The following is a 56,373-nucleotide window of genomic DNA, read 5'->3' on the forward strand; positions in this document are numbered from 1 at the left end:
CGCGAAAAAGCGCGTGCCGCGGCAGTTCTTCGACTACGCCGATTCCGGCGCCTGGACCGAGAGCACCTATCGGGCCAATGAGGATGATTTCCGCAAGATCAAGTTCCGCCAGCGCGTGGCCGTGAACATGGAAGGGCGCACCCTGCGCACCACCATGCTGGGCCATGACGTGGCGATGCCGGTGGCCATCGCGCCCACCGGATTGACCGGCATGCAGATCGCCGACGGCGAGATCAAGGCGGCGCGCGCCGCCGAAAAGATGGGCGTGCCGTTCACGCTCTCGACCATGAGCATCTGCTCGATCGAGGATATCGCTGAGCACACGAGCACGCCGTTCTGGTTCCAGCTCTATGTGATGCGCGACAAGAGCTTCATCGAGCGGCTGATCGACCGGGCCAAGGCGGCCAGATGCTCGGCGCTGGTCCTCACCATGGATCTCCAGATCCTGGGGCAGCGCCACAAGGACATCCGCAACGGGCTCTCGACCCCGCCCAAGATCACGCCGCGCTTCGTGTTCGAGATGATGCGCAAGCCGGGCTGGGCCTTCGGCATGCTGGGCACGCAGCGGCGCACCTTCCGCAACATCCATGGCCATGTCGATGCCTCGACCGACCTGACCTCGCTGTCGAAATGGACGGCCGAGCAGTTCGATCCGACGCTGTCGTGGAAGGATATCGGCTGGGTCAAGGATCGCTTCGGGGGCCCGGTGATCGTCAAGGGCATTCTCGATCCCGAGGATGCGCGGGCCGCCATCCGTGCGGGCGCCGATGCCATCATCGTCTCCAATCATGGCGGCCGCCAGCTCGATGGGGCGCCGTCCTCGATCCAGGTTCTGCCCGAAATCGTCGATGCGGTGCACAATGATGTCGAGGTCTATCTCGATGGCGGCATCCGCTCGGGGCAGGATGTGCTGAAGGCGGTGGCGCTGGGCGCCCGCGGCACCTTCATCGGCCGGGCCTTCCTCTACGGGCTGGGCGCGGGCGGGGAAGCCGGCGTGACCCGGGCGCTCAGGATCATCGAGCGCGAGGCGGATATCACCATGGCGCTGATGGGCGAGCGCGACATCCACAATGTGGGCGCGCACAACATCTATTCGAACGATCTGCTGCGCCGGCAGGGGCAATAGTCGGGCAGCCGACGGTCCAGCACTGGACAGTTGCCGCGCCCCCTGCTTTTGTTGTCCTCGCAAGCGCGGCACCGGTTTACCGGGAAGACCTCATGAAGAGCCGGCCGCGCATAAGCTCCGCATCAAGCGGACACTCCTGGAGGACGCAAGTGAAGAGACGCGAATTTTTCAAGTCTGCCGGTGCGCTGACTGCCGGCGCCGCCGCTGCGACGGCGCTCGCTACCCCCGCCATTTCGCAGGGCAACACCACCTGGCGCATGGTCACCACCTGGCCCAAGAACTTCCCGGGCCTCGGTGTCGGCGCGCAGCGCCTTGCAGACCGGATCACGGCCGCTTCGGGCGGTCGCCTCACCATCCAGGTCTTTGCAGCCGGCGAGATGGTGCCGGGCCTGCAGTCGCTCGATGCCGTGATCGACGGCTCGGCCGAAATGAGCCATGGCGCCGCCTATTACTGGCAGAACAAGAGCCAGGGGCTGAGTTTTTTCACCGGCGTGCCCTTCGGCATGACCAGCCGCGAACTCACCGGCTGGGTGCGCTACATGGGTGGCCAGGAGATCTGGGACGAGATCTACGACCAGTTCGGGCTCCAAGGCTTTCTTTCAGGCGATACGGGCACGCAGGCCGGCGGCTGGTTCCGCAACGAACTCACCGGGCTGTCGAGCGTGCAGGGCCTGCGCTTCCGCACTCCGGGCCTTGGCGGGCAGGTGTGGTCGCGGCTGGGTGCCTCTGTGACCAATCTCGCGGCGGGCGAAATCTTTGCCGCCCTGCAGTCGGGCACGCTGGATGCGGCTGAATTCGTCGGTCCCTACAACGATCTGGCGCTCGGCTTCTACCAGATCGCCAAGAACTATTATTTCCCCAGCTTCATCGAGCCGGGCCTCGCCACCGAACTCGTGGTCGACAAGGCCAAGTACCAGGCGCTGCCGGCCGATCTCCAGGCCATCGTCAAGGATGTCTGCCAGGCTGAATATGACGCCGTGGCCGCCGATTTCGCCGCCAACGACCCGCGTGCGCTCCAGGCGCTCATCAACGAGCATGGCGTGCAGGTGCGGCAGTTCCCGGACGAGATCCTCGAAGCCGGCGCCAAGGCGGCCAAGGACGTCCTGACGGAAATCCGCGAGAGCGGCGACGCTCTGACCAAGAAGACGGCGGAATCCTTCGTCTCGGCCTTCAACATCGTGCGCCAGAAGACCGACGGCACCGATTCGCTGTTCCTCCAGGCGCGCGAGCGCTTCTTCACGCTGGACTGAGATCCGGCGAACAGATCCGGCCCGGGGCAACCGGGCCGGAACCCTTGGGCTCAGCTGCGCATCAGGGGCACGATGTTGTGGGCTTCGCCTTTATCCTCCAGTGCGGGGAGCAGGCGCGCCAGATCCTGCGCGAAACCCGGTACGGCAAAGCGGACCGAACCGTCGGGCAGGCCGAGCAGCCGGTCGGCCGCGATCCCCACCATGAGCAGCCGCCGGTCGAGCGCATCGGCAGCGGCATTGCGCTCTGCGAGCGTCTTGGCCACCACCAGCCGCGCCATGAGGTCATGGGTCGAGGCATTGAGCAGCACCAGCAACTCGGCCGCCGTTTCGGCATCGGGGGTGTCGAACACCTGATCGGCGACGCCTTCGGCGATGATCCGCCCCAGCACGGGGGCGATCTTTTTCATCACGGCCAGATGCAGGCGGTGATAGAGCAGCAGGTTGTCGGGACGGAAAATCCGGGCGAATGCCAGCACGACGCGCTGGCCATCGCCGCTTTTCCAGCTGCTGGCATGGGCAAAGTAGGCATCGAGCCGCTCGAAGGCGTTGAGGCCGCGATCGTTCAGTACCGCATCGATCTGGCTCAGCGAATCATCGACGATCCGGACCGCAATGGCCTCGAGCAGATCCTCCTTGGCGGCGAAGTGATGATAGAAGGCGCCCTTCGAGAGCCCCGTGGCGGCGATCACCTCGCTGATCGTGGTGGCTTCATAGCCCTTTTCGAGAAAGAGCCTTAGCGCGATCTCTACCAGTTCCTGTTGCCGCTCCGCAGACGTCTTGACCGTTCGTGTCACCCACACCCCCTGTGCCCCCGCCGACTGACCGGCGGTCGGTCGAGAATTAGGGCAGCGCACGTCCTCGCGCAAGCGCTGGGCCTTTGCGCATATCGGGCGCAGTGATTGGGGGTGGCACTCAGAGCGGCCAGAAGATCAGGATCGCCGGTATTGCCACCACCACAACAACGGCTTCAAGCGGCAGCCCGACGCGCCGGTAATTGCTGAACAGGTAGCCGCCCGGCACCGGTCAATCTTCGATAGGCTTGGGCCGTTCCGGCGCTGCCGGGCCTCAATTGTAGATGAGGCGCGGCAGCCAGGTGGCAATGGGGGGGAAGATAAAGAGCAGGGCCACTGCGACCAGTTGCAGGCCCACGAAGGGGATGACACCGCGATAGATCATGCCCGTCGTCACCCGTGGCGGCGCAACCCCGCGCAGGTAGAACAGCGCAAAGCCGAAAGGCGGGGTCAGGAAGCTGGTCTGCAGGTTCACCCCGACGATGACGCCGAGCCAGATCGGGTCGACACCCAGCGTCAAGAGCACCGGAGCCGTGATCGGGATCACGATGAAGATGATCTCGAAGGTGTCGAGGATGAAGCCCAGCACGAACATGATGGCCATGACCACGATGGTGGCGCCGATGGCGCCGCCTGGCATGGAACTGAGGAACTCGTGCACGAGGTTTTCCCCGCCCATCAGGCGGAAGACGATGGAGAAGACGGCCGCGCCGAACAGGATGATGAACACCATCGAGGTGATCGTCGCCGTCGATATGGAGGCATCGCGCAAAAGCGTAAAGCTGAACCGGCCACGCGCCGTCGCGAGGATCATCGCGCCCACGGCGCCCACCGAGGCGGCCTCGGTGGGTGTGGCGATGCCGCCGAGGATCGAGCCGAGCACGGCCAGGATCAGCAGCAGCGGCGGCGCCAGCGCCACCGCAACCTCGCGCAACAGGCCCTTGCGCTCGGCCTCGGGCACCGGGGTCGCCGGGCAGGAGGCGGGGTCGGTCACTGCCTTGAAGATCATCCAGCAGATGTAGAGCGAGACGAGAAGCAGACCCGGCAGCATGGCCCCCGAGAACAGCGCGCCGACAGAAACGGGTTCGGGCGCGAAATTGCCCTTGGCCATCTGCACCTGCGCGTTGATCGACGAGAGCATGTCGCCCATGAAGATCAGCACGGTGGAGGGCGGGATGATCTGCCCCAGCGTGCCCGAGGCGCAGATGACGCCGGTAGCGAGCTTGGGATCGTAGCCGGCACGCAGCATGGCGGGCAGCGAGATCAGCCCCATGGTCACGACGGTGGCGCCGACGACGCCCGTCGAGGCGGCCAAGAGCGCTCCCACGAGGATGACCGAGATGCCCAGCCCGCCGCGCAGATTGCCGAAGAGCTTGCCCATGGTGGTGAGCAATTGCTCGGCGATGCCGGAGCGTTCGAGCATCACGCCCATGAAGATGAAGAGCGGCACCGCCACCAGCACTTCATTGGTCATGAAGCCGATATAGCGCGAGGCGAGCGCCCCGAAATTTGAGGGATCGAAGAGCCCCAGCGTGTGCCCGACCGCCCCGAAGATCAGCGCCGTGCCGGCCAGCGAAAAGGCGACAGGAAAGCCCAGCAGCAGCACGCCGATGACGCCCAGGAACATCGTGCCGGCGAGGATTTCGCCCAGGAGAACGGCGCTCATTTCGCGGTCTCCTCGGTACGGTAGCGCAGCGTTTCGGGCAGCAGATGCTCCTTGCCGGCCAGCACCAGGATCGAGCGAGCCGCCATGGCGAGTCCCTGCATCCCCACCACCACCGCAAAGACCAGGATGAAGGTCTTGAGCACGAAAAGTCCCGGCATGCCGCCGATATTGGAAGACCCCTCGCTGAGGCGCCAGGAACGCGACACCGGCGTCCAGCCATAAGAGGCGACGACATAAACGAAGGGGAGGAGGAACACGAGAACGCCGAAGAGGTCGATCAGCGCCTTCCGCCGCACCGGAGCCGGCCGGTAGAAGATGTCGACCCGCACATGGTCATCCCGCAGCAGCGCAAAGCCAGCCACCCCGGTGAACATTGCGCCGGCGAGCCAGACATAGAGATCCTGTATCCAGAGATAGGAGACGCGGAAGGCGTAGCGCTGCACCACGACCGCGAAGCAGACCAGCACACAGGCCAGAGCCAGCCAGGCCAGGGTCAACCCGATCACCCTGTTGGCCGCGCCGACCGTCCTCACGAAGACAGCTAAAGCGTTCAAGACTTCCCCCGACATACAGAAGGCCGCCCGTTTGGCCCGGACGTACCGATTTTGCGCTAAGCGACCATGCTGCGGGCTTGCGGTCAACGAATTTCTCCCGCTCGCCCCCCGGAACGGGCCGCTTGCTGGCCGGGCCGCCGCCGTTGTAACCATCGCGGAGCGGGTCAGCAGGAGGAGTGCGGTCATGTTCGTCGTCGCCGGGGAAAGCCTGATCGACCTCGTTTCGGACCCCAGGGGCGGGGACGGTCTTGTCAGGATGACCGCCTATCAGGGTGGGTCGGCCTATAATTGCGCCCGCGCGCTGGGGCTGCTCGAGCGCGAGACGGGTTTTCTCTGCCCGATCAGCGACGATGATTTCGGCGGCTATCTGCTCGAGCCGCTCGCGGCGGCCAAGGTCGCGGCGCTGATGCCCGAGCGCGTAGATGCCGCCTCGACGCTTGCGGTGGTGACGCTCAACGCAAAGGGGCAGGCCAGCTACCGCTTCCACCGCGGCGCCGATCGGGCCTTTACGCGCGAAAGCCTGCTCGCGGCGCTGCCCGAGCGTCCGACTGTGTTCGAGGTCGGTGGCTTCTGCACCATCGCGCCGGCCGATACCCCGGTATGGCTCGCTGTGATCGACGAGGCTGCCGCGCGCGGCGCCATCATTTCCATCGACCCCAATGTGCGCCCCTCGCTCGTCGATGATTTTGCTGATTACCGGGCGCGGCTCGACCGGTTCTTTGCGCGCGCGCACATCATCAAGATGAGCATCGAGGATCTCGAGCGGCTCGATGCGTCGATGAGCGTTGAGGCGCATGCCGCGGCCTTCCTCGCGCAGGAAAACTGCCGGCTCTTCGTGCTGACCCTCGGGGAAGGGGGCTCGCGCGCCTTTTCCCGCAGCGGCTCGGCGGAGATGGGCGTCTATGCCCCGCCGGTCTTCGGGGACACCGTGGGCGCCGGCGACAGCCTGATGGCGGGCATCCTCACCTTCCTGCATCGCAACGGGCACCTGGTGCCCGACCGGCTCGCGGGGCTGGATACCGAAACGCTCCACGCCATGCTCGCCTTCGGCGCCGTCGTGGCCGGGCTCAATTGCGGCCACAAGGGCTGCCAGCCACCCACGCTCGCGGAAGCCGAGGCGGCACTCGCCGCATGGCGCCGGGCGGGGTGAAGAGGGGCAAGATCGGCGCGATCCCGGACATCGGCGAAGAGCCGAAGAGGTCGGTTCTGGCTAGTCCAGAAGCTCAGGCTTCACGTCGCGCGCCGCGTGGAGAATGCGGATGACCTCGATATGGTCAGGCAAGATGCGGTAATAGAGAACGAAGGTCTCGACCGGAAAGGCGCGAAGCCCGGTCCCCAGGCCGGGGCGAGCGGCCCCGGACTGCGGTTGCTCGGCCAGCATGGATGCCACTTCGTCGAAACGATGCAGCATGCGATCGGCAGCAGCCAGGCTGTCCTCGGCGATATGAAGCCAGATATCGAGCCGGTCCGTGCGCGCGAGGGGACGGTGCCGGATATCAAGCGGCATCGTGCTTGGCTCGCTCGGCGAGGATGCGTCGGCCTTCTTCGATCAACTGATCGGCGCTTTCCCAAGGCACAGCGTCGCCGCTCGCCTCCCCCTCCGCGATCGCCTTTTTCAGCGCTTCGAGCTTCCAGGCGCGCAGCGCCTCGCGCTCTTCGAGCAGGCGCATGGAATCGCGCAGGACTTCGCTGACGCTGGCATAGCGGCCCGATGCGACGAGTTCGCGCGCCAGGGCTTCGTAATGCTCGCCGATGGTGTAGCTCGAGGGCATGGTCGTCTCCATTCGCCAGTATCATTTTATGATAGTGGCGAGCGCAGCTGGCTTCAAGCCGAGGCGCGGATGGCGTGGGCTTCCTCGAGCGTCATTTCGGTATGGTGCTCCCAGGACGGATCGGGCTCGGGGAAATCGATGCGGAAATGGCCGCCCCGGCTTTCCGTGCGCTTGAGGGCGGAGGCGGCGACCAGCGTCGCCGAGGTCGTCATGTTGAGATAGGCGCGGGTGACCTTTTCGGCGTTGGCCTCGAGATCGGCGATGCGCCTCAGCGCGTCGCGCAAGCCTTCGGCATCGCGCTCGACCCCGACGAGACCCGACATCACCGCGCGCAGATCACGCACCGCCGGCAGGTTGCGCAGCACGAGCTCGGCGGCTTCGCCATCGGCGTCGTTCCAGGCGATGCCGTCGAAGGGCGCCAGCGTGCGTACCGGCTCGAGCCCGCCAATGTCGGCGGCGATGCGCGCGCCATAGACGATGGCTTCGAGCAGCGAGTTCGAGGCCAGCCGGTTGGCCCCGTGCAGCCCGGTGCAGCTGGCTTCCCCGCACACCCAGAGGCCGGGCAGGGAGGCGCGGCCGCGCTCGTCGACCTTGACGCCGCCCATGTGGAAATGCGCTGCCGGCGTCACCGGGATCATGCCATTGACCGGATCGATGCCGGCATCGAGGCAATACTTCGCCACCGTGGGGAAGCGGGTCAGAATGCTCTCGCCCAGTGCCGCGCGGGTATCGAGAAACACCTGCCGCCCGGCCTTGATCTCGCGGAAATTGGCGCGCGCCACGACATCGCGCGGCGCCAGCTCGGCATCGGGATGGAGGGCGGGCATGAAGCGCTCGCCGAGGTCGTTGACGAGGATCGCGCCTTCTCCGCGCAGCGCTTCGGTGGCGAGCGGCGCCGGATCGGCCCCGGTCAGGATCGCGGTGGGGTGGAACTGCACGAATTCGGCATCGGCGATGATCGCGCCGGCGCGAGCCGCCATGCCCATGGCGTGGCCGCGCACGCCGGGCGGATTGGTGGTGACCGCATAGAGCCCGCCCAGCCCGCCGGCCGCCAGCACCGTGGCGCGGGCGCGGATGAATACCGGCTCGGTATAGCGATCGCCGAGCTTGCGGCAGAACACCCCGACGATGCGGCCATCGGCGCGGGCGAGGTCGACGGCGGTGATCCCCTCGACGACGCGGATCGAGGGCGTGCGCCGCACCTCGGCCACGATGGCCTGCATGATCGCCCAGCCGGCCCGGTCGCCCTCGACCTTGACGATGCGATTGGCCGAATGGGCGGCTTCGCGGCCCAGTTCGAAATTGCCGAAATCGTCGCGGTCGAAGGGCGTGCCCCAGCGCGCGAGGTCCTCGATGCGCGCCGCCGCCTCGGCGGTCACCGATTCGGCGATGCCGTGATCGACAATGCCGGCCCCCGCCATCTCGGTGTCGAGCGCATGGGCGAGGGGGGTGTCGCCCGCCCCGATCGCCGCCGCCACCCCGCCCTGTGCCCAGGCCGAAGAGGCCCCGGTGCCCAGGGGGCGCGGCGAAAGCACGGTCACCGGCCGCGGCGCCAGCTTCAGGGCGCAGAAGAGCCCTGCAAGGCCGGCCCCCACGATCAGCGCGCCATCCGCATTGAGGGTGTTGTCGAATGTGGGCATGGGCCAGCCGTGTTTTGACGTAGGTTTGACTTACGTAGTGATCCCGATAGTGTCCGGTGCATGGCACAAAGCGATGATCCCGGCCATCCCGACTATTGGCTGCGCTTTCTGTCCGAAGCCCAGCCTCTGTTCGAATCTGCGCCGGCAGCGCCGCCCTCGATCGAGACGCTGCGCAGCCTTTATACCCATGTGCTGCGCGCCTATCACCATACCTGCGCATTGACCGGTCGGGCTTATGAGCCGGCCACCGACTTCCTGCACGACCATCTCGAAATCGTCGCCATAAAGCCGCTCGGTACGGGCGGGTTGCTGCACGCCGATAATTTTCTCGCCCTCGAGCGGGTGGCAGCAGCGGCCTTTCGCGACGGGCATCTGACGATCGGCCCGGGCCTCCAGATCATCGCCGATCTCGCAACGCTCGACCCCGAACTGCTCGAACGGCTGGCGCCCGGCGGCAGGCTGATGCTTCCCGCCGCAGGCACCGCCCGCCCCGATCCTGCCGCGCTCGCCTTTCATCGCGAGCATATCTTCATGCGGCGATAGCGAGGGCTCAGTCGCCCTTGCGGCTCAATGCAATCATGCGTTCCACCGCGAGGCGGGCGGGGCCGGCGATCTCGGCTGGCACGGTCACCTCCTCGCTCATGGTGTGGAGCGACCACAGCACGTTCTCGAGATTGATGCGCTTCATGTGCGGGCAAATATTGCAGCCGCGCAGAAAATCCACCCCGGTGGTTTCCGAGGCGACATTGTCCGACATCGAGCATTCGGTGACCATCACCACGCGGGGCGGGCGCTCGCGCTTGACATAGTCGATCATCGCCGCCGTCGAGCCGGAAAAATCCACTGCATCGATCACCTCGGGCGGGCATTCGGGGTGGGCGATGATCTTCGCCGCCGGATAGGCGTGGCGCAATTCGGCGATATCTGCGGCGGTGAAGGTTTCGTGCACCTCGCATGCGCCGGCCCAGGTGATGATCTTCTTGGCGGTCTTCTTGGCGGTGTTCTGGGCCAGATACTGGTCGGGGATCATGATCACCTGGTCGCCCTCGACCCGGTTGACGATGTCGAGCGCGTTAGAAGAGGTGCAGCACACATCGGTCACCGCCTTCACGGCCGCCGAGGTGTTGACATAGGTGACCACCGGGGCACCGGGATATTGCGCCTTCATCGCCAGCACGTCCTCGGGGGTGATCGAGGAGGCGAGCGAGCAGCCGGCGCGGCTGTCGGGGATCAGCACCGTTTTCTCGGGGTTGAGCAGCTTGCTGGTCTCGGCCATGAAATGCACGCCGCACTGCACGATCACCTGCTGGCGCACCTTGGTCGCCTCGATCGCAAGTTGCAGGCTGTCGCCCACCACATCGGCCACCCCATGATAGATCTGCGGGGTCTGGTAATTATGGGCGAGGATCACCGCGTCCTTGGCCTTCTTCAGCCGGTTGATCTGCACGATCAGCGGGGCATAGAAGGGCCATTCGATCTCGGGGATGCGGTCGCGCACCCGATCGAACACGGCTTCGGTCTCGCGCTTCACGGCCGGGGAGAAGGCCAGATCATAGCTGTCGGCGAGAATTGCGCGCGCCTCTTCCACGGGGGTGAGGGCGTTGATCAGCTGCACCATCGGACTTGCCATTTCCCGCGACGCCGGGACGCTCCGGCGGCTGGAACTTAAGGACCCGCCCCCGCCATTTCAATCCTTCCTGTCCCCCTTATGGGCTTGATCGGGCAGGGGCAAACTCCTAACCCTTCTGGGACGTGAAGGCGGGCCGTGCAATTGTCCCGCATCGGCATCCGACCCCGGGAGACCAGCATGGCGCAGGACAGCGCGACCCTTCGAGAGACCCTCACCCTCGCCCCGGTCATTCCGGTGATCATCCTCGATGATGTCGACAAGGCCCGGCCGCTGGCCGAAGCGCTGGTGGCGGGCGGGTTGCCGGTGCTCGAAGTCACGCTGCGCACGCCCAATGCGCTGCGGGTGATTGCCGAAATGGCAAAGGTCGCGGGCGCCGTGGTCGGCTCCGGCACGGTGCGCAGCCCCCTGCAGATGGAAAAATCGGTCGATGCCGGCTGCCGCTTCATGGTCTCGCCGGGGGCGCCGATGCGGCTGCTGGAAGCGGCCGACGACGTCGCCATTCCGCTCTTGCCCGGCATCGGCACGCCGACCGAGGCGATGACGGCGGCCGAGCACGGCTATTCCTTCCTCAAATTCTTCCCCGCCGAGGCGCTGGGCGGCGCCCCCGTGCTCAAGGCCTTCGCCTCGCCTCTGCCCGACATCACCTTCTGCCCCACCGGCGGCATCGATGCCGAAAAGGCCAAAACCTATCTCAAGCTGCCCAATGTCATTTGCGTGGGCGGCAGCTGGGTGATGCCCGCCGATGCCATCGAATCCGGCGACTGGGCCCGCATCGAACGCCTGGCCCGCGAGGCGGCGGCATTGAGGGGGTGAGGCGCGGCGCGGGGGGTGCGCCATGAAGACGAAGTTTGATGAGGTTTCGGAAAAGTATTATGTGGGCAAGCCGCACTTCAGGGCGAAGTGGGCAACCCCTATACTATTTTATCTTCCGGTCTTATTGGGTATTTTGACATTTGTCTGGCCAGAGCCGTTTTTCGATTTCGTCCTATGGTCTCGCCTCTATCATTTTTCGCCCGTAAAGTTCTTTGATAACGGCGCCAGGCTATTGGAAATATCGGTGATAGTTTTCGGGGAGGGTAGAGCAAAGTCATTTTTTGCAATGTATGTGTTTACAAGCTATCTGTTTATAGTAAACTTTTTGTCTGTATTATTTTTGGAAATTTCGAAAAGAGCGCATATTTTTCTTAAAAATAACATAGCATTGGCTTGTTTCGGAATCGCATTTTCGGGATTTGCGCTTCATGCTCTTTATTTTGGCGGTTACGAATCATATGTCAGGCCCATGCGTTCTTGGGCCAGAGACAGTTATTCCGAAGCTGCAACCTTATCTCATGTTGCTCTCGGAGCGCATGCGCTCTTGATTTTGACGGCGTGTGGGGTGCCGCTAATGCTCTTGGTCAGCTTCAAGATAATCCGGCAGTGGACCCTCGGTGTGGATCATGAAGGCCGCCCGCTCGGGCCTGACAAATGAGCCTCGGCATGGTTGTCTATGCCGGGACGACGGGCAAGGAGTGGCCATGACAACGCTTCCGCGACGCGCGGACCCGCCGGGCCTCTCGCTCCTGCGGGTCACCATCGCCGAGAATTTCCATCTCGGGCCCGGCCGGGCCGATCTGCTCGAGGCCATTGCGCGCACCGGGTCGATCTCGGCGGCGGGCAAGGCGATGGATATGAGCTACAAGAAGGCCTGGAGCCTCGTGCAGGCGCTCAATGAGGGGTTTGGGGCCCCGATGGTCGAAACCGAGCGCGGTGGCGCCGGGCAGGGCGGGGCGCAACTGACCGAGGCCGGCAAGAAGGTGCTGGCCCATTATCGCGCCATGCAGGACAAGACGCGCCGGGCCATCGCCGAGGACCTTGCGGCCATCCAGGCCGATATGTCCATAAAGAAATAACGCTTGATTTTCCGTCGCTGTTGCGGTTGCCTCGATATGGTCATACAAACATATCGAAGGAGGACCTCATGATCCGTGCTCTCGGGCTCGCGCTTTTATGCGGCATTGCCAGCGTCGCTTCGGCGCAGGCCGAAACCGTCAACGTGGCGGTGGCGGCCAATTTCACTGCCGTGGCGGAAGAGCTCGCGGCCCTGTTCAAGGCCGAGACGGGCCATGACGCGGTTCTGAGCTTCGGGGCCACCGGCCAGCTTTATACCCAGATCACCCAGGGCGCGCCGTTCGGGGTGTTCCTTTCGGCCGATGATGTGCGCCCGACCCAGGCGGTCACCGAGGGCCATGGGGTGGATGGCAGCGTCTTCACCTATGCCATCGGGCAGTTGGCGCTGTTTTCCACCAGCCTCGATCTTGCCGATGGCGAGGCGGTGCTGCGTGCCGGCGCCTATGAGAAGATCGCCATCGCCGATCCGGCAGCCGCCCCCTATGGCGCCGCCGCCATCGAGGCGCTGACGGCGCTCGACCTGCGCGCCGCCATCGAGCCCAAATTCGTCACCGGCGCCAACATCACCCAGACCCTGCAATTCGTCGATACCGGCAATGCCGAACTCGGCTTCGTCGCCGCCAGCCAGGTGGCCGGGCGCGACAGCGTCTGGATCGTGCCGGCCGACCTGCACGCGCCCATCCGGCAGGATGCCGTGCTGCTGAGATCGGCCGCCAACAACCCGGCCGCCGCCGCCTTCATCGATTTCCTCAAATCCGATGCCGCGCGCGAGCGCATCGCGGCGGCCGGCTACTCGGTGGAGTAAAGCCTGCCCGTGATCGACCCCAGCGCCATCTGGCCGCCCATTCTCCTCACATTGCAATTGGCCACGCTGGTCACCCTCATCCTGCTGGTGGTCTCGACCCCCATCGCGTGGTGGCTGGCGCGGTCCGATGCGAAATGGAAGGAGAGCGTCGCCGCCGTGGTGGCGCTGCCTTTGGTGCTGCCGCCAACGGTCTTGGGCTTTTACCTGCTGCTTGCGCTCGGCCCCAGCGGGCCGGGCGGGGCGCTGGCCGGGCTCTGGGGCGGGCGCACCATGGCCTTCACCTTCACCGGGCTCGTCATCGGTTCGGTGATCTTCTCGCTGCCCTTCGTGGTGCAGCCCCTGCGCATCGCCTTCGAGGCCATTGGCAGCGAGCCGGTCGAGGCAGCGCGCAGCCTTGGCGCCACCCCGCTCGAAGTCTTCCGCGCTGTCGAACTGCCGCTGGCGCGGCCCGGCTACATCACCGGGGCGGTGATGGGCTTTGCCCACACGGTGGGCGAATTCGGCGTGGTGCTGATGATCGGCGGCAACATCCCGGGCCAGACCAAGGTGCTGTCCATCGCCATCTATGACTATGTCGAGCGCCTGCAATGGATGGAGGCGCATATCCTGTCGTTGGGCATGGTGATCTTCGGATTCGTCGTGGTCTCGGCCACCATGCTGGTCGATCGCCGCACCGCCCGGGCGTTCTGAGGCAGGGGCTCGGGGCCTCCCGTCAGTCCCGCGTCAGGGTCAGCAGCTCCACGAAGCGCCCCAATGCCTTGCGCACCGCCTTGCGGCGGCGGGGCGAAAGCTCTTCGAGCAGCGCGCCTTCGAGTTCGTCCCAGGTGTCGCCCAGCACGTCGCGCATCTCGGCGCCTTGAGGCGTGAGCCCATAGGCCACCGCCTCGCCCTCGAGCGCGTGGCGCACAACGAGGCCCTTCTGTTCGAGCCTCGAAAGGCGGCCCGTCAGCGCCTCGCCATCGATGCCGGTCGCCTCGGCGAGGGTCGGCAGCGTCAGGGCGGTCCTGGCATCGAGCGTGAGCAGCAGCGCATCGTCGCCCGGTTCGAGCCCGCGCTCGACCAGCGGCACGAGCAGCGCGCGGCGGGTCAGCTGACCGGCCTCGATCAGCCTGTAGAGGGTCGAATGCGAGCGGGACCTGGGCATGATGGGGAAAATAGCGCCAACTCCTTACCGTTGCGACAACATTGCCCGAATCGGTGCGGCGGGTAACGATGATCGACCAAGATTGTTCACTGGCCCGCAATGGGCTAATGGGCAAGGGGCCCAAGCGGAGGAGGCGGCAGCGCGGTGACCACCTATTTCGCCGAAGAGTTGACGGCGCCCGAATTTGCCGCCTTCGTCTCGGCCGGGACGGTGGGCGTGCTGCCGGTCGCCGCGATCGAGCCGCATGGGCCGCACCTGCCCCTTTCCACCGATTGCGACATCGCGCGCGGCCATCTCGCGCAGATCGGCGATGCGGTGGGCGAGGACACCCCCGTTCTCGTGCTGCCGCTCCAGACCGTCGGGTTGTCGATCGAGCATAGCGGCTTTGCCGGAATGTTTTCGCATGCCCCGGAGACGCTCCTCGCCATGTGGGGCGATATCGTGCGGCCCTTCCACGCCGCGGGCGGGCGGCGGCTCATCGTCATGTCGAGCCATGGCGGGAATTCCGAGCTGGTGGGGCTGCTGATCACCCGGCTGCGGGTCGAGTTCGGCATGCTGGCCGTGGCCGGATCGTGGCTGCGCTTCGGCCAGCCCGAGGGGCTCTTTTCCGAGCGCGAGCTGGCCTATGGCATTCATGGCGGGGATATCGAAACCTCGCTGATGCTTCATTACTGGCCCGAGGCGGTGCGCATGGACCGGCTGGCCGATTTCCCCTCGCGCGCCGAAGCCTGGGACGAGACGAGCCAGAAGCTCAAGGTGCATGGCCGTATCCGGCCCGGCTGGCTGACGCGCGACCTCAACCCGGCGGGCGCGGTGGGCGATGCGTCCTCCGCATCGGCAGAGAAGGGCGCCGAGAGTGCCCGCCATGCGCTCGAAGGCTTCGCCGAGCTCGTGGCTGAAGTCGCCCAGTTCGATCTCTCGCGGCTTGGAGCCCGGCGATGACGCAGGATCTGGCGCGCATCAGGGCCTTCGTGCAGGTGTTTGATTCGGGCGGCTTTTCCGCCGCCGCCCGCCAGCACGGCCGCTCCAAGGCGCTGCTCTCGAAATACGTCACCGATCTCGAGGATTATCTCGGCGTGCGGCTGATGAACCGCACCACCCGCAAGCTCAGCCTCACCGAGGCGGGCGAGGCCTATTACCGCGAGGCGAGCCAGCTCTTGCAGCAGCTCGACGACCTCGACGCCTCCATTCTCGACCAGGCGGCGGCCCCGCGCGGGCTTTTGCGCATCTCGGCGCCGCGCAATTTCGGCGAAACCATCCTTGGGCCCGCGATCTTCGCCTTTCTCGCCGATCATCCCGAGGTGACGCTTGATTTGAGGCTCGAGGATCGCTTCGTCGATCTCGTCGAAGAGGGCATTGACCTCGCCCTGCGCATCAGCGCCTTGCAGGATTCCTCGCTCATTGCCCGCCGCATCGCCTCGATGCGCCACATGGTGGCGATGGCCCCGGCGCTGGTGGCCTCCCATGGCATCCCGAAGCGCCCCGAAGACCTGCGCAACCTGCCCTGCATCGTCGATACCAACCTCCAGGGCCAGGCCAACTGGCGCTTCGTCGAGGCCGGGCAGACGATTTCGGTGCATGTCTCGGGGCCGGTGCGGGTCAATTCTCCGCTCTCGGCCCATGATGCGGCGGTAGCGGGGCTCGGGCTGGCGCTGGTGCCGGGCTATCTCGCGAGCCGCGCCATCCGGGCGGGCACGCTCGTGCCGGTGCTCGAGGATTTCCTGCCCCAGGGAGCCATGCTGCAGGCGGTTTATCCGCATCGCCGCCATCTTGCCGGCAAGGTCAGGGCGCTTATCGACCATCTCGTCATCTGGTTCGAGAAGAACCCGTTCTAGGACCGCTGCCCGTGCATTTCGGCCCGCTCGCCCGCCTGTCCGCCCGCTGCCTCCGCGCGCTCCTGCTTGCCCTCGGCATGGTGCTGGCGGGCATCTCGATGGCCATGGCCCATCCGCACATCTTCATCGATGCCGAAGCCGAGCTCATATTTGCCCAGGATGGCGGGCTGGTCTCGGTGCGCAACCACTGGACCTTCGATGCCGGCTTTTCGGTGTGGATGGTGCAGGGCCTGCCCACGGACGCATCAGGCAACGTGCTGCCCGAGGAGCTTGCGGCCATCGCCCGCGAGCATATGGAGGGGCTGGCGCAATACCGCTTCTACACCTTTGCCGGGGAGGGCGAGGACGATCTGCGCTTTGATCGCTGGCACGACGAATCCCTCGTTTATGCCGACAATCGCGCCACGCTGTCCTTCACCGTCGATCTTGAGCGCCCCCATTACATCGGCAGCACCCTCGAACTCGCGATCAACGACCCGGAATATTACGTCGCCATCACTTTTGCCGGCCCGGAGACGGTCACGCTCGTCAATGCGCCTGATGCCTGCCTGATGCGGCTCAGCCCGCCACGTGAGATGTCCGAGCGACTGGCGGCCGAACTCTTTGCCCTGCCGCCCGACGTCACCGAACTCCCCCAGGATCTGGCGATCGCGCTGCGGGGCGTGCAAGGCGCCATCCTCGTTTCCTGCGATGGCGGCGTGCCGGCGCCTGCCGCCACGGCGCTCGAAGCGGCCGAGCAGGTGGCCGACGCTTCGCCCCGCGCCCAGCCCTTCGGCGGTCCTCCGCCCGAGCCGGGCTTTGCCCTGCCGCGCACCGGCGTTCTGGGCTGGATCGATGCCCAGCAGCGCAGCTTCTACCAGGCACTCTCGGGTGCGCTCGAACGGCTGGCAGAGGACTATACCGCCTTCTGGGTGCTGGGCGGCCTGAGCTTTCTTTATGGCGTCTTCCACGCGGCTGGCCCCGGCCACGGCAAGGTGGTCGTCACCTCCTACATGCTGGCCAATGAAAGCCAGCTCTCGCGCGGCATCCTCCTCTCCTTTCTCGCCGCCATGCTGCAGGCGCTCGTCGCCATCGCCATCGTGCTGATCGGCGCCGCGATTCTCGGGGCAACCAGCACGGCGCTGGGCGAAACCACGCACTGGATCGGCCTCGCTTCCTACGCCCTCGTGATGCTGCTCGGCCTCTGGCTGATGGCGCGCAAGATCTTCGGCTTCGGCCACCACCATCACGGCCCCGTCGCGTCTCACGAGCACCACCACGATCATGACCATGATCATCACGACGATCACCATCACGCCCATGATCACCACGCGCATGACGATCACCCGCCCCATCATGCCGTGGTGCCCCAGCAGCTCTCCGGGGACTGGCGCGAGCAGGCCGGCGTCGTGATGGCCGCGGGGCTCCGGCCCTGTTCTGGCGCGCTTGTGGTGCTGGTCTTTGCGCTCTCGCAGGGCCTGCTGCCTGCCGGTATCTTCGCCACCGTGCTGATGGGTTTGGGCACGGCGATCACCGTGGGGGCGCTCGCCTCACTCGCCGTGGGCGCCAAGGGGCTGGCGCGGCGGCTCTTTTCGGGCAGCGGCTCGGCGCTTGCGGCCGGAATCATCTGGTGGGCGGAACTCCTTGGCGCGGTGATCGTCTTCGGCTTCGGGCTCGTACTGCTTCTCGCCTCGATCTGACCCCGCGCACAGGTCCGATGGCAGGGCGCGACACAACGCACCTTGCCACGGTCTCTTGCGTGGCTATGGTCGGCGCAGCTTTCAAACCTCCAAGATCCATGGTGCGGACTCGCATGAACGCCCACCTTCCTCCGGGGCATCCCCCCGTGCCCACGCCCCGCATCGGGGTCCTGCTGCTCAATCTGGGCACGCCCGATGGCACCGACTACTGGTCGGTGCGGCGCTATCTATCGGAATTCCTCTCCGACCCGCGCGTCATCAACACCCCGCAGCTGGTCTGGCAGCCCATCCTCCAGGGCGTCATCCTCTCGATCCGCCCGCAAAAGAGCGGCGCCAATTACGCCAAGATCTGGGACAAGGAACACAATGACAGCCCGCTGCGGGTGATCACCAAGCGGCAGGTGGCGGCCTTGCAGCAGAGGCTGGCCGACCATCCCGAGATCATGGTCGAGTATGGCATGCGCTACGGCAATCCCTCGACCGCCGCCGCGCTCGAGCGCCTGCAGAAGGCCGGCTGCCAGCGTATCCTGCTGGCTCCGCTCTATCCGCAATATTCCGCCACGACCACCGCCACGGCCAATGACAAGGCCTTCGATGCGCTGCGCACGATGCGCTGGCAACCGGCGGTGCGCACCCTGCCGCCCTATTTCGAGACCGAGGAGCATATCGCGGCGCTGGCGCGGAGCCTGACGGAGGGTCTCGCCGGGCTCGATTTCGAGCCGGATGTGGTGCTCACCTCATATCACGGCATGCCCGAGACCTATCTCAAGGCCGGCGACCCCTATCACTGCCAGTGCTACAAGACGACGCGGCTTCTGGCCGAGCATCTTGGCTGGAAGCGCGAGCGGCTGATGGTGACCTTCCAGAGCCGGTTCGGGCCGACCAAATGGCTCCAGCCCTATACCGACCAGACGCTCAAATCCCTGCCGGGCAAGGGCATCAAGAAAGTCGCGGTGATGGCGCCGGCCTTTTCGGTCGACTGCATCGAGACGCTCGAGGAAATCTCCATCGGCGGCCGCGAGGAATTCGAGCACGCCGGGGGCGAAAAATTCGCCTATCTGCCCTGCCTCAACGACAGCGAGCCGGGCATCGACATGCTCGAAGCGCTGGTGCGGCACGAACTCTCGGGCTGGATCTGACTCAATCCTCCAGTCCTCTTGGTAAGGGGCCCCGCAGGGGCGTCTCTAACCACGAGCGCAGGGGGATGGCTTCCCGCCCCTGTCGTCCCTGCGGAAGCAGGGACCTCCGTTTGCGATGCTTGCGGGGGGAAGCTGGATTCCTGCTTTTGCAGGATTGTGACGGTGAGCACGAAGCGCCCGGCCCCCGCCCTTCGAGACGCGGCTCTGCCGCTCCTCAGGGTGAGGTCCTCCGATCGCTAAGCCCGCAAGCAGAGGTCCTCCAGTCCTCATGGTGAGGAGCCCCGCAGGGGCGTCTCGAACCATGGCAACTGTCCCGGTCAGCCGCCGCTGTCGCCACCGCGTTCGCAGGAATGAAACGGTGGGCGACTGGGGCGTCAGCTGATATTGCCGCAGACCATGTCGGCGAGGTCGGCTTCGAAGCGGGCGCGCATCACCTGGTGGGGCAGGGCCATGCGCACCGCCACGAACACGTCGTCGCCATGCGATTCGACGATCAGCAGCCCCTCGGCGATATCGAGCTGCTGGGTGGCGAGCAGCCGCGTCTGGGCGCGGTTGAAGATGCCGAGGTCGAGATTGCGCCCGATGCCGTCGCGATTGGTGGTCGAATAGATCGCGGCCCCCGCCCGGTCATAGACCGCGAGCGACCAGAAGCCGGCCGGCAGCACGCCCGAGACGACGCCCGGTCCTTCGCGCAGGTCGATCCGGCACACCGCATAGGCGAGTTCGGGATCGAGCCGGAAGGGGTTGGGCTCCCCGGCCCGGGCGGCGGGCAGGATCACGACCTGCCCCAGCGCATCGAGCCGCTCGACTTCCGACCAGAGGTCGTTGGTCGCCAGCCGCGGCAGCGCCAGGATCACCCCGATATGGATGACCGCGCCCAGAACTACCCCGAAGACGAGCCACAGCAGCGTGCGCATGCTCAGCACGCCTCCCGCGTGATGGCGGGCAGGCCCGAGGGCGTGCCCGCAGTGCCCCCGAGCGCCGCGACGTCATAAAGCGTGAGCACGATTGCCATCGGGCCGGCGCCTGTCGTCTCGATCCAGTTGCCCGGCCTGAGCAGGGGCCCCACATGCAGGACCGGCGCGCCGTCATTGCCGCGCGCCAGCCGCGTCGAGTTGAAAGCCGCCGGCCCATCGGATCGGGCGACCGGCACGCCTTCGAGCGTCTCGGGGGTCAGTGTCCAGAAGGCTGCCGTGGGCGTCGGGCCGGCGATGGTGTAGCTGCAGCGCCGGTCGAGCGGTTCGCCGGCACTGTCGAGATGGGCCACATACTGGATGCCTTCGCTCTGGCCCAGTTGCAGCGCCCCGGTGCGGGCGAGAAAGGCGTGGCTGTAGGGATCGGGATCGGGCGCGCCGGCGCGCGGCCAGAACACCCAGGGCCCCACCTGCTGGGCGCCCAGCAGCCGTCCATCGGTCAGGGCGTACCATGAGAGCCCGAACCCCAGGCCGAGCGCTATGGCCGTCATCAGCAGCAGGTGGAGCACGAACCGCAAGGGTCAGAGGCTTCCGCTGCCGATTGCATCGGCCGGCGGCGCGATCCGCACCGTGGCGGCGAGCGTCGGGGCGGGCAGGGTGTCGATGGCGCTGCGCAGGGCCTCCGCCATGTCGACGAGCTTGTCGGCCGCGGCGGGCTTGAGGCCGGGCGGACGCTCTGCTGCCGGCACCGCCCCACCCGCCTCGGCATTGGCGATCACGAAGGGCGCCGGGGTGAAATCCACCCCGAACAGCGGCTTGATCTCGATATTGGTGTGGGCATAGGCCATGAATTTCTGCCACGCGATGGTGGGCAAGAGGCCGCCGGTGAGCTCTTTGGTGGTGCGGTAATCATCGTTGCCGAACCAGACCGCGGCGACGTAATTGCCGGTGAGCCCCACGAACCAGGCATCGCGATAGGATGTGGTGGTGCCCGTCTTGCCGGCGGTGGGCACGCCCTCGATGGCGGCGCGCCGGCCGGTTCCGCTCGTCACCACGGCGCGCATCATGTGGTTCATGTTGGCGACGGTGGTCTCGGAGAGGATGCGTTCGCGCGGCGCCTCGGGGTCGGCCTCGTAGATGGTTTCGCCGCGTGCGGTGGTGATGCGGGTGATGCCGAAGGCCGGCGTTTTGTAGCCGCGATTGGCAAACACCGCATAGGCCGAGGTCATGTCGAGCACCGAGACCGACGCCACGCCCAGCGCCAGCGACCGGGTGACGGGGAACTCGTTCTGGATGCCCATGCGCCGCGCCAGATCGGCGATGGGCTGGCGCCCGGTCTCGATCGAGAGCCTCACCGGCACCGTGTTGATCGAGGAGGCGAAGGCCGCCTCGATGGTGGTCGAGCCACGATAGTTGCGGCCGTAATTTTGCGGGCACCAGTCCCCGATGCACACCGGATTGTCGGAGATGCGCGAAGCGGGGGTATAGCCCTTGAGCTCCATGGCCTCGGCATAGACGAAGGGCTTGAAGGCCGAGCCCGGCTGCCGGTTGGAAACGATGGCGCGGTTGAACTGGCTCTTGCCATAGTCGGTGCCGCCCACCATGGCGCGAATGGCGCCATTGGGCTCGGTCACGACCATCGCCGCCTGGTCGACATTGTATTGCGGGCCCTGCTCGCGCACCACCGACACCACCGCTTCCTCGGCATAGGCCTGTAGCTGCGGATCGATGGTGGTGCGCACCACGAAGCTGGGCGAGGGGTTGTCGATGGCGAGCTTCTTGGTCTCCTCGAAGGCCCAGTCGAGGAAATAATTGGGGGAATTGAGCTCGGTGGAGCGATTGACCGGCGTTGCCGGGTTGCGCCGCGCCGCCGTCACCTGCCCTTCGGTGAGGAACCCCGCATCCACGAGGTTGGAGAGCACCTGGTTGGCGCGCCCGCGCGCCGCGGCGAGGTCGACATGCGGGGCAAAGCGGGTGGGCGCCTTGTAGAGCGCGGCCAGCATCGCGGCTTCGGCCAGCGTGATCTCGGTCACCGGCTTGCCGAAATAGAATTCGGCCGCCGCCGCTGCGCCGAAATTGCCGCCCCCCATATAGGCGCGGTCGAGATAGAGCTTTAAGATCTCGTCCTTGCTGTAATGGGTCTCGAGCCAGAGGGCGAGAAAGGCTTCCTTGATCTTGCGCTCGAGCGTGCGCTCGGAGGTCAGGAACAGGTTCTTGGCCAGCTGCTGGGTGATCGAGGAGCCGCCCTGCAGCGAGGAATCGCCGCCCGTATTGGAGGCGAGCGCGCGCATCGTGCCGATCACGTCGATGCCGAAATGGTCGTAAAAGCGCCGGTCTTCGGTAGCCAGCGTCGCCTTGATCAGAACGTCCGGCATCTGCGAGAGCGGCACGGAGTCATCTGTGCGGATGCCGCGCCGGCCGATCTCGTTGCCATAGCGGTCGAGAAAGGTGACGGCGATGTCCTCAGCCTTGTTGAACTGGCCCGAGGCGGTGGCATCGAAGGCCGGCAGCGCCAGGGCCGTCATCAGCACCGCGCCGATGGCGGCAAAGCTCAGCCCGTCCGAGGCGATCTCGACAAAAAACCGCTTGATTCCACTGACATGGAAGATCGAAAAGAAATCCTGGACGCGGGTATAGCCCCGCCCCAGGGACTGCCAGAACTCATAAAGGGTGGAGTCGAGCCAGGCATCCGCATCGAGCATGCGGGCCTTCTTCTTGCGGGTCTGCTTCTTGTAGAACGGATCCTGCACCGGCACTCTCCGGACCTGTCGGACGCGCGGTCTCGCGTGCCCCCGCTCCGATGACTCTTTACAAACACGACGCCAAAGGCAAGGCGTTCGCTGGAATATGATGACCGCCAGCCCAAAGCAAGGGCGGGCCGAAAGGATGCCCGAGCATGGCCTTCTGGGAAGAAAAATCCCTCGCCGAAATGTCCAAGGCCGAATGGGAAGCGCTCTGCGATGGCTGCGGCCGCTGCTGCCTGTTGAAGCTCGAGGACGAGGAGACCGGCACGATCTTCACCTCGGATGTGCGCTGCCGCCTGCTCGATGGCGAAACCTGCCGCTGCACGGACTATCCGCGTCGGCAGGCCAAGGTGCCCGACTGCATCAAGCTCAGCCTCGAAAACGTCACCGCCATCGAGTGGATACCCACCACCTGCGCCTATCGACGCCTCGCCGAGGGCAGGGGGCTTGCCTGGTGGCATCCGCTGGTCTCGGGCGATCCCGAAACCGTCGTGCAGGCCGGCGTCTCGGTGCGCGGGCGCACCTTTGCCGAGGCCGACATTCCTCCCGATGAGTGGGAAGAGCACATCGCCGACTGGCCGGAATACGATCCGCCCGATGCCCTCTGAAACCCCAAAGCGGCGCCCGCGCATTCTCGCCCTCGACGCCGTGCGGGGGCTCGCCATCATCCTGATGGTGGTGTTCCACCTCTTCTGGGATCTCTCCTATCTCGGCTTTTATGGCGTCGATGTCACCACCGATCCTGCCTGGGTCGGTTTCCAGCGGGTGATCCTTTCGAGCTTCATGGCGCTGGTGGGCATCGGGCTCGTGCTCGGCCATGGCGAGGGGATCAGGTGGCGGGCCTTCTGGCGGCGCTTCGGCTTCGTGGCCGGCGCGGCTTTGCTCGTCACCGCCGGCACGTTCTGGCTCTTCCCGCAGACCTTCGTCTATTTCGGCGTGCTGCATGCCATCGCGCTGTTCTCGCTCCTGGGGCTTGCCTTCCTCTTTCTGCCGCTCTGGCTGGTCATCGGGCTCGGCCTCGCCATGCCCGTGGCAAGCGCGCTCTACCACGACCCGATCTTCACTGAGCGGGCCCTGTCATGGATCGGGTTCTGGCCCGTCTCGCCGCCCGTCAACGATCTGGTGCCGGTCTTTCCATGGTTCGGGGTCGTGCTTCTGGGCATCGCCCTTACGCGGATCGGCAAGGCGAAGGGGCTCTTCGAGCGGCTGGCGATCTGGAAGCCGGGCCGGCTCGGGCGCGGGCTCGCGCTGCTCGGACGCTGGAGCCTCCTCATCTATCTTTTGCACCAGCCGCTGCTTCTGGGCGGGCTCGTCCCCCTCTCGCAGGCGCTCGATCCGGGGGCGCAGCAGCGCGCGGCGACCTTTCTGTCCAGCTGCGAAACCGCCTGCCTCAACACCGGTGGGGGAGAAACCTATTGCGTTGCCTATTGCTCCTGCGCGCTTGACCAGATCGCCTCGGGCGATCTCTGGGACGTCATAGAGGCCGAGATCCGCACCCCCGATCAGGAGGCGGAAGTGGGCGCGCTCACCCGGCTCTGCTCGGCCATGGCGACGCCGCAATAGGGCATCGGCACGACGGGATCACGCGCTGCATTGCCGGCCGGGCGACAGGGCCGTAAAATCGCTCAAAGCCCGGAGCGATCGGCGGCGTCTCAGGGTAAAGGGCGGCAGAGGAGCAGGGCGCGATGGATTTTCTCGATGGCATGAGCATCACCCTACTGGCGCTGGGCGGGCTCGCGATCCTCGTGCTCATTGCCGGGGTCAAGACGGTGCCCCAGGGCTACAACATGACGGTGGAGCGCTTCGGGCGCTACACCCGCACGCTCAAGCCCGGCCTCAACCTCATCGTGCCCTTCATCGATGGCATCGGGCGCAAGATGAACATGATGGAGCAGGTGCTCGACGTACCCCATCAGGAGGTGATCACGCGCGACAACGCCACGGTCACCGCCAATGGCGTCACCTTCTACCAGATCCTCGACGCGGCAGCGGCCGCCTATGAGGTTGCGGCGCTCGAAAACGCCATCCTCAACCTCACCATGACCAATATCCGCTCGGTGATGGGCTCGATGGACCTCGACGAACTCCTTAGCCATCGCGACGAGATCAATTCGCGCGTGCTGCGCGTGGTCGATGCGGCGGTGTCGCCCTGGGGCATCAAGATCACCCGCATCGAGATCAAGGACATCGATCCGCCCAAGGATCTGGTGGAATCGATGGGCCGGCAGATGAAGGCCGAGCGCGAAAAGCGCGCCCTGATCCTCGAGGCCGAGGGCAAGCGGCAGGCCGCCATCCTCCAGGCCGAGGGCGAAAAGCAGGCGCAGGTGCTCGAGGCCGAGGGTCGGCGCGAGGCTGCCTTCCGCGATGCCGAAGCCCGCGAGCGTGCCGCCGAAGCCGAAGCGCGCGCCACCCAGATGGTGTCCGAAGCCATCGCCAAGGGCGATGTGCAGGCGATCAATTATTTCGTCGCTAACAATTACATCAAGGCCCTCGAAGGCATTGCCCGCTCACCCAACCAGAAGATCCTGATGATGCCCATCGAGGCCTCCAACGTCATCGGTGCCATCGGCGGCATCGCCGAGATCGCGCGCGAGGCTTTCGGGGAGGGCAAGCCCGAGCGGCAGGGCACGAACCGCCCGCCCGCGACGGGCCGGTGAGGCCATGGTGATCCTCGAAACGCTCTCCAGCCTCGGCGGCTGGGCCTGGGTGGTGGTGGGCGTGGTGCTGCTGGCGCTCGAACTCGTCGTGCCCGGCGGGGTGCTCGTCTGGCTCGGGGTCGCGGGCATCGTCACCGGGCTGGCGTCGCTCTTCCAGCCCATCGGGCTGCCCTTCCAGTTCCTGCTCTTTGGCGGGCTGTCGCTGGTGCTGATCGCGGGCTGGCTGCGCTATCAGAAGGGCCGCACCGTGCCCACCGACCGGCCTTATCTCAACCGCCGGGCTGACCAGCTCATGGGCCAGGTTGCCACACTCGATGAGGCGATCGTCAATGGCTCGGGCCGGCTGGGGCTGGGCGATACCATCTGGCGCATTGCCGGCCCCGACCTGCCAGCCGGCCATCGCGTCCGCATCATAGGCGCCGAGGGCGCGACGCTCAGGGTCGAGCCGGTCGACGCGGGCTGAACGTGATCGCGCCGCTCAACGGGCGCGGCGCAGCGCCTCGTAGCTCTCCGCGGTGATGAAGCCATCGGCCACCCGGCCGGTGCGCGCCTGGAAGCGGGCATAGGCCGCCTGGCTGATCGGCCCCAGCCGCCCATCCACCACCCCGTCATAAAACCCGAGCCGCTTGAGATCGGTCTGGATGGCGATGCGCTGTTCGAGATTGGGGAAGCGCGTCGCGCGCGGCCAGTCGGTGGCCAGCGGGCCCGAGCCCTTGAGCCGGTCGGTCAGATGCGCGACCGCGAGTGCATAGCTGTCGGAAAAATTATAGCCCTTGATGACGAGATAGTTGCGGGTCATCAGGAATTTCGGCCCGTTGCGCCCGGTGGGCACATAGAGGAACACCTCCTGCCCGAGATCGCCGAAGCGCCGCCCCGCCACCCGCGTCACGCCGCGCTCGGCGAAGAACCCGACCGTCCGGAAGGTCTCGCGATCGGCGAGGAGATAGTCGAAGCCCTCGGGCAGCTCGACCTCGAAGCCCCAGTCCTCGCCCGGCCGATAGCCCAGCCCGCGGAGGAAAGCGGCGCTAGTGGCCAGCGCATCGGCGAGCGAGCCATGCAGGTCGATGCGTCCGTCGGCATCGCCATCGGTGCCGAAGCGCACCACGTTTGAGGGGTTGACCTGCAGGTGCCCGATGGCGCCGGCCCATGACCCGATCAGCGTCTCGCGCGTCAGCGGCCCCCATTGCAGCAGGGTGAGCGCCGCGATCAGGTCGGCCTTGTCCTCGAGATAGCGCGTGCGCCGCTGATGCACGAGGGTGGCGAGCGAGCGAATGATCGGGCGGATCAGGCGGCGATTGTCGAGCACCGTGCCGTAATCGGTCTCGATGCCCCAGATGGCGCCCAGAAGGTACGGGTCGACGCCCGTCTGCCGCCCGATGCGTTCAAAGAGCTGGCTGTTGCGCCCCATCGCCGCCTGCCCACGCGCGATGCGGCTTTGGGTCACGCGGGTGTCGATATACTCCCACACCGGCGTGGTGAATTCGGGCTGGGTGGTGACGAGGCGCGGGGTATCGGGGTCCGGCGTCAGCCCAGCCATGGCATCGCGATAGACATCCGAGCTGATGCCCGCCGCCACCGCTTCGGCCTCGAAGCCCCTGATGAATGCGGCAAAGCTCTCGGTGGGCTGGGCGAGGGCGGGCCCGGCACTCAGCAGCATGGCGAGGGCAATGAGCCAGAAGCGCGTCATGATGGTCTCCTCGCGGGCGGGCAGGGGTGTCGCCGGGGAACGAATCCCCGATCAGCCATGCCGGTTGCGCTGGCTCAGATGCTGCTCCCAGCGCAGCGCCGAGGCAATGATGGCATCGAGATCGTCATGGGCCGGCACCCAGCCCAAAGTCTCGCGGATCCTGTCGGCCCGCGCGACGATCGCGGCCGGATCGCCCGCCCGGCGCGGCCCCTGCTCGATGGTGAACTCCACACCCGACACCCGCCGCACCGCCTCCAGCACCTGCCGCACCGAGGCGCCCTTGCCATAGCCGCAATTGAGCGTCGTCGAGGCCCCGCCATCGCGCAGATGCTCGAGCAGCAGCGCATGGGCGTCGGCCAGGTCGGTGACGTGGATGTAGTCGCGCACCCCGGTGCCGTCGGGGGTGGGGAAATCGTCGCCAAAGACCGCGACCTTCTCGCGCTTGCCCAGCGCCGCCTCGGCCGCCACCTTGATCAGATGCGTCGCCCCGGCCGTCGACTGGCCGGTCCGCCCCCTGGGATCGGCGCCCGCGACGTTGAAATAACGCAGCACGCCATAGGTCAGGGGATGGGCGGCCGCGACATCGGCCAGCATCATCTCGGTCATCAGCTTGGAGCGGCCATAAGGCGAGACCGGCGCGAGGGCTGCGTCTTCGCCCACCGGTTCGAGCCCCGACATGCCATAGACGGCGGCGGTCGATGAGAAGATGAAATGGCTGACCCCGCCCTCCACCGCCGCTTCGATCAGCGAGCGGGAGGCGCTGGTATTGTTGCGATAGTATTTGAGCGGATCGGCAACCGATTCGGGCACGATGATCGAGCCGGCGAAATGGATGATCGCGGAAATCCCGTGGCTGGCGATGAGGCTCCGTGTCAGGGCGCCGTCTGCGACATCGCCCTGAACGAACTCGGCGCGCGGGTCCACCGCCCAGTCAAAGCCCGTGGTCAGGTTGTCGAGCACCACCACGTCCTGCCCGGCATCGCACAGCCGCAAAACCGTATGGCTGCCGATATAGCCGGCGCCGCCTGTCACGAGCACGCTCATCGCAGCCCTTTCGTTCCGCTGGATTAACGGTGGGTATGCTAACCGGGCGCGGTTGCGATAGGATTACCGCAAGACGTGAGACTGGAGAGATGACTTGAACAGAAAAGTGCGCACCGCTGTCTTCCCCGTAGCCGGGCTGGGGACGCGCTTCCTGCCGGCGACCAAGGCGATGCCCAAGGAAATGCTGACCGTCGTCGATAGGCCGCTGATCCAGTATGCCGTCGATGAGGCGCGCGAGGCCGGCATCGAGCATTTCGTCTTCGTCACCGGGCGCAACAAGGGCGTCATCGAAGACCATTTCGACAAGCAGTTCGAGCTCGAGGAAACGCTCGAGGCCCGCGGCAAGCTCGAGGCACTCGCGGAATTGCGGCGCGACCTGCCGCAGGCTGGCCAGTCGAGCTTCACCCGCCAGCAGGAGCCGCTGGGGCTCGGCCATGCGGTGTGGTGCGCCCGCGACCTCGTGGGCGACCGTCCCTTCGCGCTGCTTTTGCCCGACATGCTGTTCAAGGGTACCCCGGGCGTTCTGAGCCAGATGATGGCGGCCTATGAGGAGCATGGCGGCAACGTGCTGGCCGTCGAGGAGTGCAAGCCCTCCGAGGTCTCGTCCTATGGCATCGTCGGGCGCGGCGCGGGCCCCGATACCGGCTTCGAGATCAACCAGATGGTGGAAAAGCCCAAGCCCGAGGATGCGCCCTCCAACCTCATCATCTCGGGCCGCTACATCATCCAGCCCGAGATCTTCGCGCTGCTCGCCAAGGGCGTGCGCGGGGCGGGTGGCGAGATCCAGATCACCGACGCCATGCACAAGCTGATGGAGACCCAGCGCTTCACCGGCGTGAAATATCAGGGCCGCTCGTTCGACTGCGGCTCCAAGATCGGCTTTCTCACCGCCAATGTCGCCTATGCCCTCGACCGGCCCGACATCGCCTCGGCCTTCATGGCAGAGATCAAGGAACTGGCCGCCGGGCTCAAATGAGCCCCGGCCGCCCTATTTGGTGAAGGTCAGGCCCACCACCGCCCGGTGCTCGACATCGGGCGGGTTGAGGCCGCGAATGCCATTGATATAGGTATAATCGGCGGTGATGGTGGTGCGCGGGTTGACGATGTAGTCGGCCCCCACCCCCAGCGCGTATTCGCTGTCGGGCTCGGTGCCGCCCACCTTTTGCTCCCAGTCATAGCGGGCCGAGCCGCGCAGGGTCAGTGTCGGGTTGAGCGTGTGGGCGACGCCGACCAGCAGGTTCGCCTCGATCGGGGTCGTCTCCGCACTCGTCACCGTTTCGTCGCCCAGCCCGAAATAGGCTTCGGCGGTGACCGTGGTCAGCACGTTGGGGGTATAGGTCAGGCGCGCCTCATACTGGGTCGACGCCACGTCCGAGAGGCTTTCGTCGGTGAAACGGCGCAGCCCGAGCCCCACGGCATATTCGATTTCGAGATGGTTTTCCCAATTGGCAGTCACGCCGGCCTTGGCGACATAGGTGTCGTTGTCCTGCCGCACCCCCAGCGTGGGCGAGGGGGTGTCGAACATCTGGCGGCTGCCGCTCACATCCCCGAACACCCCGATGATCGGGGTGAGCGCGTAGCCGAGCCTGAGCCCGCCGCCGGCCCGCCAGTTGTTCTTGTGGTCCATGGAGAGGCTCGACCCGTCCGAAAGCCCGTTCGGACCATAGACCGAGCGTCCGCCCGTGCCGCGCGCGGTGAGCGTGAAGCGCCCGAGATCGCGGATGATGGCGCCTTCGCCGTCGAGCGCAATCTCCACCGAGGCATTGGCCACATCATCCTGCTGCCAGGGCTCGTTGATCGAGGATTGCCCGACATTGAGATCGAGCCCGCCTTCGAAGCGCGTCAGGCTGTCGAGCTTGTAGGTGCCATCCACCGCGCCCCAGAGATAATTGATCCGTGCCGGCTCGTCGGTTGCCTTGGAGAGCTCTGCCCCGGCGCCCAGCGTGTAGCTGCGCCGCCCTCCCTCCATGCCCATGCCGACGCTGGGCAGCACGAGGGTCTCGAAGCTGCTGCCTTGGTTGTCCACCACATAGGCGCCGCGCAGGCCGAGCGACCAGTAGGTATAGGCCGGGCCGGCCTCGAGCGGCGCGACGTCGCTGGCGCAGGCGATGCACGAGCCGGGCGCGAGCAGGTCCGGGTTGGAGGTGGCCGAGCCATCGCCAAACCCCTGGGCCTGCGCCACCGGCACCGCCGCGAGCGTCAGCAGCAGAAAAAGGCCTGCGGTGGACATGGGGGCAGAAAAGGCGGGCATCGGCGATCCTTGGTTGGGCCCACATTCCCAGAACATGGTTAATGAAGGCTTTGGTGCGGCCGCCCCGATGCGGCGCCGACGCTAGTGGTGTGATGTCGCCAACCTCCCGGTAAGGTTAATCCCCGATTAGCCAATTGCGCCTAACTATGCTCCCCAAAGGCGCCCGTATCAGGCGCATTCCGGGGTAGGTCATGGATCTCGCAACCATTATCGGCATGCTGGTGGGCGCCGGCGTCATCGGCTACGCGATCTATCTGGGCGGCTCGTTCATGGCTTTCGTGGACATGCCGTCGATCCTCATCGTTATCGGGGGCGGGCTTGCCGCAACCCTCATCCGCTTTCCGCTCGCGGGCATCGGTCGCGCGCTCCTCATCGGCTGCAAGGTCGCCTTCACCCAGGGCAAGGTGGAATCGCGCGACGTCATCGCCCGCATCGTGACCATGAGCGAGACGGTGCGCCGCAGCGGCCCGCTCGGGCTCGACGGCTTCGAGGACGAGGATGCCAATCTCAGGAAGGGCGCCCAGTTCATCGCCGACGGCTATGAATCCACCTTCATCCGCGAGGCGATGGAACTCTCGCGCGACCTCTATCTGGGGCGCCTGACCGAGGGGCAGCGCGTCTTCAAGGCGCTGGGCGATTCGGCGCCCGCCTTCGGCATGATCGGCACGCTGGTGGGCCTCGTGCAGATGCTGGGCAACATGGAGGATCCCTCCACCATCGGCCCGGCCATGGCGGTGGCGCTGCTGACCACGCTTTATGGCGCCGTGCTTGCCAATCTCGTCTGCCTGCCGATCGCCGAAAAGCTCGCCGCCCGCCTCATCGAAGAAGAGATCGCCCAGACCCTCATCATCGATGGCGTGCTACTGGTGCGCGAACAGGTCTCGCCCAGCGTGGTGCGTGAAAAACTCGTCGCCTACCTGCCCGACCAGCAGGGCCGGCAGGCCTTGGCCGAGGCGGCCTGACCGCGATGGCGCGCAAGTCGCTCGGCCCCAGCGAGGTTCCGGCATGGCTCGTCACCTTTGCCGACCTCATGTCGATCCTCGTCTGCTTTTTCGTGCTTATCATCTCCTTCTCGATCCCGGACGATGAGACTCTGCAGGTGGTCGCGGGCTCGATGAAGGATGCCTTCGGGCTGACCCAGGTGCGCAGCCCGGCCGGCGTCTTCGAGCGCGAGGGTAATCCCGAGCGCGATTTCCTGCGCCGCACCTCAGCCGATCCCAATCAGCAGGACAGCCAGTTCGCCACCGAGGAGCAGGATCGGACGAGCCCGCAGCAGGGCGCCGAGATCCAGAGCAATCGCGTCGCGCCCAATACAGTCGAGGATGACCAGCGCTTCGCACTCGCCGCCGCCAGTATAAGGCAGGCCTGGGCCGAAAATCCCGATCTGGCACAGGCCGCGCCCAATCTCATCGTGCGGCAGACGGAAGAAGGGCTCGATATCGTCATCGCCGACCAGCAGGGCCGCCCGATGTTCCCCGAGGGGTCGAAATTCCCATACGAGGCGACCCGCAAGGCCATCGCCGCCATCGCACCCATTCTCGCCCGGCTGCCCAACGCCATCCGCATTTCCGGGCATGTGGCCACCGGGGGTGCCTATGCCAGCGATCGCTACGGCCCCTGGGAGCTCTCTTCCGATCGTGCCAATGCGGTGCGCCAGATGCTAGGCGAGTTCGGGCTGCCGCTGTCGCGCATCTCGGCGGTCGCCGGGCGCGCCGATACCGATCCGTTCTTCCCCAACGATCCCTATCTTGCCGCAAACCAGCGCGTCTCGATCCTCGTGATGTTCGACAAACCGCCGGTTCCGGCAGGGCTTTCGCCCTGAGCGCCTGGGCGCTAACCCACGATTAACCCTGTGCCTTAAGGCGGGTTTATCGCCCTGCATGGCAGTCTCGCCCGGTCGGTTCGGGGAGCGTCTCAGGTGGATATCGCAACAATAGTCGGCATCGTCGGCGGTGTCGGGGTGCTGCTCGCGGCCATCCTGCTCGAAGGCTCAAACCCGATGTCCTTCCTCCACGTGCTGCCCGCCGTGGTGGTCATCGGGGGCGCAACCCTCGCGGTACTGGTGCGCACCACGTTGTCGGGCTTTGGCACGTCGCTGTGGCTCGGGGTCAAGAGCGCGCTCTTTTTCAAGCCCGCCTCGCCCACCCTTCTCATCGATGCCATCGGGGAGCTGGCCGACACCATGCGCAAGCGCGGGCCGATCGCGCTCGAGGAAGCGCGGGTCGAGGATCCGTTCCTGCGTCGCGGCATCCGCATGATCGCCGATGGCTATACCGCCGAGGCGATCCGCGTGTCGCTCGAGCGCGAGCGCGATCTCGACTATGAGCGCCTCGAAGGCGCCCACAAGGTCTACAAGGCGCTGGGCGATGCCGCCCCCGGCATGGGCATGGTGGGCACGCTCATCGGGCTCGTCTCGATGTTCGGACACATGGACGATCCCAAGAAGATCGGGCCGGGCATGGCCATCGCGCTGCTCGCCACCTTTTACGGCGCGGCCATTTCCAACGTCATCGCGCTGCCCATCGCCGACAAGCTCGCCTATCGCGCCGACTGGGAGGGCACGACGCGCTCGATGATCATCGATGCGCTGGTGATGATCCGCGAGGGCAGGGCGCCGCCCACCATTCGCGAGGAACTTTCGAGCTATCTGCCCCTGCACCAGCGCGGCGACGTCCTCGCCGAGGCCGCCTGAGCATGTCGCGCCTGAGGCGTGGCCATGGCGGGGGTGGCGGGCATGGCGGCAGCTGGGTCATCTCGTTTGCCGATCTCATGTCGCTGCTCATGGCGTTCTTCGTCATGCTGCTGAGCTTTTCGGTGCAGGATCAGGAGCGGCTCAATGTCGCTGCCGGCTCGGTGCAGCACGCCTTCGGCATCCAGCCGGTGGTCAAGCTCTCGGGCATGGTGGAGCGCGAGGGCAATCCCGAGCGTGATTTCCGCCGCCGCGTCGGGGCCGACGAGACCGCCGCCAGCAGCGAATTCGCAACCACCGAGCATGATGGCGGCGAGATGCAGGGCCCGCAGGTCCTCTCCAATCCCGACCTGCCCAATGATCGCGATCAGGAGGCGGGCTTTGCCAGTGCCGCCGCCAGCATCCGCCAGGCCTGGGCCGACCAGCCCGAGATCGCCCGGGCCGGTCCCTCCGTCATGGTCAATGCCACCCCCGAGGGCCTCGATATCGTCATCGCCGACCAGACGGGGCGGCCGATGTTTCCCGAAGGCTCGAAATATCCCTATGAGGAGACGCGAAAGGCCATCGCGGCGATCGCCCCGGTGCTTGCGGCGCTCTCCAATCCGGTGCGCATCGTGGGCCATGTCGCCACGGGCGGCCGCTATGCCGAAAGCCGCTACGGCCCATGGGAGCTTTCCGCCGACCGGGCCAATGCGGTCCGCCAGATCCTGGGCGAATTCGGCCTCTCCGATGCCCGCATCGATGGGGTGACGGGCAAGGGCGAAACCGAACCGTTTTTTCCCAACGATCCTTATCTTGCCGCCAACCAGCGGGTTTCGATCCTCGTTCTGGCCGACGTGCCCCCGGTGCCCGCCGGCCTTTCTCCCTGACGGCGGATCGGTTCAAGCCTCTATCAGGTGCCTTAATCCGGCGCGCAAGATAGGGTAGGGTATCGCCATGACCGCGCGCAAACTCATCGCTGGCCTCCTCGTGCTGCTCGCCCTTGCGGGCATGGTGATGGCAGATCTCGGCCCGGCCATGGCCCAGCCCGCCCTCGCCCAGCCCGGTTATGGCGACCGCATCGAGGTCGCCCAGCTCTTCGGGCGCCAGCAGCAGCAACAGCCCCAGCAGGCCCAGCCGCCGCGCCGGCGCACGCTCATGGACATGCTGTTCGGCGGGCGCGAGCAGCAGCAACAGCAGCAGGTCCAGCAGCAGCAACAGCAGCAGCGCCAGCAGCAACAGCAGGCGCCCCGCCGCGCCAGCGCCCCCGCTGCCCTGCCGCCGCCCAAGCCGACGGTGGAAAAAGCCGAGGGCGCCACCCGGCTCGCGGTGTTCGGCGATTCCATGGCGGTCGACCTTGCCAAGGCGCTCGAGCGGCTCTTTGCCGAGGACCCCAATCTGGTCGTGCTCGACCAGGGCGTCGGCTCGTCCGGCCTCGTGCGCGCCGATTATTTCGACTGGCCGGGCGCCATCCGCGACGCCATCGCAAAGGACAGCTTCGATCTCGCGATCTTCACCATCGGCATCAACGATCGGCAGAACCTCACCGTCGACGGCGAGGCCGCCCGTCCGCTCACCCCCGAATGGGCCAAGGCCTATCAGGAGCGCGCCCAGGCGGTGCTCGACCTCTTTCGCGCCGCCCGCAAGCCGGTGATCTGGGTCGGTCTGCCGCCGATGGAGCAGCCCAGCTATGCCCAGGCGATGAGCGAGATCAGCTCCATCCATCGCCTCGCGGCCGTGGCCAGTGGCGCCGAATTCGTCGACATCTACGAGCGCTTCGTCAGCGAGGACAATCGCTACACCGCCTTCGGCCCCGATCTCAACGGCAACCGGGTGCGGATGCGCAAGGATGACGGCATCCATCTCTCCGCCGCGGGCGCCGACAAGGTGGCCTTCTATCTCGACCAGGCGATCAAGCTTTTTTATCGCGGCGGGGGCGGGGTCTCGATCGAGGTCGCCGACGTGCTCGCCGGTACCGAGGCGCAGGCCATGCTGCGCCCGCCCTTCCAGGGGCTGGGCCAGATCCGCCTGCTCGAAGTGGCGGGTGCCGTCATTTCCCTCACCGCCGCGCCGCGCCGCGCCAGCGAGCTCTTGACCCTGGCCGCCGCGCCCGAGCCGGGTGCGGGGTTCGATCTCGACATGCTGGTGCTGGCCCCCGTGGGGCGTGCCGACGCCTTCGGCGTGGGGCGCGAACCGGTCGCCGAAACCGCCGAAGCGGCGAACTGAGCGGTCCCCCGCCGCCCCCGTTTGCGGGAGGCGCTTGCCATCGCGGCCTCAGATGATATTGCTCGGCATCCGGGTTAGCGATCCTACCATCTTGGGGGAGTAGGACTTTGCGTATCCTTGCCTTGCTGAGCGGCCTTTTGGCGGCCGGGGTCTGGCTCTATGTCGGGCTCGTGCTGGGTGACCAGCTGTCGCCTTTCCTCGCCCTGTGGCAGCCCGATGGCACCGAGCAGATGGCCGCGCGCGCCATCTGGTTCGGCGTGCCGGTGCTGGCGGTGCTCGGCGGCTTTCTTGCGCTCGCGAGCGGCTATGGCGCCGCCCTGCTGCTGGCGACGGCCGGCGCGGGCTGGTTCGCCATCGGCTCGCTTGGCGGGGCGGGCGGCCCCGGCCTTGCGACGCTCATCCCCATGGGCCTTTCGGCCTTCGGCGCCATTCTCGCCATCCTGGGCCGCAAGCCACCCGAGCCCGAAGGCCCGCCCTTCATGCGCCGCGACCGGGGCGTGCCGGTCCCCGACGATGGCGACAGGCCGGCCCGGGCCGGCGGTGCCCTCGTCTTCTTTGTTGCCCTCAACACCGTGCTGGTGCTCTTGGTCGCGGGGTCGGTGGGCTATTTCGTCTATCGCGACTATGTGCTCGAAGCCCGTCCTCTGCCCTGGCAGACCGGCACGGCCGTAGCCGTCGCCACCACGCCGGCCGCACCCACCCCGTCCGGTCCCGCCCCGGCGGGCGCGCGCCAGCAGACCGCCGTCGCACAGCCCACCGCCATTCCCGTCGCCGCCGCGACGACTGATGTCTTTGCCTATTGCCGCACGGTGGGCACGGTCGATTTCCCCGATCACCGCTATTCCGGGCCGCTCGTGCCGCCGGTGGTGGCCACCGCCATCGGCGCGCCGCCCTCGGCCTCGCCCGATCGCGTGCGCTGGCGGTGCCTCGATGGCGCGGTGATGGCCTGTGGCTCCTATGACCGGGTCGCCTGCGCCATGACGCCCTCGCTCAATGAAATGCTCGAATTCTGCTCGCGCCGGCCCGGCACTCGCAATCTGCTTGCCCCCAACGGCACCTGGAGCTGCGAGGGCACGCGGCCGACCATTCCCCCCGGCGACAACTGGCCGGTGGATGCACGCGGCTTTTTTCCCGGCGCCTGGGTCAATGTTGCGGCGAACCGGGCAGGTGCCGCCCCTGGCTGAGGACTGTTGCGTATGAAACTGACCATTTTCGGGGCCGGCTATGTCGGGCTCGTCACCGGCGCCTGCCTTGCCGAAGTGGGCCATGACGTGCTCGTCTGCGACGTCGATCCGGCGCGCGTCGACGCCCTGAAGGCCGGGCGCATCCCGATCTTCGAGCCGGGCCTCGAACCGCTCGTGCGGCGTAATCTTGCCGCCGGCCGCCTCGGCTTCACGCTTTCGGCCGCCGATGCGGTTGCGCATTCGGATCTGGTGATGATCGCGGTGGGCACCCCCCCGGCTGAAAATGGCGACGCCGATCTTGGCCATGTGCTGGCGGTGGGCGAAGCCATCGCCACCCACATGACGCGGCCTGTCACCGTCGTCACCAAATCCACCGTGCCGGTGGGCACGGGCGATCTCGTCGAGGCGCGCATGCGTGCCGTCCTTTCCGCTCGCGGCGGAGCGGAATGGGGCGACGACGCCGTCAGCGTCGTCTCCAACCCCGAATTCCTCAAGGAGGGCGCGGCGGTGGGCGATTTCATGAAGCCCGACCGCATCATCGTGGGCGCCGCCTCCGAGCGCGCCACGGCGCTGATGCGCACCCTCTACCAGCCCTTCAACCGCAATCATGATCGGCTGATGGTGATGGACCGGCGCTCGGCCGAACTCACCAAATATGCCGCCAATGCGATGCTCGCGACCAAGATCAGCTTCATGAACGAGATGGCGGGGCTTGCCGACAGGCTCGGCGCCGATATCGAGGCGGTGCGGCTCGGCATCGGCGCCGATCCGCGTATCGGCTACCACTTCATCTATCCGGGCGCCGGCTTTGGCGGCTCGTGCTTTCCCAAGGATGTGCGGGCGCTGCGGCGCTCCGGCGAGGTCACGGGCTATGAGATGCCGCTCGTTGCGGCCGTCGAGGCGGTCAATGATCGGCAAAAGCACGTGATGTTCGAAAAGCTCGCCACAGCCCTGGGCGGCGCCGAAGCGATCAGGGGGCGCACCATCGCGGTGTGGGGGCTCGCCTTCAAGCCCAATACCGATGACATGCGCGAAGCGCCCAGCCTCAGGCTCATCGATGCTGTGCTCGCGGCTGGCGGAACAGTGCGCGCCTATGACCCGGCGGCGGGGACGGCGACGCGGGCGCTCTATGGCGAGCGGGCCGACCTCGTCATCACCTTCGATGCCCAGGAAGCGCTCGATGGCGCCGATGCGCTCTGCCTCGTCACCGAGTGGCAGGAGTTTCGCGTCCCGGATTTCGGCGCGATGGAAACCCGCATGGCCGGGCGCATCATCATCGATGGGCGCAACCTCTACGATCCTGATGATCTGGCCGCCAGAGGCTGGCGTTACAGCGCCATCGGCCGTCCGCAGCGCGTGCCGGCGGCGGGCTGAGCTGTTCCGGGTCACGGAACCGGCGGGGGAATCCTATACTCTCCTATTGTGAGTTGGAATTTTCCTATCGCGGGGTTCAAAAAGTGGTCGGCACCGCTTGCCCCCTGTTTAGAAGTATGACAATGTAGACCACATAGGACAACATTGTTGTCCAATTATGAGGGTGCCCGGTCTCCCCGGAGCGCCCCGAACGTTGCGCCGGCTGGCCCGCTTGTCGTGAGCGGAAACGGAGCGACGGGGACCTTGGGTCCCAAATGGGCGGCCATTTGGATGCAGAGCCGCTCTCCAGGAATTCGGATTGCGCTTTTGTGTCGAGCCGTACCCCTTGTGTACGACCCGGACGACGGCGTGCCGAGAAGGGATTAGACTGAACGCGGCCGGCTTGAAAACGGCGCATAATCGAGGACGAGCGACATGACTGATGATCGGATGGGCGAAATCCAACCCCTGGCAACCGCGTCGGCCACTCGCAAATTCACCCGTCCCGTGGCTGCCGGGCTGTTCGATCCCAATCGCGAGCACGATGCCTGCGGCGTCGGCTTCATCGTCAACCTCAAGAACAGCCCCAGCCACAAGATCGTCCAGAACGGCCTCGCCATTCTCGAAAATCTCGAGCATCGCGGCGCCGTTGGTGCCGATCCGCTGATGGGGGACGGCGCCGGCATCATGGTGCAGATCCCCGACCGCTTCTTCCGCAAGGAAGCGGCGCGGCTGGACATCGATCTGCCGGGGCAGGGCGAATATGCCGTCGGCTTCATCTTCATGCCGCAGGACGCCGCCCTGCGCGCCAAGATGGAGCGCGTCGTCGAGCGTGCCATCGCCGATGAAGGCCAGATCGTGCTGGGCTGGCGCGATGTGCCCTCGGACAATTCCTCGCTCTCCAAGGCGCCCGAGATCGCCGCGACCGAGCCGTTCCATCGCCAGGTGATCATCGGGCGCGGTTCCGACATCGCCGACGCCGATGCCTTCGAGCGCAAGCTCTACATCCTGCGCAAGGTCATCTCGTCCAAGATCTATTCGGCCTATGCCGGCGAGCCGACCGATTTCTACGTCGTGTCGATGAGCTGCCGCACGCTGGTCTACAAGGGCATGTTCCTTGCCGCCCAGCTCGGCGCCTATTATCGCGACCTGCACGATCCCGATTTCGAATCCGCCCTGGCGCTCGTGCACCAGCGCTTTTCGACCAACACCTTCCCCTCCTGGCGGCTGGCCCACCCCTATCGCTTCGTCTCGCACAATGGCGAGATCAACACGGTGCGCGGCAACGTCAACTGGATGGCGGCCCGGCAGGCCAGCGTCACCTCCAAGCTCTATGGCGCCGATATCGCCAAGCTGTGGCCGATTTCCTACGAGGGCCAGTCCGATACGGCGTGCTTTGACAACGCGCTCGAATTCCTGCTGCGCGGCGGCTATTCGCTGCCCCATGCCGCTATGATGCTGATCCCGGAGGCCTGGGCCGGCAATCCGCTGATGGATGAGGACCGGCGCGCCTTCTACGAATATCACGCCGCGCTGATGGAGCCGTGGGACGGCCCCGCCGCCATGTGTTTTTCCGATGGCAAGCAGATCGGCGCCACGCTCGACCGCAACGGCCTGCGTCCGGCCCGCTATATCGAGACGGCGGACGACGAGGTCATCATGGCCTCCGAAGCCGGCGTGCTGCCCATCCCGCAGGATCGCATCAAGCGCAAGTGGCGCCTGCAGCCGGGCAAGATGCTGCTGATCGATCTCGAGCAGGGCCGCATCGTTTCCGACGACGAGATCAAGGCCGAGCTCGCCAAGGCCCATCCCTATCGCAAGTGGCTGGCCCGCACCCAGATCGTGCTCGAGGACCTGCCCCCTGTGGCCTATGAGCCCAAGGACAGCCCCGTGCCGCTGCTCGACCGGCAGCAGGCCTTTGGCTACACGCAGGAAGACCTGAAGCTCCTGCTCACCCCCATGGCCGCAACCGGCCAGGAGGCCGTGGGCTCGATGGGCACCGACACGCCGATCTCGGCGCTCTCGGACAAGTCCAAGCTGCTCTACACCTATTTCAAGCAGAACTTCGCGCAGGTCACCAATCCGCCGATCGATTCGATCCGCGAGGAGCTGGTGATGAGCCTCGTCTCGTTCATCGGGCCGCGGCCGAACCTGCTCGATCTCGAAGGCTCGGGCAACCGCAAGCGCCTCGAAGTGCGCCAGCCCATCCTGACCAATGAGGATCTCGAAAAGATCCGCGCCATTGGCGGCATGGAAGACAATCCCTTCCAGTCCAAGACGCTGGACATCACCTATCCGGCCGCCTCGGGCGCCGAGGGCATGAAGCGCGCGCTCGACGAGCTGTTCTCGGATGCCGAGATGGCCGTGCATGCGGGCACCAACATCATCATCCTCTCCGATCGTGCCATCGGGCCCGACCGCATCGCCATTCCGGCGCTGCTGGCCACTGCCGGCGTGCATCACCACCTCATCCGCAAGGGCCTGCGCACGTCGGTGGGCCTTGTGGTCGAGACCGGCGAAGCCCGCGAAATCCATCATTTCTGCGCGCTGGCCGGCTATGGCGCCGAAGCCATCAACCCCTATCTCGCCTTCGAGACGCTGCTCGCGATGAAGGAAGACTATCTCCCCCCCGAGGTCGATGAGCACGAGCTCGTCTATCGCTACATCAAGGCGATCGGCAAGGGCATCCTCAAGGTCACCGCCAAGATGGGGATTTCGACCTACCAGTCCTATTGCGGCGCGCAGATCTTCGATGCGGTGGGGCTCACCACCGAGTTCGTCAACCGCTACTTCACCGGCACCGCCACCACCATCGAGGGCGCCGGCCTCAAGGAGATCGCCGAGGAGACGGTGCGGCGCCATGCCGAGGCCTTCGGTAATTCCCCGGTGCTCGAGGATTCGCTCGATGTGGGCGGGGATTATGCCTTCCGCCAGCGCGGGGAGGCCCATGTGTGGCGCTCCGAGACCGTTGCGAGCCTGCAGCACGCGGCGCGCGGCAACCTGCCCGACAAGTATCGGGAGTTCTCCAGGCTCATCAACGAAGACGACCAGAAGCACCTCACCATCCGCTCGCTCTTCCGCATCCGGAGTGCCGAGGAAGATGGCCGCACGCCCGTGCCGCTCGAGGAGGTCGAGCCGGCCTCCGAGATCGTCAAGCGCTTCTCCACCGGCGCGATGAGCTTCGGCTCGATCAGCCGCGAGGCGCACACCACCCTGGCGATTGCGATGAACCGCATCGGCGGCAAGTCCAATACCGGCGAGGGTGGCGAGGAGCCCGATCGCTTCCAGCCGCTGCCCAATGGCGATTCCATGCGCTCGGCCATCAAGCAGGTGGCCTCGGGCCGGTTCGGCGTGACCACGGAATATCTGGTCAATTCCGACATGATCCAGATCAAGATGGCCCAGGGCGCCAAGCCCGGCGAGGGCGGCCAGCTGCCCGGCCACAAGGTCGATGCGGTCATCGCCAAGGTGCGCCATTCCACCCCGGGCGTCGGGCTCATCTCGCCCCCGCCGCACCACGACATCTATTCGATCGAGGATCTGGCCCAGCTGATCTTCGACCTCAAGAACGTCAACCCCACCGGCCAGGTGTCGGTCAAGCTCGTCTCCGAGGTCGGGGTGGGCACGGTTGCCGCCGGCGTCTCCAAGGCGCGGGCCGACCATGTCACCATCTCGGGCTATGAGGGCGGCACGGGCGCGTCCCCGCTGACTTCGCTCAAGCATGCTGGTTCCCCATGGGAGATCGGGCTTGCCGAAACCCACCAGACGCTGGTGGGCAACAAGCTGCGCGGCCGCATCGCCGTGCAGGTCGATGGCGGCCTGCGCACCGGGCGCGACATCGTCATCGGCGCGCTTCTGGGTGCCGACGAGTTCGGCATGGCCACCGCTCCGCTGATCGCGGCGGGCTGCGTCATGATGCGCAAGTGCCATCTCAACACCTGCCCTGTGGGCATCGCCACGCAGGACCCGGTGCTGCGCAAGCGCTTCACCGGCAAGCCCGAGCATGTCATCAACTACCTGTTCTTCGTCGCCGAGGAAGTGCGCGAGCTGATGGCCGCGATGGGCTATCGCCGCGTCAAGGAAATGGTCGGGCAGATGCAGATGCTCGACAAGCGCGCCGTGGTCGACCACTGGAAGGGCAGGGGGCTCGATTTCTCGCGCCTCTTCCACAAGCCCGAGGCCGATGAAGGCGTCGCCATATATCACTGCGAGACGCAGGATCATCCCATCGTGGACATCCTCGATCGCAAGCTGATCGCCGAGGCGATGCCGGCGCTCGAAAATGGCACCCCGGTGCACATCGAAACCACCATCGCCAGCGTCAACCGCTCGGCCGGTGCCATGCTGGGCGGCGAAGTGGCCAAGCGCTACGGCCATGCCGGCCTGCCCGAGGATACCATCGCCATCTCGCTCTCGGGCACGGCGGGGCAGAGCTTCGGGGCCTGGGTCACCAAGGGCATCTCGATCGATCTCGTGGGCGAAGCCAACGACTATGTCGGCAAGGGCCTATCGGGCGGCCGGCTCGTCGTGCGCCCCGCCGACAATGCGGGCTTTGTGCCCGAGGATGCGATCATTGTCGGCAACACCGCGCTTTACGGCGCCATCACCGGGGAATGCTATTTCCGCGGCGTGGCCGGCGAGCGCTTCGCGGTCCGCAATTCGGGTGCCATCGCCGTCGTCGAGGGCACCGGCGATCATGGTTGCGAATACATGACGGGCGGCGTCGTCGTGGTGCTCGGGCGCACCGGGCGCAACTTCGCCGCCGGCATGTCGGGCGGCGTGGCCTATGTGCTCGACGAGGACGAGAGCTTCGAGAGCCGCTGCAACATGTCGATGGTGGCGCTCGAGCCGGTGGTCGAGGAGGAGGAGCTGCGCGAGCGCGAGTTCCACCAGACCGGCGACCTGCAGACCAAGGGCGTCGTCGAGATCCTCTCGGATCTGGGCAAGCGCGATGTGGAACGGCTCTACAGCCTCATCCTGCGCCACAAGCGTTTCACCGGGTCGCGGCGCGCTGCCGAGATCCTCGAGAACTGGGAGGCCTGGTTGCCCAAGTTCCGCAAGGTGATGCCGGTGGAATACCGCCGCGCCCTCGCCGAGATGGAAGCGCAGCAGTCGGCCGAACAGCACGTCGCCGCCGAGTAAGGGGAGAACAACCAATGGGCAAGATCACAGGTTTCCTCGAGATCGACCGGCGCGACCGCAAATACGCGCCGGCGGCCGACCGCGTCCGCCATTACGAAGAGTTCGTCATCCCCCTGGGCGATGCCGGCACCCGCGAGCAGGCGGCCCGCTGCATGGATTGCGGCGTGCCCTACTGCCACAATGGCTGCCCGGTGAACAACCAGATCCCGGACTGGAACGACCTCGTCTATCGCGGCGACTGGCTGAAGGCGCTCAAGAACCTTCACTCCACCAACAATTTCCCCGAATTCACCGGCCGCATCTGCCCCGCCCCGTGCGAGGCCTCGTGCACGCTCAACATCCCCGATACCCCGGTCACCATCAAGACCATCGAATGCGCGATCGTCGACAAGGGCTGGGAAGAGGGCTGGATCACCCCGCATCTCAACCCGGTGCGCACGGGCAAGCGCGTCGCCGTCATCGGCTCGGGCCCGGCCGGCATGGCCTGCGCCCAGCAGCTGGCACGCGCAGGCCATGAGGTGCATCTTTACGAGAAGGCCGACGGCATCGGCGGGCTGATGCGCTACGGCATTCCCAATTTCAAGCTCGACAAGCGCCTGATCGATCGGCGTGTCGAGCAGATGGTTGCCGAGGGCGTCGTGCTCCATACCGGCGTCAATGTCGGACACGATGTCAGCATCGACGAGCTTGCCGAAAGCCATGACGCTGTGGTGATGGCCGGTGGCGCCGAAAAGCCGCGCGACCTGCCCATTCCCGGCCGCGAGCTCGAAGGCATCCATTTCGCCATGGATTTCCTCGGCCAGCAGAACCGCCGCATCACCGAGGAAAATCTCGACAATGCCAGTCCCATCCTTGCCGGCGGCAAGCATGTGGTGGTCATCGGGGGCGGCGATACGGGCTCGGACTGCATCGGTACCTCCAATCGCCAGGGCGCCCTCTCGGTCACGCAGATCGAGATCATGCCGGCCCCGCCCGAGAAGGAAAACAAGGGCCTGACCTGGCCAAATTGGCCGATGAAGATGCGCACCTCCTCGAGCCAGGAAGAGGGCGTGGTCCGCGATTTTGCCGTGGCCACCGTGCGTTTCGAGGGCGAGGACGGCAAGGTCAAGGCCCTGCACTGCGCCCGCGCCGATGAGAAGTTCCAGCCCATCCCGGGCACCGAATTCGTCCTCAAGGCCGATCTGGTGCTGCTCGCCATGGGCTTTGTCGGCCCTGTTCAGGATGGCATGGTCAAGGCCTCGGGCGTCGAGCTCGACAAGCGCGGCAATGTCTTTGCCGATACGCTCTCCTACAAGACCAGCCGCGAAAAGCTCTTCTCCTGCGGCGACATGCGGCGCGGCCAGAGCCTCGTCGTCTGGGCCATCCGCGAAGGCCGCCAGGCCGCCCGCGCCGTCGACCTCCACCTGATGGGCAAAACCGAACTGCCGCGGTAAGGGAAGTACAGAGGCTGCGGCGAAATCCGCTGCCTCGTCATCCCTACGAAAGTCGGGATCCAGTGAGGTCTCTCGTACACTTCACAGAGGTCCTCATCCTGAGGAGCCCCGCAGGGGCGTCTCGAAGGACGAGGGCCGGGCACACCGAACATCCCGTCCCGCCTTCATCCCATATGCCTCGGCTCCTGCGTCCCCTCTCCCTTCGGAGGCTTCTCCCCTCAAATCGCTCCGGGGGAGCGATTTGAGGGGAGAAGGCCATGAGAGCTATGCTCGAATGGCGTGAGGGTGAGGGGGCCTTGCCGCTTGCGAGATCGCAAGGCCCCCTCACCCGGCGCTCCGCGCCGACCTCTCCCCCAAGGGAGAGGTGAAGGGCGCCCATGGTTCAAGACGCGCCTTTGGCGCTCCTCACCATGACAGCTCTCCGGCAGGAGCGTGAACGCATCGAACTTATCCCCGCCCCCACCTACCACCCCCATAATGCCCCCCATCTCCCACCCGGGCGGTGTCGCGACGAACGATCGGGGTGGGATGCGGGTGCGGGGCCGGTCGCGGGCCTGCAGGCCGTCGATGATGTGTATGGCCAGAGGGCCAAGGCCAGGACGGGAGCTCAACACTCCCGGGACCCGGGGACATAGCCCAAACGCCCCGTTCGCATCCCGACCCAGCCAAAAATCCCGAACACCCGGCGAGGCGCAAGTCTCACCCAACTGCGGACCACCCGCTTCGAGGCGAACCGCCTCGCCGGGCCGCCCAACCTTTCCCAAACCCGGATGGGCCACGCCCTGCCGGCGCGTCCGCATGCAAAAAAGCGCAGGCCTTTCGACCTGCGCTTCGATCAGTCCCTGATGGACTTGAGGCTCTGTCCGGTCAGTTGACCGTCTTGTCCTCGATGGTTTTGGTCGCCCCGTTGCCGCCGGTGCCGATGGCGATCTGGCGGGCCTTCTTGCTGTCGGGCAGCTCGCGCTTGAGCTCGAGATGGAGCAGCCCGTTCTCGAGGTTGGCGCCGGTCGCCTCGACATAGTCGGCCAGCTGGAAGCGCAGCTCGAAGGCGCGCTCGGCAATGCCGCGATGGAGGAATTCACGGGCCTTGTCGTCGGCCTCGGGCGCCTTGGCACCCTTGATCACGAGGCTGTTCTCCTTGCTCTCGATGACGATCTCGTCGCTGGCAAAGCCGGCAACGGCCACCGAGATGCGATAGGCGTTCTCGCCCAGGCGCTCGATATTGTAGGGCGGATAGGTCTTGGCTTCCTGCCCGACCAGCCCGTCGAGACGGTTGAACAGCCGATCAAAGCCGACGGTGGAGCGATAGAAGGGGGAAAAATCGAAGGTCTGCATGTCACATTCTCCATTGAGCAACGTGTTGCGGCGCTAAGGCCTTTTCGCGCTCCCGTGAGGTGGCAAGCGCATCGGCCGCGTCGGTCCCCGGTTATGCCCGGCGGACAGCCATGATTTAGGATCGGCCTTTTGCGGTTCAAGGGGCCGCATCGCTGAACGGGAAATGAATGGGGCCATCAAGCGGGGTTCATCGCGGCTTTGTTACCAACAGAACTGTGCACACTGTCTGCTGCAGCGATGCACTCGGGGGGACCCCAGTCACCCGCCCCCCGCACCGGGGCCCCCAGGAAAAGGCCGGTTGCCCATGGCGCCGGCCTTTTCTGCTTTCATCGGCAAAGGCTTTTCACTTTTAGGCAAAAAGGCATTAGACGCTTGAGGGAGCGGCTGACGAAAGCCGGCTTTCCGGCCTGGATGTCCTCATGACCGACACTGCCCTTCCGCCAAGCCTTGTCAGCCACCCGGACAATCCGGTGCCCGAGGGCGCGCGGGTCGGCCGGTTCGCCGCCGAGGATGGCGTTGCCCTGCGCTATGCCTATTGGCTGCGCTCGGATGGGCCGCATCGGGGCACCATCTGCCTGCTGCACGGGCGCACCGAGTTCATCGAGAAATACTTCGAGACCATCGCCGATTTCCGCAAGCGCGGCTTTGCCGTCGCCACCTTCGACTGGCGCGGACAGGGCGGTTCGCAGCGCCTCGCGCGCAATCCGCTGCTCGGCTATGTCGATCGGTTCGAGGATTACTGGGTCGATCTCAAGAGCTTCCACCGCTCGGTGCTGCTGCCCGATACCCCGCCGCCCTATTATGCAGTGGGTCATTCCATGGGTGGGCTCGTGGCCCTGCATGCAGCGGTGCGCGACCGCATGATGTTCGATCGGCTGTTCCTTTCGGCTCCCATGCTCGGGCTCGATCGCCAGAGGCTATCGCTGCGGGGTACCGCAAGGCTTGCCGATGCGCTCTGCTTTTTCGGGGCCGGCCAGCTGCCGGTGGGGCGACGGAGCGAGCGGCCGCCCTCCGAGCGCGCCTTTGCCAATAATCCGCTGACCTCGGACTTTCGCCGCTACATGCGCAGCGTAAAGGTGCTCGAGGCCGAGCCGGGGCTGGCCATCGGGCGGCCGGCGGTGCGCTGGGTGGCGGCGGCGATGCATGCGATGGATCAGGCGGGCACCGACAGCTTCCCCGTCGCGGTGAAGATCCCCACCCTGATGCTGGCTGCGGCGCGCGACAGCGTGGTCTCGACGGTCACCACCGAGCGGCTGGGCCTCAGGATGCGCACCGGCCGGCACGTGCTGGTGCCGGCGGCCCGGCACGAGCTGTTCATGGAGGCCGATGCGATAAGGGCGCAGGTGCTGGCGGCGTTCGACGCCTTCATCACCACGCAGTCGCGCTGATCTCAGCCGCCGTGGCGGCGAATGAGCGCGAGGGTTTCGGCATGCAGCGCCGGTGTGGCGGCGGCGATGCAGTTGCCGCCGGTTTCGGCCGGGCCGCCCTGCCAGTTGGTGACGATGCCACCGGCATTCTCGATGATGGGGATGAGCGGCGCGATGTCGACATTCTTGAGTCCCGCCTCGACCACGAGGTCGATATGGCCGCTGGCCAGCAGGCAATAAGCGTAGCAGTCGAGCCCGTAGCGGCACTGAAGCGCCGCGTTGCGCACCGCGGTCCAGACATCGGCGAGCCCGTTGCTGAAGAGCTCGGGTGTAGTCGTCGAGAGCTTGGCCTTGGCCAGTTTATCCACCCCGCTTGTGCGCGCCACCGCGTTGGTATCGCGATGTACGTAGTGGGTTTCACCCGGCATGCCGATCCAGCTTTCACCGGTAAACGGCTGGGCCATCAGCCCGGCCACGGCGCGGCCGCGATGGGTGAGGCCGATGAGCGTGCCCCACACCGGTACGCCCGAGATATAGGCTCGCGTGCCATCGATAGGGTCGATGATCCACTCAAAGGCGCTGTCGGCCGCCTTGGGGTCCCATTCCTCGCCCGTGATGCCGTGGTCGGGAAAGGCTTCCTCGATCACCTTGCGGATGGCGGTTTCGGCCATCAGGTCGGCCTCGGTCACCGGGTCGAAGCCGATGGCAAATTTGTTCTCGACAGCGAGCGGGGTGCGAAAGCGCGAAAGCGTCAGCTCGGCAGCGGCCTCGGCGGCGGCAAGAAGCGTCCTGAGCACGCGGTCGGCGTCGAGCCCATCGGGAAAATGCGGTGTCATCGGTCTGGCCCGGTTCTTCGGCCCTGTCCGCCGCATGAATCATTTATGCAACAGCGCTGGCCCCACGAGGCCCTTCTATCCCGGAACTGGTTAAGAGCGGCTTGTCCCTCGCGTCAAATCGGTTCAACGCTTTATGGGCATGATGGATGGGCGAGTGCACATCCGGCCGCCGCGCCCCCAAGGTGTTTCGCGGCCGTGCGCTTCCATCGTTTCCTCCCTTGACTCGGGCCGCTCGCGCGGCCCGTTTTCTTTGCGGGGGCAGGGGATGGCGGGCGCTATTCCGCCGCGGCCTTCATCGGTTCGGTGGGCCGGCAGATGGCCTGGAGATCCATGCCGGCCAGCGCCAGGATCAGCCGCTCCATCAGCACGCGCGTCGCCGGAAAGCCCTGATGGGGCTCGAGTGTCACCTCGTTCATGTAGAGATGCCGGCTGATCTCGATCTGCAGCGCATGCAGCCCATGGCCGGGCCGGCCATAGGTGCGGGTGATGAAACCGCCCGCATAAGGCCTGTTGCGGGCCACGCGCAGCCCGGCGGCGGTAAAGGCGGTTTCGACGAAGTCGACCAGCGCCGGGGCGCAGGTGGTGCCGTAGCGGTCACCCAGCACCACGTCCGGGGCCAGCCGATCGCCCTGCCGATGCAGCCGCGGCATCGAGTGGCAGTCGATGAGCACGGCGATGCCGAAGCTGGCGGAGGCCTCGCTCAAAAGCCGTTGCAGCGTCGTGTGATAGGGCTGGTAGATGCCTTCGATCCGCGTCCGCGCATCCTCGAACAGCAGGGGCTCGCGATAGATCGGCTTGTTCTCGGCGACGAGCTTTGCGATCGTGCCAAGGCCCGCCGCCACCCGCGGGCTACCGACATTGGCGCGCTCGGGCAGGGCATCGGCGAACATGGCCGGGTCGAGTTCCCAGGGCTCGCGGTTGACGTCGAGATAGGCGCGGGGAAAATGTGCCCTGAGCAGCGGGGCGCCGACATGCGGGGCGCGGGCGAAGAGCGCGTCGACAAAGGCATCCTCGGACTGGCGAATCGACAGGGCATCGAGCCGGGTCATGGCAAGGAAGCGTTCGGGATAGTCGCGTCCGGAATGGGCGGAGTTGAAAACCAGCGGCGTCGCGAGCCGTCGCGGCCGTATCGTCTCGAATGCCGGCCTGTCCCGGAAGTCCGAAAACAAGGGCTGATCTCCTCTTTTGGCGCCAATGTGCCGAGGCGGTGCTGCTTTGTCCAGTCACGGCAGGGGGATGCGACAGCCGGCCCCGCATGGTTGCCAAGCGGTAAACTTAGATTAAGCATCTCTTTGTATTGATCCGGGGTGACGACTCTCCCGAGGCTTGCGATGAAGCGAATCCTGCTCGCCGAAGACGACAATGACATGCGCCAGTTCCTGACGCGTGCGCTCAAGAATGCCGGCTATGATGTCATCTCGTTCGACAATGGCCGATCCGCCTATGAGCGCCTGCGCGAGGAGCCTTTTTCCCTGCTGCTTTCCGATATCGTGATGCCGGAAATGGATGGCATCGAGCTGGCCCGGCGGGCCACCGAGCTCGATCCGGACCTCAAGGTGATGTTCATCACCGGCTTTGCCGCAGTGGCCCTCAACCCCGACAACGAGGCGCCGCGCGACGCAGCGGTACTCTCCAAGCCCTTCCATCTGCGCGATCTCGTGGGTGAGGTCGAGCGCATACTGGCGGCGGCCTGACTGCATCGGCAAATGCCCGTTCGGGGCACTTGACCGCTGCCGGGGTTTTGTGGTCTATGCGGCGCGTCGGCGTCGCTTGCGGTGCAGATTGGAAATGGGGCGTGTAGCTCAGCGGGAGAGCACTACGTTGACATCGTAGGGGTCACAAGTTCGATCCTTGTCACGCCCACCATTCCCTCCCTTGATCCGCATCGGGGGAGCGCCGGAAAGCCCGGCAGACATGATCCGGTTCGCCGGTACGGGTGCGTAGCTCAGCGGGAGAGCACTGCCTTCACACGGCAGGGGTCACAGGTTCAATCCCTGTCGCACCCACCATTTTTTCCTTTATTTTCAACGCGTTGGCTCTGTCTGCGTCGTGGGCGCAGGCGGTCCCACACTCACGTCCCACATTGGCGTTCGCGCCTCGATCAGTGGTCGCGCGAAGGAGGGGCACCAATGCGGCAAGAAATTAGTTCGAATCGAGCCGATTTTGCGCGTTGTATGGTGGCACCGGACAATCGCTCGACGCGCGCAAAAGTGCGCAAGTTTGCGCGCCTGAATGACCTGCTGTGGCACGTTGTGGCATATTTAGCTGTTCTCGCATTCGCTTCTGCGGAGGCTGCGCATGCCCAAATGTCGGACCAAATGTCTGGAATCGGCACCTGGGCCTGCGCAGACTTCATACAAAATGTCGGCGAAACCGACGTTCAGATAGCCGCGCATGGCTTCGTCATTGGTTTCGTGTCCGGCCTCAATGTTGCGCAGATCGTGGATGGCAAGCCTTACTATAGCCTCCAGGGGGTCGGCATGTTGGAAAGCTTGGCCCCAGTGCTCGAATTCTGCAGGTCAAATCCCCGGCAGCCCTTGATTGCCGGCGCCGACGCGCTTCTACTCACGCTATCGAAAAAGATGGCGCGTTAGCTCTTGCCTGGCGGACTTTAGTCTAAGTGCCACGCATTATCGTTTGTTTCTCCTCAAAATAATAGTGCGCCTTGGGTCACCCTCGCCTCTTGCAGTGTACACGTGGTGACCGCCGAGAGGCGAAATCTGTCTGACGCAATGTCGGTCGTTCGATTTGTCAGAATTTTGTTGAAAATCGCGGCCGACAACACCCCGATTGACAGACGCGAGCGAGGCGAACGACATTCGTGGTCCGGAGGAACGATCATGTTGTTGACGTCGAAGGAAGCGTGCAGATACCTAAACTGCAAAGAAAGCGTTCTGAATAGACTAACAGGAGAGGGGATTATTCCTTACTACCAACTGGGGCGAAGACGCCTTTTTGCGGAAGAAGACCTGGCTCATTATGAGGAGGATTGGAAGGCCGGCAAAGTTGTATCGCCTCAAGAAATCGCTGGCAGTCGCCGCTATTTAAACTTTCGCATGTGGATGCAGGGCGCCGCGAGGCGCAGTGAGGTTGCCCTCCTTCGGGAAAAAAAGAAGCGCGAGAATGGAAAATAGCTGGTTGCTCCTTGAGCGCGAAGTCGCAGAGATCCTACGGTGCTCTACTTCGACGGTTAAGCGTCTCCGGTTTTCCGGTGCACTTCGCTATCTTGTCGGCAGACCCGTTAGGATATGGCGACAGGATCTCGATGCTTATCTTCGATCGGCTAGGCGGGGTGGCGAGCGCAATCCGGAAGAGAAGCGACGAAGGGCGGAGGCAATAAAGCAGGCTGTGCGCGGTTCGTCTTGAGCGACCTGGAAGCGCAACCTGGGGCGTCTACCGGCCCATGATGATTTCCTCCAACCGGAGATCGTCGTCTTGGTCGGCTGCCACAGCTCCACCGGTCGCGCCTATAGCGGTTCGGGTGAGGACCCGGGCAAGGCGGCTTTCCTGTTTGGGCGTGATCTTGTGCGCCGGGGTCAGTAACGCCTCAAAAAGTTCCCGGTCCCCAGTCACAGCCTGCCGGATCAGCACTTCGGCGCGGTCGAGCGTCAGATTTTCGAGGATCCGCCGCATCCGCTGGGAAGCGAAGTGCGCGGTCAGCAGAGATGCGCCACTCGCGCCCTTGCCCGCGTGGGCGCCCATTCGCGCAGCGACGGCGCGCGCCATCAGACTGATGACGGGGTTCGGCTCGCCCTCCATTACCGCCCCGATGTTGGGTAGCCGACCGCGGGCAGTCTCAAGCCGAGAGAGCTCATTGATGATCTGCGACAGGCGCGAGCGCTCCTCAGCGCTCAGCAGGCGATTTGCGACGCCCACCATCTGCCGTTCGTTGAGCGCGTTCTGCAAGGCGCGCCCCGACAGGACAGGCTCGCCCGTGTCGTCGAAAGAGCCGCTGCGGGCCCGGGTCATGAGCTCATCAATGAGCGCGCTCTTCAGGCCGGCCACGGCACCGCCGGAGGGATCGCGGGCGGCGTGGGCAAGAAGCTGATCAGTCGCAGCCTCAGGGTTGGGGGCGTTGAGGATGGAGCGGATCTCTTCATTCGGCCTCGCATTCGCGAAAAGAGCTGGCCCCGATCGGCGCGCGTCGAGCATGGAAGCCGCTTCGTCGATCCGCTGGAAGAGAATGCCGGCCTGCTCGGGCGGCAACAGCAGGCCAATCTTCTCCCGGACGGCCGGCGCCGACAGCTTCCGCAGTGCCTGCTGAGCCTGCGCCGTTCCAACGTCAGGGGTTGCAAGGGTGGCGCGGACATTGGCCAGCGCCTCGTCTAGGCTAGACCGGACACCCTGCCGCACAAAGGCCAGTTCGGGCCCGGTCATCTCGTCGAGCATCGCTTGGGCGCGGTCGCGGTGCATGGCCGGATTGAGGAGTTCCTGCCCAAGCAGAAGCGCCTCACGCTGACGGATCGGCGTGGCCGCCGTCTCCAGCGCTTCGGCATAGGCGGGATTGGCAGCACGCAATGCACCGCGGATCTGCCCCGACAGGTTGCCCATGATCCGGCCGACGTCGGTTTGTCCGCCAAGAGCGCCTTGGCCATCTCCCGATCGGGCCATGTGGTTGAGCGCTCGCGTGATGTAGTCGATCTGCCTCGTGTCCGGCATGCGCTCGAAGGTGACAGCGCCGGTGTCGGAGATGCGAGCCATGATCTGGGAGGACTGCACACCTTCGCCCGCCATCATGCGGTTCGCCAAAGCGATCGTGCCCGGTGCGGCCTGCTCCACGCGCCCGATCAGCATCTCCAGGTCGCGCCCGGGCTGCGCTGAGTAATCGATGGGCTCAGCATATGCCGCGTCATAAGCGCTCGATCGCGTGGGCGCACTAGCTTCGCGCAGGGCAGTTGAAGTTCGGTCCACGCCCAAGGGTCGGCCCAGGGCGGCGTCGAGTGCTTGGCCAACCCCTTCGATGTTCTGGTCAAGCGCAGAGCCCATATAGTCGCGAGCGGTACCGGCGCTGCCGCCGGCTGCAGGCTCCCGAAGTGCCTCTCGCAAGACGCGACCACTTTCGGCCTCATCGTTGCGCATGATGAGGTCGACTGTCGGGTCCGTGTCGCGGACAACTTGCTCGAGGGACATCAGGCGGCGCTCACCGGTGGCCACGGCCGGCGAGAGTTCGGAGATGGTCGGCGCGTTGAGGCCTGCCACTGCCGCGGCAGGATCTTCAACGAGATCGCCCATGCGGGAACGTGCCCGCTCCATCGCACCAGCATGAGTGAAGGGTGCAATCTCGCTTTGCACGAACCGCGTGGCTGCGCTGACAACAGGCACACGCTTGGCGGCTTCAGCGACAGCGAACGGGCCGGCTCCGGCCGCCAAGCCTCCGGCGAGCGCGCCGATCATTGGCGCGACGGGATTATCCGGAGCAACGTTCTCTGCCGCATCCGCGCCGACGGCAGCGCCGGCACCGGCGGCCAGCTCGCTGCCGATGGCACGCACGGGCGCTTGGATGAAGGGAGCCACGATGGCATCGCCGAACGTCTTGGCTGCGCCACCGGCGCCCTGGGAGAGCTGCCCAATCCCTTGCGCGACCCGGGCGCCACCGACAAAAGGTAGAAGTGCGCCTGCTGCGCCGCCAACACCCAGCAGGGCATTCTCGGCCAGGCCTTCAGCTTGCTGCCCTTCAGGCAGCGTGCTGATGCCCAAGCCGTTCAGCAGCCGCTCGATACTGGCTGCTCCTCCGATGGGTTCCGAGATCGTTGGAAGGCCCGCACCCGTCAGGGAATTGATACCGCCGATGCCGGCGTTCATGATCGTCGCGACCAAGTCGACTGGACTGCCGATGCCCCCGGCCACGCCTTCATTGACCAGTTGCATCGGGCCGGGTCTTGCCGCTGTTCCCGGCGCAGGGGCAGGGCGCCGCGAAGCGTCTGCGGCTGCAGCTGCGGCGGCCGGCTCGACCATTGGCGCCGATCGCCAGCCATCGGCCGTCGCGGGCCCGTTCTCCAGGAGTGGTGCGTCGCGCCAGGGCATCATGGCTTCCTTCGCAAATTGCCTTCGGGGTCACGAAACGTGGTGCCGCTGGGGAGCGCCTCGTAATCCGCATCGGATCCTACGCGTGGAGGCTCCTGAGCGGCGCCAGCCGGCGCGCCAGGGCCCGCACCAGTGTTGCGTGAGAAGGAGGTGAGCGCCCCCTGGATCCTGCCGATGCTCGCCTGCAGGCCGGCCCTACGAGCCTCGAGTTCCTGGCGATTGGTGGGTGACAGGTCCCGCTGAAGCGCCTGCTCTGTCAGCTGCAGTTCGCTGCCAAGATGCTGGTCTAGAGCCGTGAGCTTGCTCTGTGCCGCTCCCGGGCCTTCAAGCGGGTTGCCCGCATCGGGAGTGAGGTCCTGGATCTGCCGCAGCAGCCACGAAGGCGGCTGCCGGTTGTAGGCGGTGCCGATGTCGTTGAGCAGCGTCTCGCGCAGCACCGCAAAGCCGGACTGGGTCTGCTGAACCGCAGGATAAGCAGGTCCGAACCCCGCAACGTCAGTCGCGCGGTTGACCAGGCCCGTAAGGGCGCCCGAGAGACCGAAGGACTGATCGGCCGCAGGGAAGCGCGAGGCGGGACCGCCCGGGTCGATAGAGGTCGTTTCTGATCCATCCGGCGCAGCGTTGATGGATCCTCGCGGCACCGGCCGGCCCGTTGCCATGTCGACCACTTGCACTTCGCCGGTGACCGGATGCCGGTCCGCTCGCAGCCTGCCGTCCACGATGCCGATCGCGACGCTTTCGGCTTGCCGCGGATCCGCGAAGGCGCCGGTGCCAAGGAAGTCTGCTTTCAGGCGCGCGATGCGGTCCTGGGCGGCAGAACTTTCCCCGCCCTTGGGCGCCGGCTGCGCGCCGGAGCGCACCGCTGCGCCGGGCGACATGAACTGCGGCTGCCCGTTGGCGCCGATAGCCTCCACGGGCGCACGCTGACCCATGATGGTGTCGAGCATCATGTCGTCGGTGAACTGTCCGCCCTGGCGCAGGCGCTCGTTCTGGGCGGCCGTCCACTCGGTCTCGCTGAGCGGCGAGCGCGGCCCCGCAAACTCCGGAACCACCGGGCCCGCGACGCCCCAGTCCTGCGGGTTGAAGCCGGGCCGAAGAGCATCCTGCGAGACCGGCGCCATGGCGCCCTGCATGGCGGCCTCGATCAGGGCGCGCTCATTGTCGGCCGCGTTGTTGGCGCGCGACGTGCCGGCTTGCGTGTCCAAGCCATAGCGGGTCGTGGCGTTGTTCTGGTCCTGGGCATATAAGCTCTGTGTGGGATTCCAGAGGCCAGCAGCCATTGCTCGCCGATCGAATTTTGCCTGGTCGAAATTGGTGGATCCTGCAGCACTGTAGAGTTCCGAAAGTCGCGCAGCCTCTTCCCGTTTGGCATTGGCCGTCGCATAGCCGGCGAGATCGCTTCCGCTTGGCGGTGCGAAGGCTGCAGCGAGATTGGAAAAGGCCTGCCCGATATTGGGGTCGTTGTAATAACGCGAGCTTCGAATGGGCATGATGACCTCTCAGTGATAGGCGTGGGGCGCCGCGTCGGCTGCTCGCCAGATCTGGCCGAGTGTGAGGGCGCGCAGCAGCGGTTCTCCGCGCTGAAGCAGCTGCCGGCGGTGCAGGAGAATTGATAATTGGGCGGCGAGCATCTTTGTGTAGCTGATGCGGTCGGGACCACATTCGTCGACGGCCGGGAAGAGCAGGGCCGCGGCGCTTCCCATCCCAAGGCAGACATCTAGGGTGGCGATCGAGCCGGCGACGTCCGATGCGACCAAGGGCGCGAGATCGAAGAGCCATTGCCGCATCTGCCCGGCAGTTTGGCTATCGAGGTGATAGCCTTCGAACTCGGCTGCATAGCCGATAAGGTAGAGCGCCCGTTGCACGTGGTCCAGTCCTGGCGGGTGTAGGTGGGCGCTAGCCAACTCTCGCGCTGCCGTTTCAAATAGCCGCGCGTTGGTTGCCGGGGCAGGCTGATCAGGCATGGCATTGTCATGGACGGCATTGGCTGGTGCAGAAGTCATGCGGCACCTCTCGTTGCATAGGCATGCAAGGTGTTCCGCTGGTAGAATTCAGCTCTCGCGCTTACTTCTGCCAACAAGCAAAGATTGTGCGCAGCGTTGCGAAGGTGACGGCTCAGCGCCAGCATGTCAGCCCGTATCTCCGCAGAGTATCGGGCCCGCTCCATCGGGGTTTCGGCCCAGTGGGAAATCAATCCCTGCGTGGCCTCAAGCCCGCGAAGCGCGAGTGCCCGTTCCGCCGATCGGGGAAACAGCGACAGAATTTCGGGCTGGGCCGCCTCTATAGCGTCGATCAGCCGATCCCGGTCCTCGGTCCCCAGCGAAGGCAAGGCTCGGCATTTCAATATCTCGTGCAAGACGCATAGGGCCGTCGAGAGGTTGAACGCGACATCCTCTCCTTCTCCGGCCAGCCGGAGGTAGTGCAGCAGCATTTGCCGCCTGTGCTCCGAGGCGGTTGAGTGGGTGTCAGAGGGCCCGATGCTGCGGAAATGCTTTTCGCTCATAGCCAGAGGCTACGTCAGGTGCGACCGCGAAAAAACGTGGAGCGCTTTGCGCGAAATCGCGTCGCTGGGCGAAGATATAAGCTT

Annotated in this window: 53 protein-coding genes and 2 tRNA genes (1 of these 55 only partly in view); 34 read left to right on the top strand and 21 right to left on the bottom strand. The window is 65.8% G+C overall.

Annotated elements, in window-relative coordinates; translation table 11 throughout:
* Together BT183_RS18780 and BT183_RS18785 are read left to right on the top strand one after the other, a co-directional pair.
* On the top strand, window positions 1–1,126 hold the 3' portion of the coding sequence (locus BT183_RS18780) for an alpha-hydroxy acid oxidase (RefSeq protein ID WP_072346489.1). It extends 50 nt beyond the left edge of the window; only the last 1,126 of its 1,176 coding nucleotides appear in the window; its start codon lies beyond the left edge, outside the window; its stop codon occupies window positions 1,124–1,126.
* A gap of 149 nt (window positions 1,127–1,275) precedes the next feature.
* Window positions 1,276–2,376: a TRAP transporter substrate-binding protein gene (locus BT183_RS18785; protein ID WP_072346491.1), complete on the top strand. Its 1,101-nt coding sequence runs from the start codon at window positions 1,276–1,278 to the stop codon at window positions 2,374–2,376.
* Window positions 2,377–2,426: 50 nt separating this feature from the next.
* Here BT183_RS18785 and BT183_RS21195 read toward each other — a convergent pair whose 3' ends face one another.
* From BT183_RS21195 to BT183_RS18800, 3 genes are all read right to left on the bottom strand, one after another.
* Window positions 2,427–3,170, bottom strand: a complete 744-nt coding sequence (locus BT183_RS21195) for a TetR/AcrR family transcriptional regulator (RefSeq protein WP_072346949.1) — start codon at window positions 3,168–3,170, stop codon at window positions 2,427–2,429.
* A 271-nt stretch (window positions 3,171–3,441) separates the two neighbouring features.
* Window positions 3,442–4,833 carry a TRAP transporter large permease gene (locus BT183_RS18795; RefSeq protein WP_072346493.1) on the bottom strand — a complete coding sequence of 464 codons (1,392 nt, stop codon included), beginning with the start codon at window positions 4,831–4,833 and terminating at the stop codon, window positions 3,442–3,444.
* The gene (locus tag BT183_RS18800) at window positions 4,830–5,387 is read right to left on the bottom strand and encodes a TRAP transporter small permease subunit (protein WP_072346951.1); all 558 of its coding nucleotides are present in this window, start codon (window positions 5,385–5,387) and stop codon (window positions 4,830–4,832) included. Before BT183_RS18800 ends, BT183_RS18795 begins: the two co-directional genes overlap by 4 nt.
* A gap of 184 nt (window positions 5,388–5,571) precedes the next feature.
* On the opposite strand from BT183_RS18800, the gene BT183_RS18805 reads away from it, so the two are divergent.
* Entirely contained in the window at window positions 5,572–6,537 is a 966-nt protein-coding gene (locus BT183_RS18805; RefSeq protein ID WP_072346495.1) for a PfkB family carbohydrate kinase, read from the top strand.
* A 60-nt stretch (window positions 6,538–6,597) separates the two neighbouring features.
* Here BT183_RS18805 and BT183_RS18810 read toward each other — a convergent pair whose 3' ends face one another.
* From BT183_RS18810 to BT183_RS18820, 3 genes are read right to left on the bottom strand one after another with little or no spacing between them, the layout of a single operon-like run.
* Window positions 6,598–6,894 (bottom strand): type II toxin-antitoxin system RelE/ParE family toxin, encoded by a 297-nt coding sequence (locus tag BT183_RS18810; RefSeq protein ID WP_072346497.1) that lies wholly within the window; start codon window positions 6,892–6,894, stop codon window positions 6,598–6,600.
* Window positions 6,884–7,159 carry a type II toxin-antitoxin system ParD family antitoxin gene (locus BT183_RS18815; RefSeq protein ID WP_072346953.1) on the bottom strand — a complete coding sequence of 92 codons (276 nt, stop codon included), beginning with the start codon at window positions 7,157–7,159 and terminating at the stop codon, window positions 6,884–6,886. Before BT183_RS18815 ends, BT183_RS18810 begins: the two co-directional genes overlap by 11 nt.
* A gap of 53 nt (window positions 7,160–7,212) precedes the next feature.
* Window positions 7,213–8,799, bottom strand: a complete 1,587-nt coding sequence (locus tag BT183_RS18820; protein ID WP_072346499.1) for an L-aspartate oxidase — start codon at window positions 8,797–8,799, stop codon at window positions 7,213–7,215.
* Window positions 8,800–8,859: 60 nt separating this feature from the next.
* Here BT183_RS18820 and BT183_RS18825 point away from each other — a divergent pair, with 60 nt between their 5' ends.
* Window positions 8,860–9,342, top strand: coding sequence for a hypothetical protein (locus BT183_RS18825; RefSeq protein ID WP_072346501.1), 483 nt, complete (start codon window positions 8,860–8,862; stop codon window positions 9,340–9,342).
* Between the two features lie 7 nt (window positions 9,343–9,349).
* On the opposite strand, the gene nadA is transcribed toward BT183_RS18825, so the two are convergent.
* The gene (nadA, locus tag BT183_RS18830) at window positions 9,350–10,429 is read right to left on the bottom strand and encodes a quinolinate synthase NadA (RefSeq protein ID WP_244545396.1); all 1,080 of its coding nucleotides are present in this window, start codon (window positions 10,427–10,429) and stop codon (window positions 9,350–9,352) included.
* Between the two features lie 177 nt (window positions 10,430–10,606).
* Here nadA and eda point away from each other — a divergent pair, with 177 nt between their 5' ends.
* The 5 genes from eda to modB all read left to right on the top strand — a co-directional run bounded on the left by eda (window position 10,607) and on the right by modB (window position 13,814).
* Window positions 10,607–11,242 carry a bifunctional 4-hydroxy-2-oxoglutarate aldolase/2-dehydro-3-deoxy-phosphogluconate aldolase gene (gene eda / locus BT183_RS18835; protein WP_072346503.1) on the top strand — a complete coding sequence of 212 codons (636 nt, stop codon included), beginning with the start codon at window positions 10,607–10,609 and terminating at the stop codon, window positions 11,240–11,242.
* 22 nt (window positions 11,243–11,264) lie between these two features.
* Entirely contained in the window at window positions 11,265–11,900 is a 636-nt protein-coding gene (locus tag BT183_RS20595) for a hypothetical protein (RefSeq protein ID WP_143145901.1), read from the top strand.
* A 46-nt stretch (window positions 11,901–11,946) separates the two neighbouring features.
* A complete protein-coding gene (locus tag BT183_RS18840; RefSeq protein WP_072346505.1) occupies window positions 11,947–12,321 on the top strand; it encodes a winged helix-turn-helix domain-containing protein in 375 nt (124 codons plus the stop codon).
* Window positions 12,322–12,389: 68 nt separating this feature from the next.
* Window positions 12,390–13,124, top strand: coding sequence for a molybdate ABC transporter substrate-binding protein (modA, locus tag BT183_RS18845; RefSeq protein ID WP_072346506.1), 735 nt, complete (start codon window positions 12,390–12,392; stop codon window positions 13,122–13,124).
* A gap of 9 nt (window positions 13,125–13,133) precedes the next feature.
* Window positions 13,134–13,814: a molybdate ABC transporter permease subunit gene (modB, locus tag BT183_RS18850; RefSeq protein ID WP_072346508.1), complete on the top strand. Its 681-nt coding sequence runs from the start codon at window positions 13,134–13,136 to the stop codon at window positions 13,812–13,814.
* 22 nt (window positions 13,815–13,836) lie between these two features.
* Here modB and BT183_RS18855 read toward each other — a convergent pair whose 3' ends face one another.
* A complete protein-coding gene (locus tag BT183_RS18855) occupies window positions 13,837–14,268 on the bottom strand; it encodes a MarR family winged helix-turn-helix transcriptional regulator (protein ID WP_072346510.1) in 432 nt (143 codons plus the stop codon).
* A gap of 144 nt (window positions 14,269–14,412) precedes the next feature.
* On the opposite strand from BT183_RS18855, the gene BT183_RS18860 reads away from it, so the two are divergent.
* From BT183_RS18860 to hemH, 4 genes are all read left to right on the top strand, one after another.
* Window positions 14,413–15,210, top strand: a complete 798-nt coding sequence (locus BT183_RS18860) for a creatininase family protein (RefSeq protein WP_084603696.1) — start codon at window positions 14,413–14,415, stop codon at window positions 15,208–15,210.
* Entirely contained in the window at window positions 15,207–16,103 is an 897-nt protein-coding gene (locus tag BT183_RS18865; RefSeq protein WP_072346513.1) for a LysR family transcriptional regulator, read from the top strand. The genes BT183_RS18860 and BT183_RS18865 overlap by 4 nt, the downstream gene beginning before the upstream one ends.
* 11 nt (window positions 16,104–16,114) lie before the next feature.
* Complete coding sequence (locus BT183_RS18870) at window positions 16,115–17,782, top strand: HoxN/HupN/NixA family nickel/cobalt transporter (protein WP_072346515.1); 1,668 nt, start codon at window positions 16,115–16,117, stop codon at window positions 17,780–17,782.
* A 113-nt stretch (window positions 17,783–17,895) separates the two neighbouring features.
* A complete protein-coding gene (hemH, locus tag BT183_RS18875) occupies window positions 17,896–18,921 on the top strand; it encodes a ferrochelatase (RefSeq protein ID WP_072346517.1) in 1,026 nt (341 codons plus the stop codon).
* A 374-nt stretch (window positions 18,922–19,295) separates the two neighbouring features.
* On the opposite strand, the gene BT183_RS18880 is transcribed toward hemH, so the two are convergent.
* The 3 genes from BT183_RS18880 to BT183_RS18890 are packed head-to-tail and all read right to left on the bottom strand — an operon-like array spanning window position 19,296 to window position 22,585.
* Window positions 19,296–19,838 carry a DUF1254 domain-containing protein gene (locus BT183_RS18880; RefSeq protein WP_072346519.1) on the bottom strand — a complete coding sequence of 181 codons (543 nt, stop codon included), beginning with the start codon at window positions 19,836–19,838 and terminating at the stop codon, window positions 19,296–19,298.
* Window positions 19,839–19,840: 2 nt separating this feature from the next.
* Window positions 19,841–20,404, bottom strand: coding sequence for a DUF1214 domain-containing protein (locus BT183_RS18885; protein WP_244545404.1), 564 nt, complete (start codon window positions 20,402–20,404; stop codon window positions 19,841–19,843).
* A gap of 12 nt (window positions 20,405–20,416) precedes the next feature.
* Window positions 20,417–22,585, bottom strand: a complete 2,169-nt coding sequence (locus BT183_RS18890) for a transglycosylase domain-containing protein (RefSeq protein ID WP_084603734.1) — start codon at window positions 22,583–22,585, stop codon at window positions 20,417–20,419.
* Between the two features lie 146 nt (window positions 22,586–22,731).
* Between BT183_RS18890 and BT183_RS18895 the strand changes: the two genes are divergently transcribed.
* From BT183_RS18895 to BT183_RS18910, 4 genes are all read left to right on the top strand, one after another.
* Window positions 22,732–23,187: a YcgN family cysteine cluster protein gene (locus tag BT183_RS18895; protein WP_072346523.1), complete on the top strand. Its 456-nt coding sequence runs from the start codon at window positions 22,732–22,734 to the stop codon at window positions 23,185–23,187.
* Entirely contained in the window at window positions 23,177–24,142 is a 966-nt protein-coding gene (locus BT183_RS18900; RefSeq protein ID WP_072346524.1) for an acetyltransferase domain-containing protein, read from the top strand. The genes BT183_RS18895 and BT183_RS18900 overlap by 11 nt, the downstream gene beginning before the upstream one ends.
* 122 nt (window positions 24,143–24,264) lie before the next feature.
* Window positions 24,265–25,236: an SPFH domain-containing protein gene (locus BT183_RS18905; RefSeq protein ID WP_072346526.1), complete on the top strand. Its 972-nt coding sequence runs from the start codon at window positions 24,265–24,267 to the stop codon at window positions 25,234–25,236.
* Between the two features lie 4 nt (window positions 25,237–25,240).
* Entirely contained in the window at window positions 25,241–25,699 is a 459-nt protein-coding gene (locus BT183_RS18910; RefSeq protein WP_244545397.1) for an NfeD family protein, read from the top strand.
* Window positions 25,700–25,714: 15 nt separating this feature from the next.
* Here BT183_RS18910 and BT183_RS18915 read toward each other — a convergent pair whose 3' ends face one another.
* Together BT183_RS18915 and galE are read right to left on the bottom strand one after the other, a co-directional pair.
* Window positions 25,715–26,923, bottom strand: coding sequence for a lytic murein transglycosylase (locus BT183_RS18915; RefSeq protein WP_072346528.1), 1,209 nt, complete (start codon window positions 26,921–26,923; stop codon window positions 25,715–25,717).
* A 51-nt stretch (window positions 26,924–26,974) separates the two neighbouring features.
* The gene (gene galE, locus BT183_RS18920) at window positions 26,975–27,967 is read right to left on the bottom strand and encodes a UDP-glucose 4-epimerase GalE (RefSeq protein ID WP_072346530.1); all 993 of its coding nucleotides are present in this window, start codon (window positions 27,965–27,967) and stop codon (window positions 26,975–26,977) included.
* A gap of 94 nt (window positions 27,968–28,061) precedes the next feature.
* Here galE and galU point away from each other — a divergent pair, with 94 nt between their 5' ends.
* A complete protein-coding gene (galU, locus tag BT183_RS18925; RefSeq protein WP_072346532.1) occupies window positions 28,062–28,943 on the top strand; it encodes a UTP--glucose-1-phosphate uridylyltransferase GalU in 882 nt (293 codons plus the stop codon).
* A gap of 12 nt (window positions 28,944–28,955) precedes the next feature.
* On the opposite strand, the gene BT183_RS18930 is transcribed toward galU, so the two are convergent.
* Entirely contained in the window at window positions 28,956–30,218 is a 1,263-nt protein-coding gene (locus BT183_RS18930; RefSeq protein ID WP_072346534.1) for an outer membrane beta-barrel protein, read from the bottom strand.
* 191 nt (window positions 30,219–30,409) lie between these two features.
* On the opposite strand from BT183_RS18930, the gene BT183_RS18935 reads away from it, so the two are divergent.
* From BT183_RS18935 to BT183_RS18975, 9 genes are all read left to right on the top strand, one after another.
* Window positions 30,410–31,180, top strand: a complete 771-nt coding sequence (locus tag BT183_RS18935) for a motility protein A (RefSeq protein WP_072346536.1) — start codon at window positions 30,410–30,412, stop codon at window positions 31,178–31,180.
* Between the two features lie 5 nt (window positions 31,181–31,185).
* Window positions 31,186–32,040, top strand: a complete 855-nt coding sequence (locus tag BT183_RS18940) for an OmpA/MotB family protein (RefSeq protein ID WP_072346538.1) — start codon at window positions 31,186–31,188, stop codon at window positions 32,038–32,040.
* A gap of 96 nt (window positions 32,041–32,136) precedes the next feature.
* The gene (locus BT183_RS18945) at window positions 32,137–32,910 is read left to right on the top strand and encodes a motility protein A (protein ID WP_072346539.1); all 774 of its coding nucleotides are present in this window, start codon (window positions 32,137–32,139) and stop codon (window positions 32,908–32,910) included.
* A gap of 2 nt (window positions 32,911–32,912) precedes the next feature.
* Window positions 32,913–33,776 carry an OmpA/MotB family protein gene (locus tag BT183_RS18950; protein WP_072346541.1) on the top strand — a complete coding sequence of 288 codons (864 nt, stop codon included), beginning with the start codon at window positions 32,913–32,915 and terminating at the stop codon, window positions 33,774–33,776.
* A 67-nt stretch (window positions 33,777–33,843) separates the two neighbouring features.
* A complete protein-coding gene (locus BT183_RS18955; RefSeq protein WP_072346543.1) occupies window positions 33,844–35,112 on the top strand; it encodes an SGNH/GDSL hydrolase family protein in 1,269 nt (422 codons plus the stop codon).
* A 107-nt stretch (window positions 35,113–35,219) separates the two neighbouring features.
* Window positions 35,220–36,296, top strand: coding sequence for a hypothetical protein (locus BT183_RS18960; protein ID WP_143145902.1), 1,077 nt, complete (start codon window positions 35,220–35,222; stop codon window positions 36,294–36,296).
* Between the two features lie 12 nt (window positions 36,297–36,308).
* On the top strand, window positions 36,309–37,670 hold the full coding sequence (locus tag BT183_RS18965; RefSeq protein WP_072346547.1) for a UDP-glucose dehydrogenase family protein: 1,362 nt from the start codon (window positions 36,309–36,311) through the stop codon (window positions 37,668–37,670).
* Between the two features lie 414 nt (window positions 37,671–38,084).
* Window positions 38,085–42,791, top strand: a complete 4,707-nt coding sequence (gene gltB / locus BT183_RS18970) for a glutamate synthase large subunit (RefSeq protein WP_072346549.1) — start codon at window positions 38,085–38,087, stop codon at window positions 42,789–42,791.
* Window positions 42,792–42,805: 14 nt separating this feature from the next.
* Complete coding sequence (locus BT183_RS18975) at window positions 42,806–44,224, top strand: glutamate synthase subunit beta (protein ID WP_072346551.1); 1,419 nt, start codon at window positions 42,806–42,808, stop codon at window positions 44,222–44,224.
* 867 nt (window positions 44,225–45,091) lie between these two features.
* Here the strand turns inward: BT183_RS18975 and BT183_RS18980 are convergent.
* Window positions 45,092–45,559 carry an Hsp20 family protein gene (locus BT183_RS18980; RefSeq protein ID WP_072346552.1) on the bottom strand — a complete coding sequence of 156 codons (468 nt, stop codon included), beginning with the start codon at window positions 45,557–45,559 and terminating at the stop codon, window positions 45,092–45,094.
* 419 nt (window positions 45,560–45,978) lie between these two features.
* Between BT183_RS18980 and BT183_RS18985 the strand changes: the two genes are divergently transcribed.
* Window positions 45,979–46,947: an alpha/beta fold hydrolase gene (locus BT183_RS18985; protein ID WP_072346554.1), complete on the top strand. Its 969-nt coding sequence runs from the start codon at window positions 45,979–45,981 to the stop codon at window positions 46,945–46,947.
* Between the two features lie 2 nt (window positions 46,948–46,949).
* Here the strand turns inward: BT183_RS18985 and hisN are convergent, their stop codons facing one another.
* Both hisN and BT183_RS18995 read right to left on the bottom strand, forming a co-directional pair.
* Window positions 46,950–47,762, bottom strand: coding sequence for a histidinol-phosphatase (hisN, locus tag BT183_RS18990; RefSeq protein ID WP_084603699.1), 813 nt, complete (start codon window positions 47,760–47,762; stop codon window positions 46,950–46,952).
* 275 nt (window positions 47,763–48,037) lie between these two features.
* Window positions 48,038–48,931, bottom strand: coding sequence for an N-formylglutamate amidohydrolase (locus BT183_RS18995; RefSeq protein ID WP_084603700.1), 894 nt, complete (start codon window positions 48,929–48,931; stop codon window positions 48,038–48,040).
* 162 nt (window positions 48,932–49,093) lie between these two features.
* Here BT183_RS18995 and cpdR point away from each other — a divergent pair, with 162 nt between their 5' ends.
* From cpdR to BT183_RS21300, 6 genes are all read left to right on the top strand, one after another.
* Entirely contained in the window at window positions 49,094–49,456 is a 363-nt protein-coding gene (gene cpdR / locus BT183_RS19000; protein WP_072346558.1) for a cell cycle two-component system response regulator CpdR, read from the top strand.
* Window positions 49,457–49,553: 97 nt separating this feature from the next.
* Window positions 49,554–49,628: transfer RNA gene (locus BT183_RS19005), tRNA-Val, on the top strand.
* A 68-nt stretch (window positions 49,629–49,696) separates the two neighbouring features.
* A tRNA-Val gene (locus BT183_RS19010) sits at window positions 49,697–49,771 on the top strand.
* Between the two features lie 120 nt (window positions 49,772–49,891).
* Window positions 49,892–50,356 carry a hypothetical protein gene (locus BT183_RS19015; RefSeq protein WP_143145903.1) on the top strand — a complete coding sequence of 155 codons (465 nt, stop codon included), beginning with the start codon at window positions 49,892–49,894 and terminating at the stop codon, window positions 50,354–50,356.
* 246 nt (window positions 50,357–50,602) lie between these two features.
* Complete coding sequence (locus BT183_RS21295; protein WP_177282635.1) at window positions 50,603–50,896, top strand: helix-turn-helix domain-containing protein; 294 nt, start codon at window positions 50,603–50,605, stop codon at window positions 50,894–50,896.
* Window positions 50,886–51,128, top strand: coding sequence for a helix-turn-helix domain-containing protein (locus BT183_RS21300; protein WP_072346564.1), 243 nt, complete (start codon window positions 50,886–50,888; stop codon window positions 51,126–51,128). Before BT183_RS21295 ends, BT183_RS21300 begins: the two co-directional genes overlap by 11 nt.
* Before the next feature lie 27 nt (window positions 51,129–51,155).
* On the opposite strand, the gene BT183_RS19030 is transcribed toward BT183_RS21300, so the two are convergent.
* From BT183_RS19030 to BT183_RS19045, 4 genes are all read right to left on the bottom strand, one after another.
* The gene (locus tag BT183_RS19030; protein ID WP_072346566.1) at window positions 51,156–53,630 is read right to left on the bottom strand and encodes a hypothetical protein; all 2,475 of its coding nucleotides are present in this window, start codon (window positions 53,628–53,630) and stop codon (window positions 51,156–51,158) included.
* A gap of 155 nt (window positions 53,631–53,785) precedes the next feature.
* Window positions 53,786–55,276 carry a hypothetical protein gene (locus BT183_RS19035; protein WP_072346568.1) on the bottom strand — a complete coding sequence of 497 codons (1,491 nt, stop codon included), beginning with the start codon at window positions 55,274–55,276 and terminating at the stop codon, window positions 53,786–53,788.
* Between the two features lie 9 nt (window positions 55,277–55,285).
* Entirely contained in the window at window positions 55,286–55,789 is a 504-nt protein-coding gene (locus BT183_RS19040) for a hypothetical protein (protein WP_143145905.1), read from the bottom strand.
* Window positions 55,786–56,217 (bottom strand): hypothetical protein, encoded by a 432-nt coding sequence (locus BT183_RS19045; protein ID WP_143145906.1) that lies wholly within the window; start codon window positions 56,215–56,217, stop codon window positions 55,786–55,788. The genes BT183_RS19040 and BT183_RS19045 overlap by 4 nt, the downstream gene beginning before the upstream one ends.
* Window positions 56,218–56,373: the final 156 nt, after the last annotated feature.

The organism is Devosia enhydra (genome assembly GCF_900119845.1).
Classification (GTDB): Bacteria; Pseudomonadota; Alphaproteobacteria; order Rhizobiales; family Devosiaceae; genus FPKU01.

Bases quoted from the DNA above. Each gene is read 5' to 3' on its own strand.
- BT183_RS19045 (WP_143145906.1), bottom strand. From the start codon at position 56,217: ATGCTGCTGCACTACCTCCGGCTGGCCGGAGAAGGAGAGGATGTCGCG.
- BT183_RS18865 (WP_072346513.1), top strand. From the start codon at position 15,207: ATGACGCAGGATCTGGCGCGCATCAGGGCCTTCGTGCAGGTGTTTGAT.
- BT183_RS18840 (WP_072346505.1), top strand. From the start codon at position 11,947: ATGACAACGCTTCCGCGACGCGCGGACCCGCCGGGCCTCTCGCTCCTG.
- BT183_RS18950 (WP_072346541.1), top strand. From the start codon at position 32,913: ATGTCGCGCCTGAGGCGTGGCCATGGCGGGGGTGGCGGGCATGGCGGC.
- BT183_RS18815 (WP_072346953.1), bottom strand. From the start codon at position 7,159: ATGCCCTCGAGCTACACCATCGGCGAGCATTACGAAGCCCTGGCGCGC.
- BT183_RS18935 (WP_072346536.1), top strand. From the start codon at position 30,410: ATGGATCTCGCAACCATTATCGGCATGCTGGTGGGCGCCGGCGTCATC.
- BT183_RS18900 (WP_072346524.1), top strand. From the start codon at position 23,177: ATGCCCTCTGAAACCCCAAAGCGGCGCCCGCGCATTCTCGCCCTCGAC.
- BT183_RS18905 (WP_072346526.1), top strand. From the start codon at position 24,265: ATGGATTTTCTCGATGGCATGAGCATCACCCTACTGGCGCTGGGCGGG.
- BT183_RS18820 (WP_072346499.1), bottom strand. From the start codon at position 8,799: ATGCCCACATTCGACAACACCCTCAATGCGGATGGCGCGCTGATCGTG.
- BT183_RS18940 (WP_072346538.1), top strand. From the start codon at position 31,186: ATGGCGCGCAAGTCGCTCGGCCCCAGCGAGGTTCCGGCATGGCTCGTC.
- BT183_RS18985 (WP_072346554.1), top strand. From the start codon at position 45,979: ATGACCGACACTGCCCTTCCGCCAAGCCTTGTCAGCCACCCGGACAAT.
- BT183_RS21300 (WP_072346564.1), top strand. From the start codon at position 50,886: ATGGAAAATAGCTGGTTGCTCCTTGAGCGCGAAGTCGCAGAGATCCTA.
- BT183_RS20595 (WP_143145901.1), top strand. From the start codon at position 11,265: ATGAAGACGAAGTTTGATGAGGTTTCGGAAAAGTATTATGTGGGCAAG.
- BT183_RS18805 (WP_072346495.1), top strand. From the start codon at position 5,572: ATGTTCGTCGTCGCCGGGGAAAGCCTGATCGACCTCGTTTCGGACCCC.
- BT183_RS19030 (WP_072346566.1), bottom strand. From the start codon at position 53,630: ATGCAACTGGTCAATGAAGGCGTGGCCGGGGGCATCGGCAGTCCAGTC.
- BT183_RS18855 (WP_072346510.1), bottom strand. From the start codon at position 14,268: ATGCCCAGGTCCCGCTCGCATTCGACCCTCTACAGGCTGATCGAGGCC.
- BT183_RS18975 (WP_072346551.1), top strand. From the start codon at position 42,806: ATGGGCAAGATCACAGGTTTCCTCGAGATCGACCGGCGCGACCGCAAA.
- BT183_RS19040 (WP_143145905.1), bottom strand. From the start codon at position 55,789: ATGACTTCTGCACCAGCCAATGCCGTCCATGACAATGCCATGCCTGAT.
- cpdR (WP_072346558.1), top strand. From the start codon at position 49,094: ATGAAGCGAATCCTGCTCGCCGAAGACGACAATGACATGCGCCAGTTC.
- BT183_RS19015 (WP_143145903.1), top strand. From the start codon at position 49,892: ATGCGGCAAGAAATTAGTTCGAATCGAGCCGATTTTGCGCGTTGTATG.
- BT183_RS18810 (WP_072346497.1), bottom strand. From the start codon at position 6,894: ATGCCGCTTGATATCCGGCACCGTCCCCTCGCGCGCACGGACCGGCTC.
- galE (WP_072346530.1), bottom strand. From the start codon at position 27,967: ATGAGCGTGCTCGTGACAGGCGGCGCCGGCTATATCGGCAGCCATACG.
- modA (WP_072346506.1), top strand. From the start codon at position 12,390: ATGATCCGTGCTCTCGGGCTCGCGCTTTTATGCGGCATTGCCAGCGTC.
- BT183_RS18965 (WP_072346547.1), top strand. From the start codon at position 36,309: ATGAAACTGACCATTTTCGGGGCCGGCTATGTCGGGCTCGTCACCGGC.
- hisN (WP_084603699.1), bottom strand. From the start codon at position 47,762: ATGACACCGCATTTTCCCGATGGGCTCGACGCCGACCGCGTGCTCAGG.
- BT183_RS21295 (WP_177282635.1), top strand. From the start codon at position 50,603: ATGTTGTTGACGTCGAAGGAAGCGTGCAGATACCTAAACTGCAAAGAA.
- BT183_RS18980 (WP_072346552.1), bottom strand. From the start codon at position 45,559: ATGCAGACCTTCGATTTTTCCCCCTTCTATCGCTCCACCGTCGGCTTT.
- BT183_RS18915 (WP_072346528.1), bottom strand. From the start codon at position 26,923: ATGACGCGCTTCTGGCTCATTGCCCTCGCCATGCTGCTGAGTGCCGGG.
- BT183_RS18930 (WP_072346534.1), bottom strand. From the start codon at position 30,218: ATGCCCGCCTTTTCTGCCCCCATGTCCACCGCAGGCCTTTTTCTGCTG.
- gltB (WP_072346549.1), top strand. From the start codon at position 38,085: ATGACTGATGATCGGATGGGCGAAATCCAACCCCTGGCAACCGCGTCG.
- nadA (WP_244545396.1), bottom strand. From the start codon at position 10,429: ATGGCAAGTCCGATGGTGCAGCTGATCAACGCCCTCACCCCCGTGGAA.
- BT183_RS18880 (WP_072346519.1), bottom strand. From the start codon at position 19,838: ATGCGCACGCTGCTGTGGCTCGTCTTCGGGGTAGTTCTGGGCGCGGTC.
- BT183_RS18895 (WP_072346523.1), top strand. From the start codon at position 22,732: ATGGCCTTCTGGGAAGAAAAATCCCTCGCCGAAATGTCCAAGGCCGAA.
- BT183_RS18825 (WP_072346501.1), top strand. From the start codon at position 8,860: ATGGCACAAAGCGATGATCCCGGCCATCCCGACTATTGGCTGCGCTTT.
- eda (WP_072346503.1), top strand. From the start codon at position 10,607: ATGGCGCAGGACAGCGCGACCCTTCGAGAGACCCTCACCCTCGCCCCG.
- BT183_RS18795 (WP_072346493.1), bottom strand. From the start codon at position 4,833: ATGAGCGCCGTTCTCCTGGGCGAAATCCTCGCCGGCACGATGTTCCTG.
- BT183_RS18955 (WP_072346543.1), top strand. From the start codon at position 33,844: ATGACCGCGCGCAAACTCATCGCTGGCCTCCTCGTGCTGCTCGCCCTT.
- BT183_RS19035 (WP_072346568.1), bottom strand. From the start codon at position 55,276: ATGCCCATTCGAAGCTCGCGTTATTACAACGACCCCAATATCGGGCAG.
- hemH (WP_072346517.1), top strand. From the start codon at position 17,896: ATGAACGCCCACCTTCCTCCGGGGCATCCCCCCGTGCCCACGCCCCGC.
- BT183_RS18910 (WP_244545397.1), top strand. From the start codon at position 25,241: ATGGTGATCCTCGAAACGCTCTCCAGCCTCGGCGGCTGGGCCTGGGTG.